Source organism: Nocardioides bigeumensis (genome assembly GCF_039531755.1).
Classification (GTDB): Bacteria; Actinomycetota; Actinomycetes; order Propionibacteriales; family Nocardioidaceae; genus Nocardioides; species Nocardioides bigeumensis.
This window is the reverse complement of sequence record NZ_BAAAQQ010000001.1, coordinates 112,666-169,153: the sequence shown is the minus strand read 5'-3', so window position 1 is coordinate 169,153 and position 56,488 is coordinate 112,666. Positions and strand designations below refer to the sequence as shown.

Genomic DNA, 56,488 nt, shown 5'->3' with positions numbered 1-56,488 from the left:
TGCTCGCCCTGGGCTGGCTCGTGGCGGCTGCCCTGGCCGTGACCATCGGTGTCGTGGCCGTGACGACGGTCGGTGCCAGCCTGCGTGACCGTGGCCCGTTGGGGGGTGAGGTGGCCGTCGACGGAGCGGGTCAGGACCAGCAGGGCTCCCAGCCCGTCGAGGTCGACCCGGGCGCCGAGCGGATCGAACGGACGATCCGCGACGAGTTCGGCGAGTTCGACGTCGCGTGCCAGGGCCTGTACGCGATCGGGCTCGACGCGCGGCCCGACGAGGCGGCCGGTTGGCGCGTCGTCAGCTATGAGGACGAGCTCGACGACGACATCGACGCCGTCTTCGCCAACCGGGGCCGATCCATCGAGATCGAGGTCTACTGCAACCGCGGCGAGCCCACCGTCGGCGACCTGGAGCGGAACACACTGCCCGATGCGGGATAGTGGCCCGCATGGGTAAGCAGGAGGACTTCGTCCTACGCGCTCTCGAGGAGCGCGACGTCCGGTTCGTGCGGCTGTGGTTCACCGACGTGCTGGGCTTCCTCAAGTCCGTGTCGGTCGCGCCGGCCGAGCTCGAGGGCGCCTTCGCCGAGGGCATCGGCTTCGACGGCTCGGCGATCGAGGGCTTCGCACGCGTCTACGAGGCCGACATGCTCGCCCACCCCGATCCGGCGACGTTCCAGATCCTGCCGTGGCGCGGGGAGGGTCCGTCGACGGCCCGCATGTTCTGCGACATCGTGATGCCCGACGGCAGCCCGTCGTACGCAGACCCGCGGTTCGTCCTCAAGCGGACGCTGGCCGCCGCGGCCGACAAGGGGTTCACCTTCTACACGCACCCCGAGATCGAGTTCTACCTCTTCAAGAACGCCCCCGAGGACGGCGCCGTCGGGGCCGACCCGGTCCCGGTCGACCGCAGCGGCTACTTCGACCACACCGCGCAGTCCAAGGGCACCGACTTCCGCCGCGAGGCGATCACCATGCTCGAGGCCATGGGGATCTCGGTCGAGTTCAGCCACCACGAGGGTGGGCCGGGCCAGCAGGAGATCGACCTCCGCTACGCGGACGCACTCACCACGGCCGACAACATCATGACCTTCCGCACGGTCGTGCGAGAGGTCGCGCTCGGCCAGGGGATCTGGGCGTCGTTCATGCCCAAGCCGTTCACCACCCACCCTGGCTCCGGCATGCACACCCACGTGTCGCTCTTCGAGGGTGACCGCAACGCCTTCTTCGAAGCGGGCGCGGAGTACCAGCTCTCCAAGGTAGGTCGGCAGTTCATCGCCGGGATCCTCACCCACGCCTCGGAGATCAGCTGCGTGACCAACCAGTGGGTCAACTCCTACAAGCGGCTGCTCGGCGGTGGCGAGGCGCCCTCCTACATCTGCTGGGGTCACAACAACCGTTCGGCGATGATCCGGGTGCCGATGTACAAGCCCAACAAGGGCCCGTCCACCCGCATCGAGCTGCGCACGATCGACGCGGCCTGCAACCCCTACCTCGCCTTCGCGGTGATCCTGGCCGCCGGCATGAAGGGCATCGACGAGGGCTACGACCTGCCCGCCGAGGCGGAGGACGACGTCTGGTCGCTCACCGAGCGGGAGCGCAAGGCGCTCGGCATCGAGCCGTTGCCGAAGAGCCTCTACGACGCCATCGCCATCGCCGAGAGCTCCGAGCTGCTCGCCGAGACGCTGGGCGAGCACGTCTTCGAGTACTTCCTGCGCAACAAGCGCCGGGAGTGGGAGGAGTACCGCATCCAGGTCTCCGCCTTCGAGCGGGACCGGATGCTTCCGGTCCTCTAGTCACGCCGCGAAACCTTTACCCGGCCGTCGCCGGAGCGCGAGTAGGTTGATGAGATGGGGAAGGCGCGCGGACCAGGCAACCGGTTGGTCTACAGCGAGGAACGCGCACGGCTCCTGCGTATCTCGATCCACGTCGTCCAAGGTCTGGCGGTGGTCATGGTGGCGCTGGCCGTGTGGTTCTTCGTGGTCAGCCTGCGCGACGACACCGAGGCCCGGGCCGCCGGCTTCCTCTTCGTGATGGTGCTGGTGATCGAGGCCGCGGTCCTGGTGACCATGACCGTGTGGACCTTGCGCAGGCTTCCCACCCGCAGCCGCGACGCGCGGGCGTGGTGCCTGACCACGGCGTGCCTGACACTGTTCGCCAGCATCCCGCTGCTGACCATCCCGTTCGGCATCGTCGTGGTCTTCGTCGGCATCTTCCTGCTCACGCTGGCGCTGAGGACCGATCCGCTGCCCGCGTGAGCAGTACCTTTAGCCGCGTGTCCCGCGTCGAGACTGCACCGCGCATCCTGGTGGTCGAGCACGAGGCCGACGCCCCGCCCGCCCTGCTCGGACGCTGGCTCGAGGAGGCCGGCGCCGAGCTCGTGGTCTGCCGCCCCTACGCCGGCGACGCGCTGCCCGACCCGACGGCGTACGACGCCGTGCTGGTCCTCGGTGGGGCGATGGGCGCCAACGACGACGACACGGTCGCGTGGATCGGTCCCACCAAAGGGCTGCTCGCCCGCGCCGTGCAGGAGCGGGTGCCGACACTAGGTCTGTGCCTGGGGCACCAGCTGCTGTCCGCGGCGCTCGGCGGACAGGTCAACGTGAATCCCGAAGGCCACCAGATCGGCCTCCACCGCATCGGTTGGACCGACGCGGCGTCGGACGACGCGTTGCTCGGGGAGCTGGCCCGCAACGGCACGAGCGAGGTCGGGCTGCACTGGAACTACGACGTCGTGGTCGAGCCGCCCGCCGGCAGCGTCGTCCTCGCACGGGCCGACCGTGGCGAGGTTCAGGCGCTCCGGCACACCCCTTGGGCGTGGGGACTTCAGTGGCACCCGGAGGTCGACCTTGCTGTCACCTCTGCGTGGGCCGAGGGTGACCACCAGAACATCGTCGAGCGCGGCATCGACCGCGAGGCGATGCTGGCTGCTGTCGGTGCCTCGGAGCACGAGCTCACGACGGCGTGGGAGCCGCTGGCGCGGGCCTTCCTCGCGGTCGTCGGCCAGCATGTGTCGTGACGCCCCGGTGAGCCCCGGTGAGCCCCAGTGAGCCCCGGTGAGCCCCGGTGAGCCCTCGATGAGTCCCCGGTGAGCAGAGAGGCGGCCGGCTCGAGCCGAGCGGCCCTGCTGGCGCTCGGCTTCCATGACATCGAGGCCGCCCGGAGGGACCTCGATCGGCTGGGGGCGACCGCTGAGCCGCTGCTCGCGATCCTGGGTCGGGCGGCCGATCCCGACCTGGCGGTGGCGTCGCTGGTGCGCATCACCGACCGGCTCCCCGACGACGAGGCCGGTGCGCTCCTCGACGCCCTCGTCGACGACGAGGGCACGGCGATGCGCCTCGTGGGCGTGCTCGGGGCGAGCCTGGCCCTCGGCGACCACCTGGTCCGGCACCCGTCGCACTGGCGTGAGCTGACCGACCCGGAGCTCGGGTCGACCCGGCCGGCGGCGTACGCCGTCCGTGCGGGTCTGCTGCGCGCGGTCGGTGCGGATCCCCAAGACCAGGCCCCGACCGCGACGAAGCCCGACGCCGAGGCGCTCGACGCGCTCCGTGTGGAGTACCGCCGGGTGCTGCTGCGCCTGGCTTCTCGCGACCTGGCCCACCACGTGGGCGTCGACGACGTGGCGGCCGAGCTCTCCGACCTCGCGGGCGGCACCCTCGACGCCGCGCTCGCCGTGGCCCGGCAGCGGGTCGGACCGACAGCGACCCAGGCTCGCCTCGCGGTGGTCGCCATGGGCAAGTGCGGTGGACACGAGCTCAACTACGTCTCCGACGTGGACGTGATCTTCGTGGCCGAGCCGGACCGCACCGACGACGACCGTGACGAGGCCGCGGCACTCCGCGCCGCCACGCAGCTGGCCGCCCACCTGGTGCGGGTCTGCAGCGAGCACACCGCGGAGGGCATGATCTGGGAGGTCGACGCCGCGCTGCGCCCGGAGGGCAAGGCCGGGCCGCTCGTGCGCACGATCGCCAGCCACCGCGGCTACTACGAGCGCTGGGCCAAGACGTGGGAGTTCCAGGCCCTCCTCAAGGCGCGGCCGGTCGCCGGCGACCTCGCCCTCGGGCAAGCGTTCGTCGACATGGTGTCGCGACACGTCTGGAGCGCGGCCGAGCGCGACGGGTTCGTCGGCGACGTCCAGGCGATGCGCCGCCGCGTCGTCGAGCACATCCCGTCGAAGGAGGCCGAGCGGCAGCTCAAGCTCGGCTCGGGGGGACTGAGGGACGTGGAGTTCGCGGTCCAGCTCCTGCAGCTCGTCCACGGGCGCGCCGACGAGACGCTGCGCAGCGGCGCGACGCTCAGCGCGCTGGCCGCGCTCACTCGCGGCGGCTACGTCGGGCGCGAGGACGGCGAGGCGATGGCCAGCGCCTATGCCTGGTTGCGCACCCTCGAGCACCGCATCCAGCTGTTCCGGCTCCGGCGCACGCACGTCGTGCCCGAGGACGAGGAGTCGTTGCGGCGGCTGGGTCGCTCGATGGGCTACGCCCGCGACCCCGTGGAGTCCCTGGAGCGGGAGTGGGCCCACCACCGGCGCGAGGTGCGCCGGCTGCACGAGAAGCTCTTCTACCGGCCGCTGCTCGCCGCGGTGGCCCGGATCCCCGGCGAGGAGGCTCGCCTGTCGACGCAGGAGGCGGAGTGGCGGCTGGCCGCGCTGGGCTATGCCGACCCGAAGGGTGCGCTGCGCCACCTCGAGGCGCTGACTGCCGGTGTCTCGCGCACCTCGCAGATCCAGAGGACCCTCCTGCCGGTCCTGCTCGAGTGGTTCGCCGACGCCCCCGATCCGGACGCCGGCCTCTTCGGGTTCCGCCGGATCAGCGACGCGCTGGGCCGGTCGCCGTGGTACCTCAAGATGCTCCGGGACGAGGGCCAGGTCGCCGAACGGCTCGCCCGCCTGCTCGCGACGTCGCGCTACGCCACCGACCTTCTCGAGCGCGAGCCGCAGGGAGTCAGGCTGCTCGGCGAGGACCTGCAGCCGCTGACCGCCGAGGCCCTGACCAGCGAGATGAGCTCGTCCGCGGCGCGCCAGGACGACCCGGAGGAAGCCGTGCGCTCGATCCGGGCGATCCGTCGTCGCGAGCTCTTCCGCATCGCGGCGGGCGACCTGCACCACCTCGTCGACGTGGCCGAGGTCGGCGCCGGACTGTCGCGCCTGACCGACGCGACGCTGCAGAGCACGCTCGACGTGGTGATGGGATCGGTGGCCGCCCAGCGTGGGCACGACGAGCCCCCCACACGGATGGCGATCGTCGCGATGGGCCGCTACGGCGGGTTCGAGCTGTCCTACGGCAGCGACGCCGACGTGATGTTCGTCCACGAGCCGGTCGAGGGGGCCGACCCCCAGGCCGCGACGAAGTACGCCCACGCCGTCGCCAACGAGCTGCGACGGCTGCTGGCCCTCCCCGGGACGGACCCGGCGCTGGAGGTGGACGCCGACCTCCGCCCCGAGGGCAAGCAGGGGCCGCTGGTGCGCACCCTCGACTCCTACGCCGCCTACTACGCCAAGTGGTCGCGGGTGTGGGAGTTCCAGGCCCTGCTGCGCGCCGACGCCGTCGTCGGCGACCCCGGGCTGCGGGAGCGCTTCACCGCGCTGATCGACCCGCTCCGCTACCCGGAGGGCGGCCTCGACGAGACCGATCTGGTCGAGATCCGTCGCATCAAGGCGCGGGTCGACACCGAGCGACTGCCGCGCGGCGCCGACCCGCACACCCACCTCAAGCTCGGCCGCGGTGGCCTCGCCGACATCGAGTGGACGGTGCAGGCCCTGCAGATGAAGTACGCCGCCCAGCATCCCGGGCTGCGCACGCCACGCACCCTCAGTGCTCTCGAGGCGGCGCGGGCCGCGGACGTCGTACGGCCCGGTGACGCGCTGGAGCTGGCCGCGGCGTGGCGGTTGGTGAGCCGGGTGCGCAACGCGGTGACCCTCGTGCGCGGACGACCGGGCGACAGCCTGCCGCGCGACGCGCGCGAGAAGGCCGCGGTCGCCAGCCTCCTGGGGTACGACGCCGGCGGCTCGGACGCGATGGTGAACGACTACCTGCGCACCACCCGGCATGCCCACGCCGTGGTCGAGCGCATCTTCTGGGGATGACCCGCCGTCCCACTCCCGCGCCCGCCACCCTCCGCCGGCACCAGGCGCTGGCGTTGGACGCCCTCGATCGGGCGTGGGCGGCGGGGCGGCGTCGGGCCTGGGTGGAGCTGCCTCCCGGGGCGGGCAAGACGCTGGTCGGACTGGAGACGGCCGCACGGCTGCTGGAGGACCGGGTCGAGCGCGTCGTCGTGCTGGGCCCGAACACCGCCATCCAGGGCCAGTGGGTGCAGCAGGGCCGGGACCTAGGGATGGCGCCGGGCACGGACCGGAGCCTGCACACCGAGGTCACGGTGCTGACCTATCAAGCGGTAGCGGTGTTCGATCCAGAGGCGGAGGCGTCCGACGCCGACCCGACGCCCGGTGCCCCGGATGCCCCGCTCACCGCCCGGTTGCACGAGAACGGCGCCACCCTGGTCCGGCGCCTGCGTGAGGCCGGGCCCCTCCTGCTGGTGCTGGACGAGTGTCACCACCTGCTCGAGGTGTGGGGGCGGCTGCTCGGTGAGCTGCTCGAGCAGATCCCTGATGCCTTCGTGCTCGGCCTGACGGCGACGCCCCCCGAGACGATGACTCCCGACCAGGCCGCGCTGGTCGCGGACCTGTTCGGCGGCGTCGTCTTCGAGGCGTCGATCCCCGCGGTGGTGCGGGAGGGCGACCTGGCCCCGTTCGCCGAGCTCGCCTGGCTGACCGAGCCGACCGCTGCCGAAGCCGACTGGCTGACCGGGGAGGCCACTCGGTTCCGAGAGCTCGTCGAGCAGCTGACGCGGGCCGAGTTCGGCTCCGTCCCCTTCTTGGGCTGGCTGGACGCCCGGTTCCTGTCCAGGGCCGCGCCCTGGTCGGAGCTGCTCCGCGCCGAGCCCGCGCTGTGCGCCGCCGCATTGCGGATGCACCACCACGGCCTGCTCGCGCTCCCGGCCGGAGCAGAGGCGGCCGCGGAGGCCGAGGAGCACCGGCGCGACCCGACGGCGGACGACTGGGTGCTCCTGGTGGGCGACTGGCTCACCGAGGGCCTGGCCCGCACCGGCGATCCGCGGGACGACGCCGTCGTGGCCGCCGTGCGCGAGGCGCTGCCTGCCGTCGGCTACGTCTGGACCCGGCGCGGCATCCGCCGCGGGCGGTCGCCCGTCGACCGGGTGCTGGCACGGTCGGTGTCCAAGACGGTCGCGACCGTCCAGATCGTCACGACCGAGCACCTCAACCTAGGCGACCGACTGCGGATGCTGGTCCTGTGCGACCACGAGCGGGCCAGCGCGACCCTGCCGATCGACCTGGACGGAGTGCTGGATCAGGAGGCCGGGTCGGCGCACGCGGTGCTGGCCGCGCTCGTGGCGGACGAGGTCACTGCTGTGCTGCGCCCCCTGCTGGTGACGGCCCGCACGGTCGCTGGTGCTCCGGACACGCTGCTGGCGCTCCGGGACAGCGCTCCCGAGCCCTCAGGCTTGGTACTGACTCCTCTGGACCCGCCCGTCGAGGGGCTCGCGGCGCTCACCGGGAGCTGGTCGAGCCGGGAGTGGGTCCGCGTCGTGACCGCCTTCTTCGAGGCCGGGCACTGCCAGGTGCTGGTGGGGACTCGTGGCCTGCTGGGTGAGGGCTGGGACGCGAAGCGGGTCACCGGGCTGGTCGACCTCACCGCGGTCACCACGTCGACCGCGGTCGTGCAGACCCGGGGACGCGCACTGCGGGTCGACCCCGCGTGGCCCGAGAAGGTCGCGCTGACCTGGTCGGTGGTGTGCGTGACCGATCGGCACCCCAAGGGCGCCAACGACTGGGACCGCCTGGTCCGCAAGCACGACGGCTACTTCGGCGTCGATGAGCGCGGCGACGTCGTGGACGGCGTCGCCCACCTCGACCCCGCGTTCTCGCCGTTCGCGCCCCCGCCCGTGACCGAGCTGGACGCCATCAACGCGCGCATGGTCGCGCGCAGCGAGGACCGGGACGCGATCCGCGCGGAGTGGCGCGTGGGGGAGCCGTACGCCGACCAGGTGGCGCGCACCCTGCGGCTGACCCCGCGCAGGGCCGGCTCGCTCGGCGATGCGCGGGCGCCTGCCGTCGTCGCTGCGCGACCGGACCGGCTCGACCTCCGGGAGCCGCGGCCGGGGTGGGCGGCCCGCACGTGGGGGTCGCTCGGACTGGCCTCCGTCGCGCTGGCCGGGGCGGTCCTGGCCGGCGGGCCGGTGGTCGCGCTGGTCGCACTCGCCCTCGCCGGGGCGGCGGTCGTCGGGGCTGCGCGGTCGAGCGAGGTCGCGCCGCACGGGCGCCGGATGCTCGCCGCGGCGGCCGAGCCCCCGAGCCTGCACCGGATCGCCTCGGCGGTCGCGGACGCCCTGCACGAGACGGGGCGGCTGCCGGTGGGCGCGGCCGCCGTGTCGGTGGAGGTCGAGCCGGACGGCGAGTACCGCTGCCTGCTGCGCGGGGCGTCCGAGGAGGAGACCCTGCTCTTCGCGAGCGCGCTGGGTGAGGCGACCGGTCCGCTGGTGCGGCCGCGGTACGTCGTTCCTCGGTGGGTCGTGATCGGCGCGCCGACCTGGTGGCGCAGCGTGTTGGCGGCGTACGGCCGAGTGAGCGCGGACGGCGAGGTGTGGCACCCGGTGCCGACCGTGCTGGGCGCGCACGCGGACCTCGCGGCGGCGTACTCGCGAGCCTGGGAGCACTGGGTCGGCGGGGGAGCGGCGGTGTGGACGGGCTCGCCCGAGGGAGCCGGGGTCCTGGCCGCTCAGCAGGGCAGCGACCCGTTCGACGTGGTCACGGTGATGCGGCGGCAGTGGACGTGACGGCTCTCCGTAGGTTGGTCACATGACTGCCGCTCACGGGAACGCCCCTCAACTGGCCACCGACCTCCTCGCCCTGCACCAAGCCCCCGAGATCCTCACCGTCGTCAACTGCTGGGACGTCGTCAGCGCCAAGGTCGCGGCCGGCACCGAGGGCACCCGCGCCCTGGCCACCGCGAGCCACTCGATCGCCGCGACCCTCGGCTATCCCGACGGTGAGCAGATCCCCGTCGAGGAGATGCTCGACATGTGCGGGCGCATCGCCGCCGCCGTCGACGTCCCTGTCAGCGCCGACCTCGAGGGCGGGTACGGCGACGCGCCGGAGACCATCCGCAAGGCGATCGGCCTCGGCATCGTGGGTGCCAACATCGAGGACCAGCTCAAGCCCCTGGCCGAGGCGGCGGCCCAGGTCGAGGCCATCATGGCCGTGGCCGAGCGCGAGGGGGTGCCCGACTTCGTCCTGAACGCCCGGACCGACGCATTCGTCATGGCCGGCGACCGCGATCCCGTCGAGGTGCTCGCGGACGCCATCGCCCGCGGCAAGGCCTACCTCGACGCCGGCGCGCCGGTCGTCTTCGTGCCGGGTCGCGTCGGCGAGGCGGAGGCCGCCGCGCTCATCGACGCCTTCGGCGCTCGGCGGCTCTCCCTGATCTGCACGCCGGTCAGTCTCACCCCGGCGCGGATGGCCGAGCTGGGCGTGGCGCGGGTGTCGTTCGGCCCGTTCGCCCAGCGCGTCGCGCTGACGGCGTACCAACAGCTCATCGAGGGCGCGCAGCGCGGGGAAGGCCTTCCCGGCGACGTGCGGCCGCTGAACTGAGGCGACATGGCTGAGCAGACCGACGACACCACCGCCAACCTCGGCGAGCGCTTCCAGGCCGCGCTGAAGAGCGCCGACGCCGTGGTGTCCTGGCGGCGAGAACCGCCTGCGGAGCATCTCGCCCGCCTCGCCGCGCATGCCGAGGAGACCGACCTCGGGTGGGACGGCTACGGCGAACGTGGGGCGGTGGCCGCCCTCGAGGAGCAGGTCGCCGAGCTGCTCGGCAAGCCCGCTGCCGTGCTGCTCCCCAGCGGCGTGATGGCGCAGCAGTCCGTGCTGCGCGTGCATTGCGACCGCGCCGGCTCGACCCGGGTCGCGTTGCCCGACCTGAGCCACCTCCTCCACCACGAGGCGGACGGTCCCCGCCTGGTGCACGGCCTGCGGCTCGAGTGGCTCACGACCGGGCGCGAGACACCGACGGCCGGGCACCTCGCCGACGTTCCGGGTCACCTCGGTGCGGTCCTCGTCGAGCTGCCGCTGCGCGATGCGGGCTGCCTGCTCCCGCCTTGGGACGACCTGGCGGCGCTGTCCGCGGCGGCACGCGAGCGCGGGGTCGCCCTGCACCTGGACGGCGCGCGGCTGTGGGAGTCGCAGCCGTCGTACGACCGGCCTCTGGCCGAGATCGCCGGGCTCTTCGACAGCGTCTACGTCTCGCTCTACAAGGGCCTCGGGGCGATGGCCGGCGCTGTGGTCGCCACCGACGACGACACGGCCGCAGAGCTGCGGCTGTGGCGCACCCGGATGGGCGGCACGCTGATGCGGCTCACGCCCTATGCGCTCGGCGGGCTGCTGGGGCTGCGCGACGAGCTGCCGAGGATGGGGGAGTACCTCGCCTGGGCGAGGCAGCTGGCGGCGGCTCTCGCTGGGAAGGGGATCACCGTCGAGCCGGAGGTCCCGCACGTGAACACCTACTTCATCCACGCGCCGCACCCCGCCGACGAGGTGAACGAACGGCTGCTGGCCGTGGCCGAGCGCGAAAGCGTGGTGCTCACCGGACCGTTCCGGCCGGCCGACGTGCCGGGGCACAGCGTCACCGAGGTGGCTCTCTACGGCGCAGCGGTCGAGCACGACGTCGACGTGGTGGCGGAGTGGTTCGCCACCGTCATCGACGGGGCGGTGGACTGACGTGGAGGAGCTGTCCATCGCCGAGGGCCTGCCGCGCATGCAGGCCCTCGCGTCGAGGCTGTGGCGTCCGAAGTCCCGGCACCACCCTGGACAGCTGGCGTGGAGCACGGCGTACGCCGTGCCCGAGGAGCTCGACCACGGTCCCGTCGCCTTCGTCATTGCCGACGGCGTCGACATCGGGTGGGCGTGGCAGGAGGAGCCCGGCTGGGTCGAGCTGTGCCTCGACGCGGACCACCCGGACTCCCATGCGGCCGGGCGCGAGCTGGTCGCCTGGGCCGCGGGGGCCGACCAGGTGGCCACGTCGGTCCTGGAGACCGAGTCGCACCTGATCGAGCCGCTCCGGGCCGCGGGGTTCGTGGCCGACTGGGAGACCCCGTGGTTCACCCACCACCACGCGGACCTGGCCTCGCTCGCCGAGCCGAGCCCCGCTGCGGGCTACACGCTCCGCCACGTCCGGCCCGACGAGGCCGACGCACGCTCTGCCTGCCACCGCGGGGCCTGGTCGCCCACGTCCAAGGTGAGCGAAGCGGCGTACTCACGGCTGATGGCGACGCCGCCGTACCGCCACGAGCTCGACTGGGTCGCGGTGGACGAGGACGACCGGATGGTCGCCTCGTGCCTGGTCTGGTACGACGCGGGGTCCGGTGCCGCGCTCGTCGAGCCGGTGGGCTGCGCGCCGAACCACCGACGTCAGGGGCTGGCCGGGGCGGTCTCGCTGGCCGCCCTGCAGGCCGCCCGGCGCCTCGGCGCGACCACGGGACTGGTGTGCCCGCGCGGCGATGACGGATATCCCGTGCCGGCGCGTGTCTATCGAGGGATCGGGTTCGAGCCGGGTCACCGCACGGTCACGCTGCAGCGGACGGTCCCTGGGGGCGGCTGAACCGACCGCTAGTCACAACGAGTCATGCGCGGATAGCCCGTTCGGCACGCGAGTAGCCGCAAACGAGTCATTCCAGGCCCCAACTGGTTCATTTGCACCGGAAACCCCATCGGCTGGGTAAAGGCCGCCAATACCTTCGTCTCACAGCGCCGACGGTCCTCATGGGGGGACCGGCCGGTGCAGGCAGGGCCATCGGGGGGCCGCCTGCGCGGTGTCCATTCTTCGGGCGCGCCACACAGAATCGGGGATCCCTCCAATGTCAGTTACTCGACCTTCCACGTCATCGCTCGCCGTCGTCGGCGGCGCAGCTCTCCTCCTTGCCCTCGGTGGCGTCGGCGGCGCCGTCGCCGCCGCCCAGGTCAGCGGCTCCGAGATCAAGGACCACTCCCTCACCAAGAAGGACCTCAAGAAGTCGGCGGTGACGTCGAGGATCATCAAGAACGGCACCGTCCGCAGGATCGACCTCGCAGGCGGCGTGCTCACCGGCATCACCGGCCCGGCCGGTGCGACGGGTGCCACCGGTGCCACCGGCGCGGCCGGCGCCAAGGGCGCCACGGGCCCCGCCGGCGCGAACGGTCTCGACGGCGCGAACGGTCTCGACGGCACGAACGGTGTCGACGGTGAGGACGGTGTCGACGGCACGAACGGTGTCGACGGTGAGGACGGTGTCGACGGCACGAACGGTGTCGACGGCGAGCAGGGCCCCCAGGGCGAGACCGGCGCTCAGGGCGAACAGGGTCCCCAGGGCGAGCAGGGTCCCCAGGGCGAGGCCGGTGCCCAGGGTCCTCAGGGCGACACCGGCCCCCAGGGTGCCCAGGGTCCTCAGGGTGAGCAGGGCCCCAAGGGTGACACCGGCGCCCAGGGCCCGGCCGGTGGCAACATCGCCGGCTCCACGGTCGTGTCCAACTCCGTCACCACGAGCGGCCCGGCGGTCGTCACCGCGACCTGCCCGAGCGGTTCGTTCGCCATCGGCGGCGGCGCCATCGCCGGCGGCAACAAGAGCATCGTCGGCGAGTACCCGTCCAACTCGACCGGCACCCCGCTGACGTCCGGGTCACTCTCGTCGTGGAGCGCCAGCTTCACCGGCGGCGGCGCCGCGACCACCCAGTCCGTCTACGTCGTCTGCGTCGTCACTCCCGCTCCCTGACCCCCCGGAGGAGCAAAGGCGGGCCCGTCACCTGGTGGTGGCGGGCCCGTCGCCCATTTCCAACCTCCACGCTTCGCGGCCCGCCGCGACCGGCGTCACGCCCCGCGTGTGCGGCGACGCAGGCGCCCGCGCAGCCAGTCCTCCTCGTGAGCAGGCAGGCAACGTGCCGCCAGCACCCGCTCGGCAGCGTCCACCTCGCCCATGAAGGCGCGGAAGGCGAGCGGAAGGGTGACGTCGTGGTCGGGCCGTCCCAAGACGACGATCGCGTCGTCGGGGCGCACGGTCCCGGGGGTCACCACCGCGAGGTAGGCGCCGGTGAGGCCGCGCTCGGTGAAGCGGCGCACCCACCCACGCTCGGCCATGTGGTGCCGGAAGGTCGCGCACGGGACCCGCGGACCGGTGACCTCGAGCACCACCTCGTCTCCCACCGACCACTGCTCGCCGATCAGGCCGTCGTCGACCGGGAGTCCGGACGTGGTGAGGTTCTCGCCGAACATCCCGTCAGGCAGCCGGCGCCCCAGCTGCTCGCCCCACCAGTCGAGCTCTTCCCGCGCGAAGGCATACACGGCTTGGCTGTCACCGCCGTGATGCTTGCGGCTGCCGATGAAGTCGCCTTCTACACCGCTGCCGAGGCCGCCGCGCTTCGGGCCGGGCGCGCGTACGAAGGCGTAAGGGACCGGTAGCTTGCCGATGCCCGTCTGCTTGGTCGGGCGGTCCGGGTTCGGCTCGGGACGGCCGGCGTTGACCGACAAGACGTGCGCCACGCCGCCACCCTACGGACGGCTGCCACTCCGCCGCCCGGGCAACTAGCCTCCGGGCATGTCGATCTCCCGTGCCGCCGGCCCGCGCGCCCGCTCGCTCGTCCTGACCGCCGCGGGGGTCGCGCTCGTGGCGACCGGAGGTGGCCTCGGCTACACCGTCGCCTCGGCCGCCGACCCCGCGCCCGTCACCGTGACCCGCCAGTCGCTCTCCGAGGTCGCGTCGCCCCCGGGAGCCAAGAACCGCACCCTGGGGCTCAGCAAGGTCGTGGTGATGCCCGGGAGCGTCCTCGCGCCGCACCACCACCCCGGCCAGCAGCTCGGCTACATCGCCGAGGGCGTGCTGACCTACACGGTCCAGACCGGCAAGGCCAAGCTGATGACCGGTCCGGGCGACGACGCCACCAAGCTCCAGACCATCAAGCCCGGCGACACCGTGAAGGTGAAGCCGGGCCAGTGGCTCGTCGAGGAGCAGGGCGAGGTCCACCACGCCGCCAACAACGGCACCGTGCCGGTCGTCATCTACCTCGCGACGCTCTTCAAGACCGGCGAGCCGGCGGCGATCCCCGACCGATGACGTCTCCCGTGGTCGAGCAGCGAGCCTGCGAGGTCCCCGGTGGTCGAGACCACGCCCCGAGCCGCGGCGTCCCCGGTGGTCGAGCAGGAGCCGCTAGCAACTATCACCAATCAGGACCAAAGACGTCGCCAAAATAGTGCGAATGCACCTGCAGATAGACTGTTCTGTGACCCTCGGTTGTCGGTGGTCACGTCTACCGTTGTTCGGGATGAGCTACTCCACGCCCACCCCGCGCCACCCGTTGGTGGAGTTCGCCGACGTCTTGGAGAAGGCGCTCGCGGAAGTCGTCGATGTCGACCCGGCCTACCTGTCCACTGAGCAGAAGTCAGATCTGCTGCGCCGGCTCACTCCGCTCGTCTCACAAGCCGAAGGCGTACGCCTCCGCGTCGTCGCAGCCTCCGAGGACGTCGCCGCCGAGCACGCCGACAAACGGGTCGCGGACTGGGTCGCCCGTCAGACCAGGTGCGACAAACGCGCCGCCCACGCCCAGCAGAGTCTCGCTGAAGCGTTGGACGGACGGTGGACTCGCATCGGCGGCGGTGTGACCTCGGGGCGGGTGCACCTCGACCAGGCCCGGGTGATCGTCAGGGCGCTCGACCAGCTCCCACCCCAGATCGGCCCCGAAGTCCGCCGTCTCGCCGAAGAACAGCTCCTGGTCTTCGCCGACGACTTCGGGCCGCGTGACCTGGTCAAGCTCGGCGAGCGGATCCTCGCCTATGTCGCACCCGAGGTCGCCGACGCCGAGGAGCTGAAGGCGTTGGAAGCGGCCGAACGCAGAGCCGAAACCAGGACGCGGTTGACCTACAAGACCAGACCCGACGGGTCCCTGGAGTACTCCGGGATCCTGCCCCCCGTCGAGGGCGCCATCCTCAAGACCGTCATCGACGCCAAGTCCTCACCCCGACGCCGCGACACCGCCGGCGGATGGACCGACCCAGCCACCGGACAACGCCTCACCGCCCACCAAGTCCGCGGCGAGGCGTTCCGCGACCTCATCGCCAACCTCGACCCCCAAGACCTCGGCCAGCACGGCGGCAAGCCCGTGTCGGTGTTCGTCACCATCACCCACCGAGAGCTCACCGAAGGCCTCGGCACCGCCCAGCTGTCCACCGCAGAGACCATCACCGCCGGCCACGCCCGCCGCCTCGCCTGCAATGCCGGGCTGATCCCCGCCGTGCTCGGCACGAAGTCCGAGGTCCTCGACCTCGGCCGCACCGCCAGACTCCACACGCCCGCCCAACGCAAAGCCCGCCTCCTCACCACGACCGAGTGCCAGATCGACGGCTGCACCGTCCCCGCCGCCTGGTGCGAGAGCCACCACCGAGATCCATGGGCAAACGGCGGGAAGACCAACCACAAAGACCACTGGTTCGCCTGCGCCTGGCACCACCACAAGATCCACGACCCCCGATACCAGACCACCTACCACCCCAACGGCACCATCACCCTGCACCGACGCACGTGAGTCAACGTCGTCTCGACGCTGCCTCAGCCGCGCAACAGCTTGTGAGTCCCGTCGCACCACGGGGACCGGCCGGTCTTGCCGCACCGGCAGATGGCGCTGACCGGCCTGGTCGTGCGGTGACGGGAGCCGTCGGCCGCCTCGACGAGGTGGTCGCCACGCAGCAGCAGCGGTCCGTCGGGGCAGACGACCACGTCGGGAGACTCGCGGCCTTGCTGGTGGCCAGGCGCAGCGCTCATGCGGCCCAGCCGTCCAGCAGCGCCTGCGCGAGCCTGTTCTCGAGGTCGACGCACGTGAACGCCCCGAAGAACACGTCGTCGACGAGCTCGGGGTGCTCAGCGACCACGGGTGCGCAGATCTGGCGCACGGCCAGCTGCTCGTGCACGGCGTCGGCCTCGATGTGCTCGTCGTAGTAGTACGCCATCTCCTCGGCGAGCCCCAGCCGTCGCAGACCCTGGGCCATCTGCCGGGCCGGCAGCGAGCTCGTCGCTTCGAACGCCGCCAGGAAGCCCATCGCCGCGCCGCGCCACCTGCGGTGCAGGCCCAGGAAGCTGAGTCCGTTGTTGAGCTCGAGCACCTCCACCGGCACGTCGTCGACGTACGCGCCGTACGCAGGATCGAGCCGGCAAGCCGCGAGACCCTGGGCGAACAGGTGGGAGTGCTGCTTGTCGGGGACGCCCGCGCCGTACTCGTCGTACTGCAGCTCGACGAGCGCGACCTTCGCCGCCCCCGAGATGCGGGGGATGGCCCACGTGGTGGGGTCCGCCTCCTTGAGCTGGTAGACCGACCGCGCACGCAGGACGTCGAGGGCCTGGTCACGCGTCGCGTTGCGCTGGACGAAGCGCGCCAGCGACGGACCGTCGATCCCCGCGATGTAGGCGAACAGCTGCTCGGCGAACGGCTCAGTGGACTCGGGCGCCACGTAGCGCTCTCGCAGCTCCGCCAGGAAGACACCCTCCAGCTGGTGCCGCAGCGTCAGCAGCGTCGGGTGCCACTCCAGATCGTCGTCGACGTCCTCGAAGCCGCCGTAGTGCAGCTCGTACAACGCCCAGAGGGCGATCTGCCGGTCCTCGTGGTCCGCGTCGGCGCCGGCGGGCAGGGCCACGTCGACCTCGCCCGACACCATCGCCTGAAACAGGCACTGGCTCAGCGATCCACGGGGTTTGGGTGTCAACACCTCTCAGAGGTACCCCGTGTCGTCGCCTGCGAGCCGGAACGACCGCAGCTCGCAGACCTGGATCGTCGCGCCGTGGCTGGGCGTCCCGGTCACCCTCGAAGAGGGCCGGTTCAGCACCGAGATGGAGTGGGGGCACCTGCGTCCGCGGACGCCACGAGGTGCTGGCGCCGACAGAGGTCACCGAGACATCACACCGTGTCACCTCGGGTCGCGAGCTGGGCGGCCCGGATCGTCACCACTTCGGCCGTCTCCACGTCGATGTGAAGCTGTGCGCCGCTCCCGGCTACCGCGCTGTTCAAGTCCTCTCGAAGGCTCCGGAACGCCAGCGACAGGTCCACGGAGTCATCGCGGGCGGCGATCTCGGCCCGCTCGAGAACCTCGTCCATGCTGATGAGCCACGCGGTCCACTCGGGCGTCAGGGCACCGTCCTCGGCCAGGCCGGGCAGCATCGACAGGATGCGCGCGTGGCGGACCACGTCGTCGTAGGGACTGGTCGGCTCCTGTCGGAGACCGTTTCTTCTCGTCATCGACGGATACCGATCCGAAGGAGCCGGCCTCGTCTCAGCTGCGCCGGCCAGCGGCGCGATGTGCCGGCACCCTGCGTCCCTGACGGCTCGCCGAGAGGCGCTTGGGCAGGGGGCGACAGCTCACGACGATCGCGGCGAGGATGGCGACGACGAGCAGGACGGTCAACATGCGGGACCGGTACCCGTGCCCGTGGCAACTAATACTTTTGTAGGTCCGACTCAGGTGCAGCGGCGACCTGGACCCACGCGGTCTCAGGCGCGGGGCAGGCGCAGCTCGAACCGGGTCGGCGCACCGGCACTGACGAGGGTCAGCTCACCGCCGGCGCTGCGCGCCATCCGCCGGGCAATGCTCAGGCCGAGCCCGGCACCAGACCCTCCTGAGTAGGTCTTGCCCGGCTCGAACAGGTCCTGCGTGTCGCCAGCCACTCCGGGGCCGTCGTCCTCGACGAGCAGCACCACGTCGCCCGACGTCGACGGAACGCTCCGGATGCTGATGTGCCGGTCGGCGAAGCGCACGGCGTTCTCGACGACCGGCGCCAGAGCACGCACGGCGATCCGCGCCGGAGCAGCGATCCGCTGGTCGTCGACCTCGACGTCGACCTCGAACTGCTCGAGCTGCTCGAGCGGCACGGTGTCGAGCACGGTGCTGACGACGTCGGCGATCGAGGAGGACGCCGCGTCCATCACGGTCGCCTCCGACCGGGCCACCTCGAGCAGGGTGGTGATGGTGGAGGCCATCCGTCGCGCAGCCATGTCGATCTCCTCCAACGTCTCGCGTTGCGAGTGCGTCAGGTCGCTCTGCATCAGCGCGAGCTCGGCGGAGCCCTGCAGGGCCGTGAGCGGCGTCCGGAGCTCGTGGGCGAGCTCGGAGGTGAGCCGCTGCTCGGACCTGATGGCGGCCGACACCTTGTCGAGCAGCCCATCGAGGGTTGCCGCCAGGCCGGTGATCTCGTTCGTGGGGGTGCCCATGGCGAACCGTCGGGACAGGTCGCGCTCGCTCCAGTCGGCGGCGGTCCTGGCCATCTCGGACACCGGCTGCAGGGCTCGTGTGGTGACCCACGCGGCGATCGTGGCTGCCGCGGCGGTCGCCAGCGCGCCGGTCAACAGGCTGACGATCAGCGTATACCTCTCGGCGTCCTCGTGCGGCGCCAGACGCTCGGACACCACGACGACGGCGTCGACACCGTCGTGGGCGGTGAAGGGCACGGCGACCAGCTTGGTGCGCAAGCTCCGCTCGCAGTACCGCGCCAAGGCGGTGCTCATCGGTGCTGCCGTGCTGCCGATCGTCGTCGTGGTGGTCCTGCACGGTCAGGCAAGGCCGCCGAAGGACACGCTCTTCGACCGGTTCGCCACCGTGAACGGCTTCGCGCTCGCCCTCCTGATCCTGGGCTTCGCCGCGCAGTGGGTCCTGCCGCTGCTCGCTGCCGTCGTGGCCGGCGACATCTTCGCCAGCGAGGACCAGCACGGCACCTGGAAGACCGTCCTGACGCGCTCCACCAGCCGAGGTGGTCTCTTCGCCGCCAAGGCGATGGCCGCCCTCGAGTTCGCCGTCCTCGTCCTGGTCGTGCTGGCGGCCGTCACGATCGCCTCGAGCCTGCTCGTCGTCGGGCACCAGCCCCTGATCGGGCTCTCCGGCCAGAGCATCCCTGCGGCCGAGGCGCTGCGGCTCACGGCCCTGAGCTGGGCGAGCATGCTGCCTCCGATGCTCGGGTTCACCTGCTTCGCGATCCTGCTCTCGGTGTGGTCCCGCAATCCCGCCGTCGGGATCGCCCCCCCGTCGTCATCGGCATGGTCATGCAACTGGTCGGGGCCCTCGGTGGGGTCGAACCCACCCGACCCTTCCTGCTCACGACGCCGTTCGAGGCCTGGCACGGCCTGCTCGCCGATCCCGGCTTCGCCGGAACGCTGAGGGACGGGCTGGTCACCAGCGTCGTCTGGTGCGCCGTGTGTCTCGGCGCCGCCTTCGTCCTGCTCCGCCGACGCGACATCACCGGGGGCTGACTGCCGTGCGCCGAACCATCCTCTCCCTCTTGGCCGCTCTCGTCGCGGTCTTCGCGCTCGGCTCCGTCGTCGTCGCCACGAGCGACACCGGCAGCACCGTCACCCGACCGCGTCTCGAGCGCTCGCTCACCAACACCTTCGCCAACCTGTACGTGGACCAGGCGCACATCAAGGGCCGCGACACTCAGCCGCCTCGCTGCACGCCAAGGCCATGTGCGACAAGGCCGGCGCCGAGAACACAGACGTCGGCCCTGGTGGCGACTGGGTGTGCCTGGTGAACTGGACCGACCCTGAGGTCCCCATGCCGAACGAGGGGTACGGCAAGTTCGAGCTCAACGTGCACAGCAACGACTGCTACACCGCGAGCGGGCCCAGCAAGCTCACGGGCTTCGTGACCATGACCGACACCAGTGGGGCGAGGTCACCAACCCGGTGTTCGAGTTCGACGCATGCTTCGACCCCCGCGGCGACACGCGTCCACCGGCATCGTGTTCCCGTCGCTCCTCTCGTTCACCAGCACGACCATCACTCCTAACGGCGATCGCAAAGCCGGCCTCCAGCTGACCTGCGGCACCGGGGACAAGGGCTGCGCAGGCACGATCGTCGTGACGGCAGCACACCGGAAGCTCGGGACGATCCCCATCGACCTGGCGGAGGAGTCCTCTGCAACCCTGCCGCTCCCGTCAGCCGTCCCCGCCGGTGCCACCGAGGTCACCTTCGACGTGCACGTGACGACAGGTGCGGGCCCCACCAGCCTGGTTACCCTCCCAGTGGGGGGCGCGTGAGCAGCCAGGGGCATCTGCCTGGATGTCGGAGTCCTGTGCTTGGCGTCGTCCCCATGAGCCATCGAGGAGGGCACCCATGACCCGGCCAGGAGCCGCCGTCCGCCCTACCGACCGCGCATCCGAGCGCCGGTGCGGTGAAGATTTGGCCACGCCGATGAGACTCGGAACCACCGGAACAACCGCGCCGAGCTGGTGGTGAAGACGAGGTGCGGCAGCCATCCGCCGTTGGAAGGGCTGTCCGCGAAAACGGTGCCGATGCTGCCGAGGAGTCGCTGCGCCGGGTCGGCACCGACTACATCGACCTGTGCTCGGTGCACTACCAGGACGACGAGATCGCCTTCGAGCACGATGTCACGGCCGCCGCGATCGCCTTCGAGCACGATGTCAAGGCGCCGCGATCGCCTTCGAGCACGATGTCAAGGCCGCCGCGATCGCCAGGGCCTGGCTGATGCACCGTCCAACGGTGACAGCACCGTTGGTCTCTGCCACGTCGAGTGGGCAGCTCGACGACCTCTTGGCCGCGACAGCCGTCGCACTGGACACGGGGCAGGTCGTCCGTCTCGACAGTGCGTCCTACCAGCTCGCCTAGTCCGCGGTTCTCCTCGGACCGCAAAACGTCGAAGAGGTGGCGCGCCTCGAGGGCTGCCTCGGAGCCCGCGACTACCAGGCGACATTCGGCCCCAGCCACACTCTGTCTCGGCCGACCTCGACCGAGTTACGGGCGACGCAAAAGCAATCACGACAGCCCTTGACAGGGGATGAATATAGCCGCTTATATAACGCATGTGATCTAGAAGGATGCGCAGCGTCTCGCGGCGGCGAACGGCACCGAACCGTAGTCAACCGTGAGCAGGATCAAGTGACGGTGGGCTCCGCAGTCATTCGATCCGCAGGACCTTTCGGAAGGGGCGCAGGCTCGCTCCGAGGTCGTCGAAACCCCCTGCCAGATCGCCCCGACGACGGGGAACCCATCAACTCTCACAGAGTGGAAGCGACCGCAACTATGCTCATCACAACCTTCAGGAATGGGACCAAGTCCTTTCGTGGGCCGGCTCGCCGGACCAGGCGCGCAAGCGTGAGCGCTCTGTGCGTCGGGGCTCTCGCACTCTGTGCTGCTTGCGGCAGCGGCAGTGCCAGCACCGGCGACGATGACGGTTCCGAGACGGTGAAGTACGCCGTCACGTCCCCGCTGGTGCCGCCGCAGCTTCCCCCCTACGTCGGCCCTCTCGTGACGGGCGAGGACTTCGGTCTGAGCACGGACCGTGACAACCTCCAGGTCCTCAACGACACTCCGTCGGCGCTCCAGCTGCTCCTGTCCGGAAAGATCTCGGCGACGTCGGCGGCGTTCATCGGATTCCTGAAGGCGCGCGAGACGCAGGACCAGCTGCGCACCTTCTGCCCGGTCCAGGGCACCACCAGCGGGCAGATCGTGAGCGTCAACGCGGACGTCACCACGATCGACGACCTCTTCGACTCGTCGGTGCGCGTTCTCGTCGAGAGCCCCGGCGGCCCGAACGACTACTTCATGAGCCTGGCGATGCAGGCGGCCGGTCTGGACAAGACCAGTGAAGACCTGCCCAACACCACGATCGTCGAGGACCAGGAGCAGCGGCTGTCCGCGCTGCTCGCGGGCAACGCCGACGTGGGCGCGGTGTGGGACTACGACGTGCCCAAGCTCCAGGACAAGTTCGGTGCGGACAACGTGACGGTGCTGTCCTCCTTCACCGACTCGCCGACCGTCTACCTCTCCTTCGTCTCCACTGAGAAGTGGCTCGAGGACAACCCCGACACCGCGGCCAAGTTCTGTGCCTCGGTGCTCGAGGCCAACGGCAGGATCTCCGCCGACCTCGACCTCTACAAGCAGACCGTCAGCGAGTACGCCACGGGTGAGCCGACCGACGAGATCGTCGAAGCCGTGTGGAACACCGCGCACGAGACGCCGGCCATGTGGCCGAGCACGGGTGGTCTCGAGCAGGACATCGTCGAGCCCGTGATCGACTACGCCATCGAGAGCGGGCTGATCGCGACGGAGCTGACCTACGATGACGTCATCGCCGAGCAGCCCTACCTGGACGCGCTCGAACTGCTGGACAGCAAGTAGGGCCAGTCCGTCACGACACAGGGCTGGACCGCGCACCGAGGACCAGAAGGGCCAGAACGCATGACCGCAGGCGGACAGACGGGCCAGAGCACTGTCCAACCGGTGGTGCACGGAGGGTCGGCGGCTGGTGGTGAGGCGCAGCGCGAGGACAAGGCGCTCGACTGCGTTGAGCTACGTGGAGTCGGCAAGACGTTCACGCACGGTCGCGAGAGTCGCCAGATCCTCGCCGACGTCAACTTCACCGTCCGGCAAGGTGAGTTCTGCGCGATTGTTGGCGCCAGTGGCTGCGGCAAGTCGTCGATCCTCCGGGTGATCGACGGCTTGCTCGAGCCCGACACCGGCTCGGTCCGGGTGAACGGGCGGGACGTCTCCGGTCCGAGTGCCGACATCGGGATGGTCTTCCAGCAGTTCAACCTGCTGCCCTGGAAGACCGTCCAGGAGAACATCATGTTCGGACTGGACAGCCTGAAGCTTCCCAAGGCGGTCAAGCGCGAACGGTGCCAGCACTGGATGTCGGTCGTGGGCCTGGCCGAGTGGTCCGGGCACTATCCGCACCAGCTTTCCGGCGGCATGCAGCAGCGCGTTAGCCTGGCACGCACGATGGCCAGGGAGCCGTCGGTCGTCTTGATGGACGAGCCCTTCGGGGCGCTGGACGCTCTCACCCGGCGCTTCCTCCAGCAGGAGGTCGTGCGGCTGTGGCAGGAGGGGGAGCGGACCGGGATCCTGGTCACCCACGACATCGAGGAAGGGCTTCTGCTCGCAGACCGAATCTTCGTGATGAGCGCGAACCCTGGCAGGATCGCGGCGACGGTCGAGGTTCCGTTCGAGCACCCGCGGGACGAGGCGCTCCAGGCGACCGCGGAGTTCGCCGAGATGAAGGAGCACATCTGGCACCTGCTGACCGCGGAGATCTCGAAGGCCAGCTCCTACGTGCGGTCGAGGAGCGGGCCTGCATGACGACCAGCGATGCCAGCCAGGTCACGTCGCGGCGGGTGGCGCCTCGGTCGAGCACCAGGTCTCGGGGCCGGGACCCGTCGACCATGGTGTGGGCGCTGCGGATCGCCGTCATCCTCCTGGTCCTTGCCGCCTGGCAGGCCACCGCCGCCTCGGTCGGCGCGGACCTGCTGCCCACCGTCCAGTCCGTGGTCGTCGACGGCATCCCGCCCCTGGTCACGGAGGGATACGCAGTCGAGTTCGGTCACACGTTGGGCCGGATGATGATCGGCTTCGTCATCGCCTGCACCATCGCCTTGCCAGCGGGCGCACTCATGGGGGCATCGAAGGTCTGGAACGACGTCCTCACCCCCTACGCCTACGGGATCTACATGGCGCCCCGCCCGGCGCTGCTGCCCCTGCTGATCCTGACCTTCGGCGTGGGGGCGACGTTCGGCTTCGTCATGGTCCTGCTGTTCGCCGTGTTCTTCCCGCTGATCAACACCGCCAAGGGCGCCTCGGAGGTCGTCAACGGGCCGCTGTACGAGATGGCGAGGTCGCTGCAGATCTCACGGATCAGGGTGCTCCTTTTCGTGCTGATCCCCGGGTCCCTCCCTTACGTGCTCGCTGGAATCCGACTGGGACTCGGCATGGCGTTCAACGGCATCCTGCTCGCCGAGCTGTGGACGGCCTACTCCACTGGCGGTCTCCTCGAGGCGATGGTCTCCTACGGCCAGCTGCCCGAGTACTTCGCGCTGGCCGGGCTCATCGGCCTGACCGCCGTGGCGTCGTACTCGCTGCTCGGCGTCTTTGAGCGGCGGGTCCGGCGGCATCGTGGCATGGCGGTGACTGGTTCGTTCGGGGAGGCGTCGTGAGCGCGATGGGCTCGGTCGCGACGCGGCTCGCCTCAGGACGCCTATGGCGCATCGCCGCGGCGATCGTCGTCTTCTTCATCGCGTGGGAGCTCTACGGCCGCACCGGCCGTGCCCTGGCGGTGCCGCCGTTCACCGAGGTCGCCTCCGAGCTGAGGGCCGTGCTGGCCTCTGGGGAGCTGGTCGGCCCGACCCTGGGCACGGCCGCGGTCGCCCTGCTCGGCTTCCTCATCGCGGGCGTTCTCGGGTCGGTCCTCGGACTCCTGATCGGCCTGTCCTCGACGTTCCGTCAGGTCGTGGGCCCCTGGGTGAATGCCGCCTACGCGACGCCGATGACCATGTTCATCCCGATCATCGGCATGTACTTCGGACTCGGCATGGGCTCGCAGGTGTTCCTGGTCGTCACGTTCTGCATCTTCAGCGTCCTGATGAACACCGCCGAGGGCGTTCAGGCGGTGCCGACCCAGTACTTCGAGCTGGCGAGGACGATCGGCATCTCAAAGCCGGCGGCCGTTCTCCGGATCGTCATCCCGTTCGCGCTCCCGTACGCCTTCGTCGGGTTGCGGATCAGCGTCGCCAGCGCCTTCGCCGGCGCGATCACGGCAGAGCTGCTGCTGGCGACCGATGACCTCGGCCTGATGATGATGACGGCCAGTGGGAACTTCCAGTTCGTGAAGCTCGCCGCGTTGACGTTCTACGTGGCGCTCCTCGGGTTCGTCGCTGTCGGCCTGGTCTACGCCCTCGAGCGGTGGGTTGCCGGCCGGCTGCGGCCCAGCAGCTGACCCACCCGCTCGAGCGTGGCCGATCTTCGTCGCCGCGAACCACGGCGCGACCCGTGGTCAGCGGTCGATCGCGGCGAAGCGGGCGATGGTCAGGGCCATCACGTACCCCATGGCGACCAGGCACCAGCCCACCGCGTAGCCATCGGCCCGGTCGACGAGGAGACCGAAACTCAAGGGCCCGACCGCGAACCCGAGGTACTGCGCTAGCGCCTGGTAGCCAGAGGCTGCGGCCACCTGCTCGGGACGCACGATGGTGATCAGCGCGTGGATGATCACCACGTTGGCCGCGATGGCGCCGGCGGCGTGCACGACGACACCGGTCCACAGGACGACCGGATTCCCGGTCGCGTTCGCGAGCCCGAAGATTCCGGCAGCGAGCAACGACGTGCCGGCCAGGATTCGCAAGGACGACGACGCGGGGCGGGCGCCGTCCGACGCACGCCCCCAACCGATCCGGCTCGCGATCCCGAGCAGGCCGATCAGCGTCATGGTGGACCCGGCGACCGCGGAGGTCAGCCCGATCCGATCGGTCGCGAACAGGGGGAGGTACACGTTGGAGGCCTGCACCGCGATGGCGACGAAGAACGAGTACGCGAAGAGCCACCAGGCCGCGCGCGGGAGTCCGCGCGGACCTACGCTGACCACGGTGGGCGGACCATGGGTACGCCGTAGTCCGAGTGTCAGCACCAACCCCAGCAGGCAAATCGGCACCGTGGCCAGCGCGGCCGCGCGCCACGACACCAGCAGTGCCGCGAGCGCCACGATCCCCGCGCACAGCTGTCCCATCTGTACGCCGGCCTGCTTGACCCCCATCAGCGAGCCTCGCCTCCGGACCGGCGTCGTCGACATCAGCAGGTTCGTGACGGGGTTCGACATCGACTGCACCACGCCCGACAGGAACGCGGCACTGCACAACCACCACCACGATCGGGCGCCGCCGATCAACGCTAAGGCGATCGCGGCGAGGCCGAAGAGGATCAACAGCACCGTGGTGGGGTGCAGCCACCTGAGAACCGGACCGGCCATCAGGCACAGCGGGGCGGCCGCCAGGTAGGCGACCGTGGCGAGGATGCCCAGCTGCACACGCTGCACGCTCAGGTCCACCACGAGCTCGGGTGCCAGCGAGCTCAGGGTGAAGATGACGAGTGGTCCCACACCCATCGCCAGGGTGAGGACGACACCGAGCCGAAGCTGACCGGCGCCCTGGTGCGCACCGGCGTTCACACGATCGAGAACTCCTCGTTGGCAGCCCGGAACGCGCCGACCGCGGCCTCGAGGTCCGCCCGGCTGTGGTCGGCGGAGATCTGGACGCGGATCCGGGCCTCACCTCGCGGCACCACCGGGTAGGAGAACGCGACGACCAGGACCCCGGCCTGTCGGATCCGAGTGGCGAGCTGCGCCGCTCGCTCTTCCTCGCCGACCATGACCGCGACGATCGCGTGGTCGCCCGACAGGACCTTGAACCCCGCGGAGGCGATCGCCTCCCGGAACCACACGACGTTCTCGTGCAGCCGTCGGACCAGCTCCGGGCTGTGGGTGAGAACGTCGATGGCCGCTCGAGCGCTGCCGACCACTGCGGGGGCGAGTGCGTTGGAGAACAGGTACGGGCGGGCGGTCTGCCGCAGCAGGTCGACGACGGTCCGGGAGCCGACGACGTAGCCGCCGGAGGCACCGCCCAGGGCCTTGCCGAAGGTTCCGGTCTGGATCGCCACCCGGGGCTGGGCGCCGTACAGGTCGACCGTGCCGAACCCCTTCGCGCCCACGACCCCCACTCCGTGGGAGTCGTCCACCACGACCACCGCCCCGAACTCCTCGGCGACATCGAGTATCTGGGGGAGCGGCGCGAGGTGGCCCTCCATGCTGAAGACCCCGTCGGTGACCACGAAGAGCTGATGCGCTTCGTCGCGGGCCTGTCCAAGACGGTGGCGCAGGTCCGCCACGTCACCGTGCCGGTAGACCGAGCGACGAGCCCGGGAGAGTCGGATGCCGTCGATGATACTGGCGTGGTTCAGCTCGTCGCTGATGATGACGTCGTGCTCGGTCGCGATCCCGGCGAAGAGGCCGGTGTTGGCGTCGAAGCATGAACCGAAGAGGATGGCGTCGTCGTAGCCCAGCAGCCCGGCCACGTCCTGCTCCAAGGCCCGGTGCTCGTCCTGCGTGCCGCAGATGAACCGCACGGAGGCCAGGCCGACACCGCGCTCCTGCAATCCGCGCCGTGCGCCTTCGACGACGGCCGGGTGGGAGGCCAGGCCGAGGTAGTTGTTGGCGCAGAAGTTGCGCATCGGCCCGGCGACCGTGGTCACGGTCGACGACTGCGGACCCTCCATAATGATCTCGTGCTTGTAGGTGCCGGCGGCACGCAGCTGGTGCAGCCGCTCGTTGATGCTGGCATCGAAGCGTTCGGCACTCGACGTCATTGCTGTCCTCGTCCTGTCAGGGTCTTATGACGGCGCTGAGCTCGATCTCGACCGGGGCGTCGAACGGCAGGGAGGTGATCCCCACCGAGGCCCGCACGTGTCCGGCGCCCGCGTCCCCGAACAGGTCGCCCAGCAGGTCCGAGGCCCCGTTCGTCACCAGGTGGTGCTGGCCGAAGTCTGGCGTCGCCACGACGTAGCCGCGCAGCCGCACGATCCGCACGATCCTCTCGAGTCCGCCGATGGTGTCGGCCAGCGACGACAAGGCGTTCACCGTCGCGATCTCGGCGGCCCGGACCGCGGCGGCGAGATCGATGCCATCGCCCAGCCGGCCCGTGACTGCGACCACGTCGCCGGTGAAGGGCAGGTGGCCGGCGGTCTCGGCTACGTCGCCGTGGACGAACGCCGCCACGTAGTGCCCTGGCGGAACTGGTGCGGCCGGCCAGGTGAGACCTCGCCCCTCGAGCCGCCGCAGCACCTCGGCCGGGTCGATCACAGGACCCACCGTCCACCGACCGGACCCGCGCCAGGGAGCGGGAAGTTCATGGCGACGTACCACGGGAACGACTGGTGGGACCAGGCGTAAAGGGCGTTTCCGTAGCGCAGCAGCTGCTCCAGCACCTCCTGGATCGATGCCGCGTCGTCCTGGTTGGACAAGACCTCGTGGAACTCCTGCGCAAAGCTCGAGAGCTCGATCCACCCGTGGTACCCCAGGGTGAAGTGGTACTTGGTGCCCACCACGTCGTACGCCGTGCGAGCCGTCGCGACGCCGTCTCGCAGGAGCGCGGCGTAGATCGGGTAGAGCGTGTTGATGACGAAGTCGCGGACCAGGCCGTGGGCGGCGTCCCACACCGAGAAGTACTGTCCGAAGCTGCCGGCGTCGGGCACCTGGCCGGTCCTCAGCCGCGCCACGTCCTGGGGCTCGTCTAGCTGGATGGCGTCGGCGGCGTCGGACATCCGCTGAGCGACCTCGCTCTGCAATGGCGCGGGGGAGGGCGGCGCGTCTGGGCCGTCGGGCGCGGAGAAGTGCACGCTCAGCGGCTGCTTGAGCCAGAACAGGTTGTCCCACACCCGGCGTCCTACCTCGGGCAGCATTGGCAGGTCGTCCTCGTGCACCTGACCGAGCACCGCTTGCTTGGCCGGCTCCAGCCCCGGTCCGTACTGGATGGAGATCTTGCTCCCCGTGCCCTGGGACAACCGGATCCTCCCGATCGGCGCGTCGACGATGGACTCCATCGCCGGCGTGGGCGCCTTGCTGAGGTAAGGCAGCCACATCGTGACCGAGCTCCCGGACACCACCGGGTGCGACTGCACGACCCCAAACGGCATCGCCGAGCTGAACTCTGCGACCAGCTCCGGGCTCTCGGACTCGGCAAGGGTGGCCCGGACGCTGCGGTCGAGCTCCGGCCAGGTGATGGTGATGTCGGCTCCCACGACTCCTCGCCTCAGGCCGGCTCGAGCCCGAGCAGCACGCGCGGTGTCTGCCGGGTCATCGTCACGATGTCGTCCTCGGGGATGCCGACCGCCTTGGCGGCGTTGAGGAAGGAGCGCAGCGCCTCGGTGGGCGAGGAGTTGTGGATCTGACCGCAGTCGCTGGAGATCACGACCTGGCTCGCACCCACCTTCTCCACCAGGCTGGCGACGTCCTCGAGCATCATCCCGCCGCCGTCGTTGCGCAGCAGGTAGTGCTCTAGCGGGAAGGACACCGAGGCCGAGACCTCCAGGAAGGCGCCCTGGGCGGCCATCTCGAGCAGGAAGTCCTCCGACTTGTCCAGGAAGTAGACGTGGGTGAGGAGGCAGCGCACGCCCTGAACGGCACACTCGGCCACGAGGGCGCGCACATCGGCCGGGCCCAAGTGGCCGGTCGCGATGGTCACGTCGGCCTTCGCCGCCTGCTCGATGATCGAGCGCATCTCGGCGCGCAGGCTGCCGTCGGCGGCCAGGCAGCTGATCCCCGGAGAGGCGAGCTCTGGTGCGAGGGTCATGTGGCCGACGCCATACGTGCCCTTTCCGAAGTGGTCGACGTGGTGCGCCGCGTGCATCGTCGGTCCCCAGATCATGCGGGCGCCCTGCTGGAGCGCCGCACCCGCGGCCCGGGGGTTGAACCCGCCGACGAACTCGTTGAGCACCAGGCCGCCGTACAGGTCGATCCCGTCGACGACCTTGCTCGCGTAGTAGGCGCGGGTCACGGTCGACTCGTGGTGCGCCTTCAGCAGGAGTCCGGCCATGCCGACGTTACGGGCTGCCTCCGCCATCGTGATCGCGTCCCCCACGCGTGCGAACAGCTCGGGCGCTGCGTGCACGTGCAGGTCGATGACGCCTTCCAGGGTCAGCACGGCGCTCCCTCGATCCACTGACCGGCTCTGGCAACCGCAGGACGTCTCTCCGACACAGATTCCTCCGCAGGACTCGCGTAGTGGGGCCGGCGCGCTGGTCACACGACCGTGCGCCAGACCCTAAGGGGGTGGTTTAGATAGGTCAAGTTATGAATCTGTCGCGCTGAGTTGCTGGCCTCAACACAGGCCGCGTCGTGCCGCTCGGCGCCGTTGACCACGCCGATGCATAATGCCTAGTATGCATATCGCGTGCCGGTCGGCACGGCCGAACGTCTTGAGAACTCCTGGAGGAACCCGTGTCGGAGAAGCACGCGGAAGTGGGCGGCGCAGGACTCGTGGGGCTGTCGACGGCGTTGCTGCTCAGGAGGGCGGGGTGGTCCGTCACGGTGCACGAGGAGGCCGACGCCGTCCGGGAGATCGGTGCCGGCATATCGCTCCATCAGGGTGCGTGCTCGGTGTTCGAGCACCTCGGGCTCATGGACCGCATCCTCGCTGCGGGCGTCGACCTCGACGCCTCGCAAGCGCTCTCCCACACAGGCGAGGTGCTGGCTGACCGTGCGCTGGCCGGCGCGTACCGACAGCTCGCCATTCGGCGCCAGGTGCTGATCAAGATGCTGGCCGACGAGGCCGACGCACAAGGGGTCGAGGTCCTCACGAACTCGCGGGTCACCGGGGCGACAGCCGACGGCGTCCTGCTGCTCGCCGGGGGGAAGTCGCGCAACGCAGACCTGGTGGTCGGCGCCGACGGGTTCCACTCCGCGGTTCGGGAGTCCGTGGGGCTGACGGACAAGAAGGTCCAGCGCAGCAATGGCGCGACGCGACTGCTGATCGACTACGACAAGGCATCGGGCCGCACGGTTCTGGAGGAGTGGTGGGGGCCGGCAACCCGGATGGGCATCATCCCCATCGGTGGCGGGCAGACCTACGTGTACATGAGCTCCCGCGAGTCCGATCGCCGTGCCACCCAGGTGCCGATCGACCCGGACTACTGGGGCGGGCTCTTCCCGGCCGTCGACAAGGAGATCTTCCAGCTGCTGTCGCAGGTCCAGGATGCGCGTCACGACCGCTACCCCTACGTCAAGCCCAAGGCGTGGTCCAAGGGCCGGGTGGCGATCGTCGGTGATGCCCTCAATGCCGTTCCGCCGTCGCTCGGCCTGGGCGCGACGCTCGGACTGCGCAATGCCCGGCTCATGGTCGATGCCCTCGGGGTGCACGACAGCGTTCCCGACGCGCTGCGCGCCTGGGAGGCCACCGCGCGTCCGGACACCGAGTGGATCCAGCGGTGGTCGCTGTTCCGTGAGCGGCTCTCGCACAACCTGCCGGCGCCACTGGCCCGGGTGCGATCGAAGCTGCTCCAGCGCTCCAACGGCTTCCGCGGCTGGGGCAATCGCGGACGAAACTTCGACGAGCAGCTCATCACCGGCGCGAGGCGGTAGGTCGCCGGCAACCAGCTCTTGAGCACGAAGGCATGGGCCTGTGCAGCCAAGGCGGCTCCACCTTCCGCGGGCCCTGATATAAAGGAATGTGGTTGTGAAGCGGTCTCGCGAGGAGATTGCCGACAGCATTCGTGAGTTCATGATCGCGATGCTGCACGCGGCGCCGCAAGAGGGTCTGAGCCTCTCAGCCGCTGCGGTGCTGGGCGTCCTGTACGAGGTGGGACCACAGCGGATCACAACTCTGGCGGCGAGCAACGCCGTCACGCAGCCGGCGATGACCGCCCTGGTCAACCGGCTCGAGTCGACCGGTCTCGTCCTGCGCGTCGTGGACCCAGTCGACTCCCGCGCCCGGCTGGTGACCATCACCGAGAAGGGCATCCGCACCCTGCTCGAGCGTCGTGGCCGCCAGAACGCCGCGATCGCGGTCACCATCGACGCTTTGGACGCTGCCCAGGCCGCACTGCTCCTCCAGCTCGTGCCGACGCTGCGCGAGATGAGCGGACGGATGAAGTCCTAGTCGCCGGTCAGTCTCGGAGTCGGCGAGGCTCGTCGGCCTTGGACCAATGCATAACTCACGCTATGCTAATCGGGATGGGCCGGATGCACAGGGGTGGACGGCTCGTGGGCACATTACCGATTTCTTCGCGATGGAGTGGTGGCGCTGATGCCGGTCGTTGATGTTGGTTCGGTCCAGGAGGCCGTCGGGGCGCTCAGCGCCGATCGTGACGGACGTCGACTGATCGGCGGCGGCACCGGCCTGATGCTGATGGCCCGGTCCGGTTTCTTCGTACCGGAGACGCTCGTGAGCTTGAGGAGAGCGGACGACACCGAACTGCTCGATATCCGGCTCACTGGCGACGTCCTGAGGATCGGTGCCCTGTGCACCCTGCGAGACCTTGAGCTCGACCCGGCCGTGCGTCGCCACCTGCCGACCCTCGCGGGCGTCCTCCGCCGGATCTCGAGCGTGCGGACGCGCAACGTCGCGACCATCGCGGGGTGCCTGGCTCACGGGGACCCGAAGATGGACCTGCCGACGTACCTCATGGCCCTGGGGGCCGAGCTCGTGGTGGCGTCCACTGCCGGCCGCAGGAGGATCGCGTTGCGCGACTTCTTCGTCGGCTACTACGAGACCGTGCTCGACTCGACCGACGTGATCGTCGCGGTCGAGGTTCCGACGGTCCAGCCCGGACAGTTCACCGAGTACCGCAAGTTCACGGGGACCCTGGTCGAGGACTGGCCACTGGTATCGCTGTGCCTGAACGTCGACGAGGTCGACGGTGCCATCGACCGGGCCGCGGTCACCGTGGGCGCGCTCGGCTCGAAGATCAAGCGACTCCCACAGCTCGAGGAGTGGCTCCTGGGCCAGGAGCGACCCGAGATCACCACCGAGCGCAACCTCGAGGAGCTCCGCGAGGTCGCCCACTCCGAGGTCGAGGCGAAGGACGACAACCTCGCCTCGGGGGACTACAAACGAAAGGTCTTCCAGGTGGAGCTTGTCCGAGCGGTCCGCAAGTGGGCCGTCACCCCGCCGAGAGCGGGCTTTCGATGACCGCGCAGCAGCTGCGCCGGGACTGGACGTCCCACGCGTGGGAACGAGCGATCGGTAACATCCGCTACACCGACGACGACGTGCCGCGGGGCATGACGTACGCCGCCCTGGTGCGGGCCAGGATCGCGCACGGCCAGATCACGAGCGTGGAGCGCGAGCTGGCCCGCGACGTCCCTGGTGTCCTGGGTGTCTTCACCTTCGAGGACCTCATGACCGTCGCCCGCGACGGCTACCACGGCACCGGGTATCGGGACCAGCCCATGATCAGCGACGGCGTCGTGCGTCACTTCGGTGAGCCGGTAGCCGTGGTCGTGGCGACCGACCAGCGGATCGCCGAGTACGCCGCCGGCCTCGTCGACGTCGACTACGCGCCGCTCCCGGTGGTGCTGGGCGATCGTGAGGCCCTGGCGAACCCCGAGGCGCTGCACCGCGACGTCGTGCCGTCGGCGGACTTCGTCGACCTCAAGGGGCTCAAGCCGCTGGCGGAGAACCCCAACATCTACGTCCGGTCGATCCTGCGCACCGGCGACTTCGACGCTGTGGCGAAGAGCGCTGCGCACGTCTTCGAGCACAGCTTCTCCACGGCGTCCGCGTCTGCGGCTCCCCTCGAGACGGTGTCGTCGTACGCGATCCCGAACCGCGACGGCAGCGTCGAGATGCTCACGCAGACGCAGATGCCGTCGTACGTCCGGGTACAGCTCGCGCGGATGTTCGGCATGAGCGAGTCGCGCATCCGAGTCCGGCACGCTCCGCTCGGTGGCGGGTTCGGCTTCAAGATCTATGCGCGCACCGAGCCGATCGTGATGGCCTGCGCCTTGCTCGTCGGTTGCCCCGTCGGCATCAAGTTCTCGATGGAGGAGCAGTTCTACCTGCCCCACCGGCGAGGAACGACGACCACCATCTCCTCGGCGGTCGACGAGGACGGGAAGATCCTCGCGCGTCGTTGCTTCATCATCTGGAACGGCGGCGCGTACGCCGACGTCGGGCCGCGCATGGTCAAGAAGGGCGGCAACGTCGCGGCGGGGCCGTACGAGATCCCCGTGGTCGACATCGAGAGCGTCGGCGTCTACAGCAACCGGGTCCCGGGCGGCGCCATCCGGGGCTTCGGCATCCCGCAGATCGTGTGGGCCTACGAGACGCACGGGGACATCATCGCCGACTCGCTGGGGCTGGACCCCATCACGTTCCGGCGCCGCAACCTGATGAGGCGCAACGCGGTGCACCACACCGGGACCCCGCTGGGCCCCTGCGACCCGAGCATGGTCTTCGAACGGATGGTCGAGGAGCTGCAATCGCGACCGCTGGTCGTGCCGGAGGACCCCGAGCTCAAGGCCGGACGCGGGCTGGCCATCGCGCTCAAGGCGGTGATGGGCCCGACCACGTCCACGGTCAAGATCACGCTGAATCCCGACGCGAGTGCCACGGTCCACTGCGGCACGGTCGAGATGGGGCAGGGGTCGACCATCGCGATCGAGCAGATGGTCGCCGACGAGCTGAACCTCTCCCTCGAGGAGGTGAAGGTGGTCTCGGGTGACACCGACTCGGTGCCCTGGGACATGGGGACGGCCGGCTCCCGCTCGACGAACCACATGCACAAGGCCATCGGGCAGGCCGCGGATGACCTCCGCACCCAGCTGCGTTCGCTCTCCGCCGCGATGGACACCGAGTCCCAGATCCCCGACGACGTCGATCCGTTCAAGGTCACGGGCGGCGTCATCGAGTACCTGCGTGCCGGGTTCGGTCCGATGGGCGCGACCCTGACAGGCGTGGGCGCGTTCACCCCCGACTACATCCCGCCCGACATCAACGGCCAGTCCGAGCGGATCACGGAGTTCTGGATGTGCGCGGCCACGGCGGTCGACGTGGTCGTCGACTCTCTGACGGGCGTGGTTCGCATCGACCAGATGCTGACGATCTCCGACGTGGGCAAGGCGATCAACCCCGAGTCGGTTCGGACCCAGCTCTCCGGCGCCTCGATCATGATGGCCAGCATCTCGCTCTCCGAGGAGATCAGGTACGACGACGACGGCCAGCTGCTGAACCCCGGACTGGCGCTGTACCGGATCTTCGGGTTCGAGGACAGCCCGAAGACCGTGTATGCCGACATGGTGCGAGACGAGGGCGACGAGGTGCCCCGGGGCGTTGGCGAGTCGGGAACCTTCGGTGTCGCGCCCGCGATCGCCTCGGCGATCCACGACGCCGTCGGCGTGTGGATGACCGATCTGCCGATCAAGCCGGAGAACGTGCTGAAAGCGATCGAGGAGGCGACAGGTGATTGACGGCCGCCAGGAGATGGTCCGCTTCGAGCTGAACGGGGTCCCTGTCGAGATCGGCGTGGTCATGGACGAACCGCTGTCCCAGGTGCTGCGGCGGCTCGGCGAGGCCACGGTGCGTGAGAGCTGCGCGGTGGGTCTCTGCGGCTGCTGCACCGCGCTGGTTGACGGCAAGTCGGTCTCGACCTGCCTGTACTGGGCCGTGATGGCCGATGGGACCCACGTCGAGACGCTCGACGGCCTCGGTTCCGACCAGCGTGTAGCTGCCCTGCAGGGTTCGATCGCCGAACGGGGTGCCGCGCAGTGTGGCTACTGCACTCCCGGAATGGTGCTGACCGCGCTCGAGCTGTTCGACGCGGGCCCGCAGTCCACGCAGGAGATCGCCGCGCACATGAACGGCAATCTCTGTCGCTGCGCCTGCTACCCGGAGATGACGTGCGCCATCAAGGACGCGCTTATGACGGCCGGCGACGGATCTGCCACGTGAGCCGGGCGCCTCACGTCAACCCAACGTCATTCGAGGAGTGGAATGCAACTAAAGCATAGGTTCGCGGTGCCGGCGAAGATCGACGAGACGTGGGCCGCCTTGAACGATCTCGAGCGGGTGGCGTTGTGCTTCCCGGGAGCGTCGATGGACTCGGTCGAGGGCGACACCTTCGCCGGGACGGTTCGTCTCAAGGTCGGGCCCATCGTCATGAGGTACGTCGGCTCGGGCGCCTTCGCGTCCCGCGACGCCGAGAACTACCGAGCCTCGGTGGTCGCGAAGGGACGCGACCGCAGCGGCAACGGCACGGCCAACGTGAACGTCGCCATGTCGCTTGCGCCGCAGCCCGACGGCACCGAGGTCGAGGTCGTCACCGACCTCGCCATCAGCGGACGTGCAGCCCAGTTCGGCAGCAGCGTCATCACAGAGGTGTCCGACCGCCTGCTGCTCGAGTTCGTCGACCGCCTCTCCGAGCAGCTGGGTGGTCACTCCGGGTCGAATGCCGGCTCGGGCGGCGTCGCGGGCGCCGACGCCACCCAGGGCCCCGAGCCCGGAACTGGTAGCGCTGGTAGGGCACAGTCAGTCGAGACGCTTGATTTCGGGAAGCTCTTGGGGCCTGCGCTGGCCAAGCGCTTCGCCCCGCCGGCAGCCGTGGTGCTCCTGCTCATCGGCGTCTTCCTCTGGACCCGGCGCCGCCCTGCCGCCTGACGGTGTGGGTCGTGTCGCACCCATCACCGACCCGCCGCGCCACCCACAACTGGAGAGCCGCTCCAACGCGCAATGGCGGCTGACGCTGCAGAGCGCCGAGGCGCAAGCGTGCAGCTCAGCCGCCGTTTTGGCGACTTTCGAGCGGGAGCCTTGCGGAAATCTCGGCCGGGGACTGCAGCGGCCGCGGCTTGAGGGGTCAAGTAGCGCGTATCACGTGGAGTGGCGGTTGGCTATCGGGAGCCGCGAAGTCTTGGTCGGTGACGGTAAGGTCAGTCGCTTCTCTTGGGCCCCTCCAGTCCAGACAGACGACGGTCGCGTCGTCGGTGAGGCTCGTGTCGCCAGGATGGTCGATCAGCGCGTCGATGATTGCTCTCACCACGCGCGTCGGTGGTTGGGCGGCGGTTCTGTCGAGAATCACACTCAGCTGTTCGTGCGGTTGAGATCCGCTGTGTCTTGACAGAGCTTTGGTGACTCCGTCCGACATGAGCAGTAGGCGGTCGTTGGTGACTAGGCCGAACGACCGGGTCCCGTACTCGCTGCCCTCGAAATTCCTGGAGGGATCTGTTCGGTGAGCTCGACCGACTGTTGGGTGCCATTCCGCAGCGACATGAGATCCGGTGAGCCGGCTTTGACGACGGTTGCCCGGCCGGTGGCGATGTCGACGCTCATGAGCAGGGTAGCGACGGAGTGGGCGCCGCGGTGGTGGGCGTAGATGGCTTGATCGGTCAGGCACGCCTGGTCGACGATTCCCAATCCGGCGCGACGAGCGTTGCGAGCTGCTGTGACTGCAAGTGTGGTGAGCGGTGGCGTGGTCCGTGCGTGATTTGCTGCGTCGGTGATGCTGACCAACAGATGGTCCTCGTTCTCGGACCAGTCGAAGTTGTCAGCGTAGACGGCTAGGCGGGTTCGAGGTGGCCGGCGATCTGATATTCCGGAGCGATGCGCCCGCGAGCAGGCAGAAGTTGCCACTGCAGTTCGGCTGCGAGGGTCATGCGTTCTGATCGAGCAGCGCGGTGGAGGAGGTCTGTCTGGTTGCTGGTCGCGTTGAGCGCGTAGCCGACCAGGGTGGCCAGATCGGTGAGCTGATCGAGCTGATCTTCGGCCAGCGGGCCTGACGTGGTGAGTTGCAGTACGCCGATGCGGTTACCGCCGACGCTCATAGGCAGGTACACCTGCGTCCCGGCGGACGTGCCGTCGAGGACTACGGGTTCCTGTGTCGTGACGCGTCGCCGGCGGCAGAGTCGTCGAGCGTGTCGGGGTGACCACCGCCGCTCAAGCGTCGTAGCGCGGAGAGCTGGTAGTTGACCAACAGCACGCGCACGTCCCTTGCGTCGAAGTGTTCGGCGAGCATTCCCTGCAGGACGTTGACGATGCTGTCGAAGCGTGCCTCGTCCAGGGCGCGCAACATGCTGCGGTGGGGCCCGTTGTCCGACATGGACGCAACCTACTCGACGTTCCGCCCAGCTCTCGTTTCGAGACGCGATGCCGTCTCAACCCGTACGTCCATGGTGTGGCGGTCCGGGTCTGGCGGCGTTTCTGAACGGCTCTGAAGCTTGGCGAGCGACCCGCCGACGCGGGTGCCTGTCGCCAAGGAGCTGTCAGATCGTTGGCGTCAGGCGACGTCGTCTACGAGTTCGGACTGGATCTCCTCGAGCGTTCGGCCGCTGGTCTCGGGAACTCGGAGGCTGAAGAAGACGATCGACGCGACGGTGATGGCGGAGTAAAAAAAGAAGACGCCCTGGCGGGTGAACGCGCCGCTGAGGGTGAGGAAGGTCTGAGCCACCAGGAAGTTCGCTCCCAGTTGACGATGGTGCACACCGACATGGCCTTGCTGCGCAGCCCCACGGGGAAGATCTCAGAGATCATCACTGACTGACTGACCCATGCCTTTTGCAAGGGTCCTGACCCCAGGCACTCCATTTAGTTCGGCCTAGAGAAGCGTGCACTCTCTAGATCGTCCTGTTGACGGAGAGGGGCCCGAAGAGGGCACCCCCGGTCTTGTGATGTTCGGCTTCTCGATGGTCCGCTTCTGCTGAGACCACGTCAGCGAGCAACTGCGGATCCGCGAAGGCTTGTTGTGCACGCGTCTGAGGAAGAACGGCCAGCAACGTCCGGACTCGTTCCCTGACCCCGTCGCTGCCATGGTCGGCCACCGTGCCCAGGTCTGAGCCGACACCGACGGCCGCAGCGCCAGCGTCGAGCCATGCCCCAACTGCAGAGGCATCGAGTCCGCCCGAGGGAAACAGTCGGAGACTCGGCATGAGCGGCGCGAGATCCTGGATGAGGCGAGGTGACGACTGCCAAGCAGGAAAGAGCTTGGCTAGCGTGGCGCCGGCGGAGGTCGCGGCCTGCAGCTCGTGCGGTGTGAAGGCTCCAGGGATACCGAGGACGCCGCTCTCGCGAGCCGCGGGCATGAACTCCTCCGGATGGAAGTAGGAGACGACGAACGCCGCTCCCGCCTGTGCCGCCGCCCCGACAGTCGCCGCGTCACGGACGGTGCCGAGGCCGACGACCAGCCCCTCACGGCGCAGCGTTTCCACACCAGTCAGCACGTCGGGCACCGAGGTCGTCAGCTCCACAGCAGCAAGCCCCTCGGAAGCCAGGACCCGGGCCGTCGCCAACGCGTCTGCCAAGGTCGACGACCGCAGGACGGGTATCACCCGTTGGGCGGCGAACGCCGACAAGACGTCGACGTGGTTCATCGTGTGCTGCCGGGTGCAGAGTCAAGCCTGCGGTCGAGCACCACCCGTTTGCTGATGTCCAGGTGTCGACGAAGGTTCTCCACCGCCGCCTCACTGTCGCCGGTTCGGATGACGTCGAGCAGCTCTCGGTGCAGCCGCGCCACGCTCGTGACGTCCTCGTCAGGAGCGCACCGCATGAACGACAGAGAGGTCTCCCCTTCCAGCTGGTCGTGCGCCCTGCTCAGCCGGGGACTTCCGAGGCAGGCGACCGTCTCGCGATGGAACGCCCAGTCGGCTGTGATCACCTCGCTCCACTCCGATGCCGGTGTGAGTCGCTCCATCCGGACCACGCACCGCTCAAGACGCGCCCAGGTAACGGGCTCCAGCGCCACGTGGGCGACCGCCTCCGACTCCAGGACGAAGCGCATCCAGTAGAGGTCCTCGATGTCGACGGGCTGCAGGTCACGCACCCACACGCCGCGGTGCGGCCGCTGCTCGCAAAGGCCCAGCCGGCTGAGCTCCGAGAACGCTAGCCGGATCGACTGGCGGCTCACGCCGTACCGTTCGGCGATGTCAACCTCGGTGAGCCGAGTTCCGACAGGCAGGGTCCCTAGGAGGATCATCTCCTTGAGCTGGGAGACCAGGGCCTCGCTCGTCGACACCCTGCCGATGTTCGCCTGGGACGCCGTCATCGCACCGGTTCCTCTCGGGTGAGGCGAGGGTCGTCCTGCGTGGCGAGAGCTTCGACCGCTTCGGCACCGAGGACCTCGGCGTACACACGCACCTCCCGCAGTCCGCCCGCGAAGGTCGCCCTGGTCCCGGTGCCGATCAACAGGTCGGTGCGTGCCTCGGCCGCACTCCAGTGCACGGCCGGATCCACGCGACGCTCGGACACGAGTCTCCCGTCGACGTACAGGGAAGTCACCCTCCCACCCTGAGTCGCGGTGACGTGGTGCCAGCCCGGACCCAGGGAGCGATCGTGGGTGACCACACTGCCGGTAGCCATGCGGTGGACCCGGCCGGAGGGCAGAGTGCCGCAGAAGAGATCACCATCGTAGACAGCAAGGCCGGCGGCTCGGCGGTACAACGCGTCGGGCGCCACGTCGAGAGTGCCGACCAAGTCCCACCGATCCGAACCAGCGTGCCTGTAGACCTGTGCGTGGGGCAGCGTCCCGCCGTAGAGGACACCGTTGTAGGTGATCAGCCCCATCACCTCGGTCTCGTCGCCGAGCCGGCCGAGGTGGTCCCAGGAGCCATCGCCGGCGTAGCGGTAGACCAGTCCATTGGGCCAGGTCGAGGCGTGCAGCCGGTCGCCGGCGACCGCGAGCGAGTAGACCTGCGTGGTGTCTCGCTGAAAGCCCAGGGAGCTCCACGTGCCGGGGCCCGTCATCGCGAACACCCCGCCGCCGAATCCGTCCTGCGGCGGGATCACCTCGCCGCGAGCGGTCTTGGCGATGGCCTCGTCGACGCTGGGGTGGTCGTTGCCGGCGCCGAGCAGGTGGCCGTCATACATTCCCAGCGCGAGCAGCCGTCGCCCCGGGTCGCCGCAGCTCTCCCAGCCGTCACCGGTGTACCGGAAGACCCCGCGCTGGTAGAGCGCGCAGGCATAGAGCTCGCCCCCGTGGACGGCGAAGCCGCTGATCGAGTCGACGTCGGGCAGCCGACCTGCGGGTACCCAGGCATCGCCGTCCAGCCGGTAGATCTCGCCGCCGGGGGCGTCGTTGGCCGACTCGACGAGGCCCGAGCCGCCCGCGCGGTAGCGGCTGGTCGCGGCGAAGAGTGACCCGTCGTACGACGCCAGCGCCGTCACTGAGTTGGCGGGGCCGACTGCACCGAGATCGTCCCAGCGGTCATCGGCGTAACGGTGGACGTGGCCGCGGTCGTCGGCGCCGAGCGAACCTGCGTAGAGGGCGCCGTCGTGGACGGCCAGCGCCCACACCCCCACGCCGTCCCCGACACGGCCGCAGTCGGCCCAGCGCGGCGCGGACCCCCAGTCGACGCCGAACTCGAGGTTGGCGACGTTGTGCTGGCTGCAGGTCGACACTCCGTCCTGCAGCCCGAGCTCGAACCCTTGACGGGTCTCGGGGTCGAACCCGGACACGATCGTCCCGAGCACGTCGTACGCGCGGTCGGGCACCCGAATCCATGCGGACACGGTCAGCTCGCCTGCCAAACCGGCGAGTGCGGACCTGGGCACGCGGATCCGCCCACCGCGCTCGAAGACGGCGCACGAGCCGACGGCGGGGTCGGAGACGAACCCCACGCCGGACGGCACGGACGGCAGCCCCCGCGGAGACGCGTCGAGGGCGTCCACCGAGAGCGGCCAATGGCCGAGCAGGCGGGAGGACCGGGTCATGGGCATCACTTCCTGACGGGTGGGTCGGAGCGGAGGGGGGCGAGCTCGTCGACGGCCATCACCGTGACCTCGGCCGCGTGGTGACAGGCCGCCGAGGACGGCTCGTGCGCTGCAGGCTGGACGACCGCGGGAGGCGCGATCTGCTCACAGTCGTCAGGACGGTCCAGCGCGAGGTAGGCCCAGCAGCGCGTGCGGAACGGACAGCCGGTCGCCGGTTCGGCCGACGACGCCTCGGATCGCAGCACGATCCGCTCGCTCCGGGACAGGTCGGGGTTCCCGCGCGGCACCGCGGCGAGCAGCGCCGCGGTGTAGGGGTGGCTCGGGCGCTCGAAGACCTCGTCGACCGAGCCGATCTCCATCAGCCGGCCACGGTGCATCACGGCCACCTCGTGGGCGAGCGCCTGCACGACCGCGAGGTCGTGGGACACGAAGAGGTAGGCCACGCCGAGCTCGGACTGCAGCCGCGCGAGCAGCTGCATGATCTGGGCCTGGATCGACACATCGAGGCTGCTGACTGGCTCGTCGCAGACGACCAGCTCCGGACTGGTGGCGAGCGCACGGGCGATCCCGACCCGCTGGCGCTGGCCGCCGCTCAGCTCGTGGGGGTACTTCGACCAGTGGTGGCTGTCGAGGCCGACCTGGGCCAGCAGCTGAGCGCGTCGCGCAGCGACGGCTTCGCCGCGCAGGCCGCAGGCTCGTAGCACTTCGTCGAGGACCTGGGTGACCGTGCGTCTCGGGTTCAGGCTCCCGGTCGGGTCCTGGAAGATCAGCTGCATGTGCCGGCGGATCCGGCGCAGCTCGCGTCCCTCGAGGTTGCTGATGTCACGGCCGAGAAGCGATATCGATCCCCGGGTCGGCTTCTGGATGCGGACGATCGAAAGCCCGGTGGTGCTCTTCCCCGACCCCGACTCCCCGACGAGCGCCAGGGTGCGTCCGCGCTGGATGCTGAAGCTGACGCCCTCGACGGCCTGGTTCCAGCCCGTGCGCCGCAGTAGCGGCCCGCTTCGCCGCGGGAACCACACGGCCAGATCGGAGACCGAGACGACCGGAGGCTCCTGCTCCTGGCTCGTCGGCACCTCCGCGGTCACGAAGCGCTCCCTTGGCTGACGGAGGAGACCGGGTTCCAGCAGGCGGCGCCGATCCGCTCCAGCTCCGGTCCGGGGTCGTCGGTCGCGCAGCGCTCGACGACACGCGCGCAGCGAGCACGGAAGGCGCAGCCGACCACGGGACGCCCGAGATCGGGCGGGCCACCGAGGATGGGCGTCGGCAGTCGGCGGGCTGTGCCGATCCGGGGCGCGCACTCGAGCAGAGCGGCGGTGTAAGGGTGCCGAGGCCGGCTGAGCAGGTCACGAACGTCGCGCAGCTCGACGATCTGCCCGGCGTACATCACAGCGACCCGGTCGGCGAAGTCACCCACCACGCCCAGGTCGTGCGAGACGAAGACGAGGGCGGTACCAGTGTCGCGCTGGAGTCCTCGCAACAAGTCGAGGATCTCCGCCTGGACGGTCACGTCGAGTGCGGTGGTCGCCTCGTCGGCCAGGATCAGGTCGGGGGTGCACGCGACGGCGATCGCGATCATCACGCGCTGCCGCTGGCCGCCGCTGAGCTGGTGGGGGTAGTCGCCGACACGCTGCTGCGCGTCGGCGATCCCGACCCGTCCCAGGAGCTCGGCGGCGGCGCGCGCCGCCTCGGCCCGGCCCAGACCCGCATGAAGCCGCAGCGGCTCGGCGATCTGGTCACCGATGGTCATCGAGGGGTTCAGGCTCGACGTCGGGTCCTGGAAAATCATGCCGACCTTGGCCCCGCGGATTTTGGTCAGGTCGCGCACCGAGGGCGAGGTCAGGTCGACGCCGGCGACACGGATGCGGGTGGCGACGATCTCGGCCGTCGTCGGCAGCAAGCGGGTCACGGCCAACGCGGTGGTGCTCTTGCCACAGCCGCTCTCGCCGACGATGCCGAGCACCTCTCCGCGCTGGACCTTGAGCGACACCCCGCGCACCGCGCGTACGTCGCGGCGACGGGAACGGAAGGTCACGTGAAGTTCCTCGATCTCCAGGACCGGAGTCTGCTCGTCGGTGGTGGGGCGGGACGGGGCCGCCACGTTCGCGCTCACAGGCCGGCCGTCCCGCCCTGCCGCGGCGACAGCACGTCGCGCAGCGCGTCGCCGACCACGTTGACCGCCATGACCAGGAGCGCGAGCAGCACCGCCGGTGGCATCCAGATCCACGGGCTGTTGCGCAGGATGACCGGGTCCTTGGCCTCGGTGACCATCACGCCGAGGCTCGGCGTTGGCGGGCGCACACCAAGGCCGAGGAAGCCGAGTGCTGCCTCGAGCAGGATCGCGGTGCCGATCCCGAGTGACGCCACGACGATGAGCGGTGCGGCCAGGTTCGGCAGGACGTGCCCGCGCATGATCCGGTTCTTGGTCAGCCCGGACACGCGGGCGGCGATGATGAAGTCGGACTCCCGCAGCGACATCGTCGCCGCGCGGGTGATGCGGGCAGTCGGCGGCCAGCCCAGGAGGCCGATGACGAGGATGACCGTGAGCACGCCCGGCTTGAGGAAGGCGATGAAGACCGTCACGAGCAGCAGCAGTGGAATGCTCAGCAGGGCGTCGACCGTCCGGGACACGATCATGTCGACCACGCCGCCGAGGTAGCCCGCGAGGCTGCCGAGCAGCGTGCCGATCACGAGGTAGATCGCGACCGCGCTGAAGCCGACGATGAGTGACGTCCGCGCGCCGAGGATGCAGCGGGCGAAGGTGTCGCGCCCCGACTGGTCGGTGCCCAGCAGGTGGTCCCAGCTCGGCCCCTCGTCGAGTCGGGACAGGTTGGTCTTGTACGGCTCCAGAGGCAGTACCAGCGGTCCGATGAACGCGAGCAACGCCATCAGGACCAAGAACGCCGCCGCCGCCAGGGCGAACCGGTTGGCGGCGATGTCGCGCAGCAGGTCGCCAGCGCGCCGGGCGGTGGGCGCTTCGGACAGGGTTGCAGCGCCGGCCTCGATCTCCTGGGTCATGACACCCGCAGCCTCGGGTCGACGAACACGTACAGGATGTCCGCGGCGAGGTTCACGAGGATCACGACCACCGCCACCATCACGATGATCGCCATCATCACGGCGGGGTCGGCGCTTTGCGCCGACGAGACGACCAGGCGGCCCATGCCGGGCCAGGCGAAGACCTGCTCGGTGATGACCGCCCCCGCCACGAGGTCGGGGATGAGCAGCGCGATGAGGGTGATCAGCGGCAGCGAAGCGTTGCGCAGACCGTGGCGCATCATGATCGCGCGACCGCTCAGCCCTTTGGCCCGCGCGGTCCGCACGTAGTCGGAGGCGAGCACCTCGAGCATCCCGGACCGGGCGAACCGAGCGAGGGGGGCGGCGTTCGCCAGCCCGAGGACAAGTGAGGGCAGGATCGCGTGCCGGAAGGTCTGGGACGTGCTGGGGGGCTCTCCTGCCACTCCCATGCCACCCGCAGGTAGGACGTCGAGACGTATCGCGAAGACGTAGATAAGCACCAGGCCGACGATGAAGGTGGGTGTGCTGATCATCGCGACCGCCGCCCCGGTCAGGGTGCGGTCGAGGAACCCGTTGGGTCTGCGCGCCGCGAGGATGCCGAAGGGGACCCCGACGGCGACGGCGATGGCGATCGCGGCCACGAGCAGGATCAGGGTCGGCTCGACCCGGTCGCCGATCTCCTCCAGCGCCGGTCGACCGGAGACGATGGAGTAGCCGACGTCGCCTTGGACCAGGTCGGTGAGCCAGTGCCAGTACTGGACGGGGAAGGGCTCGTCCAGGCCGAGCGCCTCGCGCGCCTCGGTGCGTTGCTCGGGGGTCATGCGGACCAGCGCCTCCCTGTCGAGTCGTGCCGTGAGGGGGTCACCCGGCGCGAGGGAGAGAAGGGCGAAACCGATGAACGTGATGATGAACAGCGACGGGACCGCTTGCCCGAGCCTCCGGATGATCAGGGTCGCCACAGGTTGGCCTCCGTCGCCTGCGCCGTCGGCTCCGTTGCCAGCGGACTCATCACGGGTCTGCTCCTCGTCGTGGACAGGGTGGCGGTCCCGGCCTGGTCGACCCGGGCCGGAACCGCCACCATCGGGGCTGCTGTCAGTCCATCGTCCACTCGTTGGCACGCATGAAGCTGTGCCGGTCGAACGGGTAGACCTCCAGGTTGCCGACCTTCGACGAGACGGGCGTCAGCAGAATCGGCTGCCACAGGTAGATCGCGTCCGCGGCGTCGTTGATGATCGCCGCCGCCTTACCGTAGATCCGGTCTCGCTCGGCCTGGTCGGTCGTGGCGCGGCCGTCGACGAAGAGCTGGGCGAGCGCGCAGTCCTGGAAGCCGGTCTGCACCTTCGGACCTTCGCAGTTGCCGTAGCTGCGCGAGCTCTGATCGGGTCCGAGGCCGAAGGACCCGCCGAACTCGAGGTCCAGGTCCCACTCGGTGCGCCGGTCGGGGTTGGTCACCATGTCGTCCCAGTCGTCGATCTCGAGCGGGTTGAGCTCGACCTTGATCCCGACCTCCGCCAGCTGCTCCTGGATGATCGGCAGCACCTTGGCGGCGTTGGACATGTCCTTCCAGTAGACGACCTGCAGCACTTGGTTCTCGTCCCAGCCGGCCTCCTTCAAAAGGGCACGGGCGGCGTCGGGGTCGTAGGCGTACTGGTTGAGGTTCTCGTAGTTGATGCCGGGCGGGTTCCACAGCAGCTCGGCGGCACCGTCGAGCAGGTTGTCGATCAGCCCCTGGCGGTCGATCGCGTAGTACATCGCCTGGCGGACGCGCTTGTCCTGCAGGTAGGGCGCGTCGGTGCGTGTGTACAGACCCACCATGCCGACCGAGGTCGACTCGACGAGCTCGATGCCTTCCACCCCCTCGAGGTTGGCCCGGTTGGACTGGTCGAGGCCAAGTGCCATGTCGAGGTCGCCGGACTCCAGCTGGGTCGCCATCTGCTCGACAGGGAGGATCTTCCAGATGATGCGGTCGACGGCGGGTGCGCCCTTGAAGTAGTCAGCGTTGGCCTCGAACTGGACGTACTGGTCGGCGGCGTACTCGGTCAGCTTGAACGGCCCGGTCCCGATCGGGCTCTCCGTCGTGGCCGACACCTTCTCGATCGTGTCGGCGTCCTCGTTCTCGAGGATGTGCTTGGGCACGATCACGTTGGGTGCGTTGGCCAGGGCCTGGAGGAAGTCGGCGTTGGGAGCCGAGAGCGTGAAGCGGATGGTCTTGTCGTCGACGACCTCGACACCGGAGAGCTCGGCGCCGGACTCCGCGGTCTCCTCCGCGCCCTCGATCTGCGTCCACACCATCGGGAGTCCCTGGAAGGCGTCGGGGTAGCGCGCCCCCCACCAGGCTGTGAAGGCGACGTCGTCAACGGTGAACGCCTCGCCGTCCTGCCACTTCACGCCATCGGCGAGGGTGAAGGTGAACGTCGTGGCGTCCGCAGAGGCCTCCCAGCTCTCGGCCAGGTCCGGGATGACCGTCTTCTCGTCGGACTCGAGGTGCACGAGGTTGCTGTAGATCAGGTAAAGCAGCGGGTAGGTGTTGTCGGTGGCCCGCACCGGGTGGAACACGGGAAAGATCGGGCCGTCACGGGTGACCCGCAGGGTCGTGTCGCCGCCGTCCCCGCCACCTCCATCCGAGGAATCGCCACCGCATGCCGCGAGAAGGAACGGCCCGAGAAGGAGCAAGCTCAGCCATCGTAAGCGTCGCATCGGTGAAGCCTCTCGTGAGAAGGTCGACGTTGGCTGGCGACAGTAGGAGAGAGCGATCTGTTCGTCAATCACTGAAACAATGTTGCAACAGAAGTTTCATCATCGACACCGAATTCTGCGGAGCCCGCTGCGTAGGGTGACCCGCAGCCACCGGATGCGGCGGCATCGTCCCGAGGATCACCATGGCCACGATCTACTCCATCGCCGAGCACTGCGGCGTCTCGCCGTCGACGGTGTCGCGGGCCTTCTCGCGCCCCGACCTGGTGCGCGCGGAGGTGCGGGCGAAGATCCTCGCCACCGCGCAGGAGCTGGGCTACCAGCCCAACCGCAACGCACGCGGCCTGGCGCGGGGCACCACCGGCGCCATCGGCTTGACCGTCCCGGACATCACCAACCCGTTCTTCCCGCCGCTGGTGCGTGCGGTGGAGAACCTCGCGTGGCATCAGTCCCAGTCGGTTCTCCTGGTCGATACCGGGGAGGACCTCGACCGCGAACGGCAGGCGCTCCTCCGGTTGCGCGAGCAGGTGGACGGGATCGTCATGGTGTCGCCGCGCGCGGCCTCCAACGTGCTGCGCGATGCGCTGGCCGGCACGCGGGGCGTGCTCATCAACCGCGCCAGCAGGCTGCTTCCGCACGTGATCGTCGACGACGCGCCCGCCATCGACGTCGCCCTCGGGCGGCTGGCTGAGCTCGGCCACGAGCGCGTGGCCTACCTCGGCGGTCCTGCCGACTCGTGGATGAACAGCCGACGCCGGTCGCTGCTCCACGCCACCGCCCCCGAGCACGGCCTCGAGATCCACGACACCGGCAGCTACCCCGCGACCCCGGAGGGCGGACGCGCCGCAGTCGCTGCCCTGCTCGACTCGCGCGCTACCGCCGCCGTCGCCTTCGACGACGTCATGGCCTCCGGCGTCCTGGTCGAGCTGGCGGCTCGCGGTGTGTCGGTCCCCTCCGAGCTCAGTGTTCTCGGCTGCGACGACGTCATCTTGTCCTCGATGCTCAACCCCGCCCTCTCGTCGATCGCGTCTGCCCCGGCCAAGCTCGCCGCCGCCGCCCTGGCCGCGCTCGTTGACACCGAGTTGGCGGTGGGTCTCACCGCCATCCCGAGCAGCTTCGTCGAGCGAATATCGACCGGTCCCAGGCCTTGACGGGCCCCGGTTGCATCCACAAAGGTTGCAACCGGTTGCATCCATACCGTCTGCTGGGAGGTCCCCGAGTGGGAGCGCACGTCGATTCCGCCGGTCCGGAGCCGGTCGGAGGCCACGCAGGAAGCCCCGCGGTCGTGGTCGCCGACTCGGTCGCGGAGGCTGGGCACATGGCTGGCCGGCACGCCGCGCGCGTCCTGCGCGATGCGGTGGCGGCCCGCGGCACCGCGCGGGTGCTGTTCGCCTCGGCCCCGTCGCAGGAGCAGCTCCTCGAGGAGCTACGGACCGCCGACGTGCCATGGGCCCAGGTCGAGGCCTTCCACGTGGACGAGTACATCGGGATCGACCCGCAGGCACCGCAGGCGTTCGGGCGCTGGTTGGCCACGCGGCTCTTCGACCACGTGCCGGTCGACGCCCGGCTCATCGACCCGTCGGCGGACCCGTCCGCGGAGGCGGCGCGGTACGCCGACCTCCTGCGCGTAGGGCCGCTCGACCTCGCTTGCCTGGGGATCGGGGTCAACGGTCACCTCGCCTTCAACGAGCCCTATCACTGGCTGGTCGACGACACAGTTGCAGTCCGCGAGATCGTCCTCGACGAGCTGTCGCGCCAGCAACAGGTCGACGACGACTGTTTCGCCTCGCTCGACGAGGTCCCCACCTCAGCCCTGACGGTGACCGTCCCGCAGCTCCTCTCGGCCGCCACCGTGGTCGTGACCGCCACCGGTGCGCACAAGGCCGCCGCCATCGCCGGCGCGCTGGATCCCGGGGTCAAGGCGTCGGTCCCGGCTTCCGCCCTCCAGATGCACGACGACGCCACGCTCTACCTCGACCCGGCCGCTGCCTCCACGCCCGCGACGGCCGAGGCGGGCTCGCGATGAGCGCGGCAAGGGAAGTGATGGACGCCTACCTCGGCGGGGTGGTCGCCCACCTGGAATCGCTGAACACCCCGGAGCAGCAGGCGTCCGTCGAGCGAGCCGCGGAGCTCGTGGCCGACAAGATCTGCGCCGACGAGCTGGTGCACGTCTACGGGCCAGGCGGCCATTCCAACCTCGCGTCGCAGGAGATCTTCTTCCGCGCCGGAGGCGTCGTGAATGTCTCCGCGATCCTCGACGCCGGCACGCTGCTGTCCAACGGGGCCCTGCGCTCGATGCACGCCGAGCGAGCCCCGGGCTACGGCCGCCTCGTCATCGAGGACAACCGCCTCGCCGAGGGCGACCTGCTGATCCTCGTGAACGCGTACGGCATAAACGCGACGCTCATCGATGCCGCGCTCACCGCGCGCGAGCGAGGCGTCACCGTCATCGGGGTCAGCTCGCGGGTGCACGCCGAGTCGATCCCCGAGGGACATCCGGCGCGCCATCCCACGCGGCAGAACCTGCACGACGTCGTCGATCTCCACGTCGACACCAAGGTGCCCGTCGGCGACGCCCTGCTCGCCCTCGACGGGGTGGAGGAGCGCGTGGGGGCGGTCTCGACGTTCGCCAACGCGTTCGTGTTGCAGAGCCTGATGGCCACCGCCACCACCCTGGTGTCCGCGCGCGGCGTGCGCCCCACGATCTGGACCAGCGCCAACGCGCCCGGTGGCGACGAGCGCAACGCGTGGTTCATCGACCACTTCAAGCACCGCGTCCGGTGGCTGTGAGCCGGCGCGTCACCGGGCTCGTCCCCGGGGTCGGCGTCGCCTCCGCCGACCTCGAGGACGGCCGGATCGCCGCCGTCGAGGTCCTCACCCCCGTGCCTGACGAGGGCTGGCGAGACCTCGCCGCAGGTCATCCGGTGCTCGTCCCCGGACTCCTCGACCTCCAGGTCAACGGCTACGCGGGCGTCGACTTCAGCTCCCCGGGTCTCGACCCGGGCGTCGTACGCCGAGTGGTCGAGGCGCTGTGGGCCGAGGGCGTCACCGGCTTCTGCCCGACCGTGATCACCGGACCCGCCGCGCAGATGCGCGAGTCGGTCGCTGCGCTCGCCGCCGCGGCGCGCGCCGACGAGGCGGTGGCCGACGCGCTGCTCGGCGTGCACCTCGAGGGGCCGTGGATCTCACCGGTCGACGGGGCTCGCGGCGCCCACCCCGTCGAGCACGTGCGCCCGCCAGACGCCGGCGAGCTGGCCGAGCTGTGCGCCGCCGGCGACGTCGCCCTCCTGACCATCGCCCCCGAGATCCCGGGGGCGACGGGGCTCGCGACCGCGGCACGAGAACGCGGCGTCTTGGTCTCGGTGGGCCACAGCCTGGCCGAGCCTGAGGACGTGCACGCGGCCGTGGCCGCCGGCGCCACGCTCTCGACCCACCTGGGCAACGGCATCCCCGCCCTGCTGAAACGGCACCCCAACCTCGTGTGGGAGCAGCTTGGGAACGACGTGCTGACCGCGATGTTCATCGCCGACGGCCACCACGTCGACCTCGCGACCCTGCGGACGATGATCCGGGCCAAGGGCGCCGGGAGGTGGTTCCTGGTCAGCGACACGACGTCGGTCGGCGGCTTGGCGCCGGGCCGCTACCGGACGCACATCGGCGGCGAGGTCGAGCTCGACGCCGCCGGCCGACTGGGCATGATCGGGACCGACTACCTGGCCGGTGCGGCCGCGTCGCTGCGCTCCGGTCTCGCCAACGCCTGGGCCGCGCGGGTCGCCGAAGCCGCCGAGGTCACCGCCGCGGTGAGTGCTCGTCCGGCCGCGGTGCTGGGCGAGCGGGCCTTCGGCCGTGGTGGGCTCGACCCGGGCGCTCGGGCCGACCTCCTGCTTGGCGACTGGGACGAGGCCACCGGGTCGCTCACCGTCAAGGAGACCGTCGTCCGCGGTCGCACGGTCTGGGCGGCGTCGTGACCGGCTGGGAGGACGAGCGGCTCCTGGCAGGCGTCGCGACGATCGACTTCACGCCCGGCGGGGGAGTGGCGATGTCCGGCTTCGGCGCGCGCACTCAGCTGGCGACCGCTGCCCACGATCCCCTCACTGCGCGAGCCGTCGCGGTCAGCGCCGGCCCGGTCGCGAGCGTCGTCGTCGTGGCCGACCTGGTCGCGCTGACGGTGAGCCAGGCCGACCGGCTGCGGGCCGACATCGCGCGGCGTACCGGCCTGCCGCCCTCGGCTGTCGTGGTCGCCGTGACCCACACGCACGCCGGTCCCCACGTGACGCCCGACGGTCTCGGCCCGGGCTGCGACCCGGCTGTCGCCGCGCGCGTCGAGTCCGCCGTGGCCGAGGCGGCGGAGCTCGCGTGGATGTCGCGGCGCCCGGCTCGATGGGGCCACGGGCGCGGCGAGGAGCACACCGTCGCCCACAATCGCCGGGACCCGGCCGGGCCGGTGGACCCCGAGGTCACGGTCGTGCGGATCGACACCGACGCAGGTGACCCCCTGGCGGTGCTGTTCTCCTACAGCTGTCACCCGGTCGTCCTGGGCGCGGGCAACCTGCTGTTCTCCGCGGACTGGCCCGGCTATGCACGCCGCGCGGTCGAGGAGAGCGTCCCCGGGGCGACGGCGATCTTCCTCCAGGGCTGCTGCGGGCAGGTCAACACCGGCCACTCGGCGCACGCCAGCATGGATCTGTCAGCGGCGGCCGGCCGGACCTTCGAGGCGGCGGAGCGACTCGGCCGGCGGGTCGGTGACGTCGCTGCGAGCGTCGCCGACGGCATCGAGACGTCGGCGGCCGCCCGCGTCGGGGCGGTCACGACACAGCTGCCGCTGACCCACGCCGCCCTGCCCACGCCCGGCGAGCTGGCCGCGCTGGTCAGCGACGGGGAACGGGAGCTGGCCGAGGACCCGAGCGTGGACCGCGCCGTGGTGCTGCGAGCGCGCACCACCTGGGCCCAGCGCGCGGTCGAGGGCGACCTGCCCAGGGCTCCGACGGTGGCGGTGACCGCGCTGGCGTGGGGCGCCCTCGACGTCGTCACCCTCCCCGGAGAGCCGTTCGTGGGCTTCTCCTCCGAGATCCGCGCCGGGGCGGCCGGGCGCGACGTGCTGGTCCTCGGCTACGCCAACGGCGTGCCCGGCTATCTGCCCTACCCACCCGCGGAGTACGACGCCGGCGGCTACGAGGTGGAGGAGGCGCACTTCTTCTACGGCCAGGCCCAGTGCTTCGCCCCCGCCTGCGGGCCCCTACTTGTGGAAACCGCGTTGTCGGCGCTCTCGAGCCTCCCCCCGCAGCCCGTACCGGACCGGCCGTGACCCCGCCCCGGCTCTCGTCGGCGACCGTGGACCGACTGCACGTGCCGGCTCCGGAGTGGCGGGCCACGCCCGGAGACGTCCGGGTTGCCCACCTGGGACCCGGTCCGTTCCACCGGGCCCACCAGGCGATGGTGACCGACCTCGCGGCGGCTTGCGGGTCTGCCGGCGATGGTTGGGGCATCGGCGCGTACGCCGCTCGCGGGACCGAGACCGTCGCGATGTTGGCAGACCAGGACCTGCTGACGAGTGTGCTGGTTCGTGATGACCACGGGCCGGGGACGGTCCGCGTGCTCGGGGTCCTCGGTGCCGTCGGTGACCGGGCAGGGTTCGCCGATGCCCTGGTGCGCGAGGAGGTGACCGTCGCCACGATCACGGTGTCCGAGGCACACCATCCTCTGGACTCCGCTCGCCGGCTCGATCTGTCGAACCCCGCCGTTGCCTCAGACCTGGCCGGCGCCGGTGTCTCCATAGCGTCACTCCCAGGCGTCATCCACGCCGGGCTGCTCGCACGTTGGCGCAGGCACGCCGCGCCGGTGTCGCTGCTGTCCTGCGACAACCTCCGCTCCAACGGCGAGCTGCTGCGCACGCTGGTCACCGGCTTCGCCGAGGCGGCGGGAGCGCCGCCGGCCTACCACTCGTGGCTGGCGTCGGACGTCGCGTTCCCCTCCACCTTGGTCGACCGACTGACCCCACGCCCCTCCGCCGAGGACGTCGCAGACGCCGCGGCCCTGCTCGGCGCCGAGGACCGCTGCGCCGTGGCGACGGAGCAGTGGTGGGAGTGGGTCGTCGAGGACGTGCTCGCGGCGTCTGCGCCACCATGGACAGACGTCGGCGTCCGACTCGTGGACGACGTCGCGCCGTACGAGCAGCGCAAGCTGGTCCTTCTCAACGGCGCCCACACGCTGGTCGCCTGCTGGGGGTTGCTGCTCGGGCACGAGACGGTGGCGGCCGCCATGCACGATCCGGACCTCGCGGCTGCGGTCACGGCCTTCCACGATCGGGAGGGCGCGCCTTCCTGCCCCGGAGTGCCCGCGGAGGTGGCGGCGTACGCCGCTAGCGTGCGCACCCGGCTCGCCAGCCCGGGGCTGCGGCACCGGCTCGGCCAGATCGCATCGGACTCGTCCCTCAAGCTGGGCGAACGCGTCCTTCCGCTGGCCCGGGGGTCGGCGGACCCGGGCGAGCTCGCGCTGTCCGCGGCTGCGGTGGCGGCATGGTTGAGGCTCAACGACCCCTTGGCGCCCGTCGCCCTCGGCGCGGCCGCCGGCGTGACCGACCCGCACGGCCGCGTGGTGCGGGCGGCGCTGCGCGACGAGGACGTACGTCGCGCCGTTCGGGACGCGCTCGCTGCCGCGGGTCTGGTGCCTGCCGGTGACGTCGCACCCTTCGCTGACCGGGTCACCGAGGTCTTCTCCGCGCTGCGCTGCGACCGACCCCGTGCCGTCCTGCAGGGGCTCCTGTGAGCTCGGCGGAGCACGTCCTCGCGCTCGACCTGGGCTCGTCGTCGGTGCGGGCGCTGGTGCTCGACGCCGGCGCGGGTCTCCGGGTCCGGGCGCTGTCGCGTCGGCAGGTCCGCATCGAGCTTCGCCCCGACGGTGCGGCGACCCTCGACCCTCACACGTACGTCGCTGCGGTGCACCACTGTCTGGACGAGCTCCGCGACGCCGGGTCGCTGGACGGTGTGACGAGGGTGGCGGTCGCGTCGCAGTGGCACTCACTCCTCGTCGTCGACGGACGGGGGGACCCGGTGACACCCGTCTTCACGTGGGCCGGCAACCAGGAGCTGTGCGCTCCCGGGATCACGACCGATGAGGCGGAGCGGCTGCGGCTGGCCACCGGCTGCGAGCTCGCGACGCTCTACTGGACCCTGCGGGTCCCGTGGCTTCGCGCCTCCGGGGCCGTCCCCCGCGGTGCCGTGCTGGTCAGCATTGCCGGTCACGTGCTCGAGGCGCTCGTCGGCCGCCGCACCGAGTCGGCCTCGATCGCCTCGGGGACCGGGCTGCTCGACCTGGCGGAGCTCGCGTGGCACCCCGCCGCGCTCGACGTGGCCGGTATCGCCACGGGAGAGCTCCCTGAGCTGGCGCCGAGCGGCGAGGCTCTCCCCGGCGGGCCGACGCTCGCACGGCGCTACCCACAGCTGGCTCGCGTGCCATGGCACGTGGCCGTCGGCGACGGGGCGGCTGCGACCGTGGGGTCCGGGGCGGTGCCGGGCCGCGACCTGACCATCACCGTGGGCACTTCCGCGGCGGCCCGCCTCCTGGAGCGCCGGGATTCGGCCGGTCGGCTCCAGCGCGGTTGCTGGAGGTATCTCGTCGACGACGAGACCGTGGTGACCGGCCAGGCGTGGAGCGGCGGCGGCAACCTCTTCGCGTGGGCGCAGGAGGTGCTGCGGCTCCCCGCCGACCCCGACGAGCTCGAAGCATTGCTCGCCGCCGTCCCCGAGCGGGCGATCCCGATCGCAGTCCCCTACTTGTACGGTCCCAGGCCGGGCAACCCGGCGGAGCTGCGCTCCGGGCGCTGGACCGGGCTGAGCGCGCAGGTCACCGCGGCTGGGCTCCTTGCGGGGCTGCTCGACGGGCTGGGGTTCGAGCTGCGGCTCGGGATCGCGAACCTGGAGGAGCAAGCCGGACGGCCTGCCAGCCGCGTGCTGCTCGGCGGTGGTGCGGTGACCGCGTCCCGTTGGTGGCAGCGGCGGCTGGGGGCCCAGCTCGGCAGCCCGCACATGTGTCTGGTGACCGAGCCCGAAGTCACCGCGGTCGGGGCCGCGGCCCAGGCGGCCGGACTGGCGTGGACGCCGCCCCTGGAGTCCCTGGCCGCCGTACCCGAGCTGGCCGGACGTTGGGACCGGCGTTTCGAGGAGTACCTGGGCGCCCGCGAGGAGGCGATCGGATGAGCTCACAAGAGGGTTTGCGCAGCGCGGCTTGGTCCGGAGGGGACGACCTCGCGGCGGAGAGCGTCGCGGCCATCGTCGCCGAGGGCCTGACCGGCACAGCACAGCCCCGTGGGCGGGTTGCCGTGCTCATCCCCGACGCGACCCGCACCGTCGACCTCACAGTGCTGGTTCCGGCCGTGGTCGACCTGCTGCTCGCTCGGGACTGCGAGGTCGACGTGGTGGTCGCGCTCGGCACCCACCAGCCGATGAGCGACGACGAGATCGGCGCGATGATCGGCGTGCCGGCGCCGGAGTGGGCAGCACGGTTCCCCCACACGTGGATCGGCAACCACGAGTGGTACGAGCCTGGCTGCTTGGTCCCGGTGGGAACCATCGCGGAGGACCGGGTAGCCGACCTCAGCGGCGGCCTGCTCAGCGAGGCGATCCCGGTCGACGTCAACGGCCGGGTCGCCTCGGCCGACCACGTGGTCGTCGTCGGCCCCGTGTTCCCGCACGAGGTCGTCGGCTTCTCGGGCGGCAACAAGTACCTCTTCCCCGGGGTGTCGGGCAGCCACATGATCGCCCGGACGCACTGGCTCGGCGCGCTGATCGGGTCGACCCACCTCATCGGAACGCCGGGGGTGACGCCCGTGCGGGCACTGATCGACGAGGCTGCCGGACTGCTGAGCGCGACCCGCCACTGCGTCGCCGTGGTGACCGGACCCGGCGGGCGCATCCGTGGGGTCGCGGTCGGCACCCCGGAGGGTGCCTGGCGGCAGGCCTCCGAGTGGTCGGCGCAGCTGCACGTCGCCTATGTGGACGAGCCCTACGACCGTGCCCTCGCGGTCATGCCCCGGATGTACGCCGACCTGTGGACCGGGGCGAAGGGGATGTACAAGCTCGACCCGGTGATGGCCGACGGCGGAGTGCTGACGATCTACGCCCCGCACATCACCGAGTTCTCCGTCTCGCACGGCGAGGTACTCGACCGGATCGGCTACCACGTCGTCGACTACTTCCTCCAGCAGTGGGAGCGTTTCCGCGATGAGCCGTGGGGCATCCTCGCCCACTCGACCCACCTTCGTGGCTCGGGGAGCTACGACTCCGTTGCGGGCGAGCGCAGCCGGATCACGGTCGTCCTGGCCACGGGCATCTCGCGCGAGCGTTGCGAGAGCGCCGGGCTCGGGTGGCGTGACCCCGCGACCGTCGACCCGGCGACCTTCGCCGCGGAGGCCGATGACCGGTGCCTTGTCGTGCCGCACGCCGGCGAGCAGCTCTACCGGCTTCGGACCCAGGACCGGACGTGACCCGCGCGACCGTGGTCGCCGTTGACGAGCTGCGCGACCGGCTGACCCGCCTGTTGTCCGCCACGGTCCTGTCGGAGACCGACGCGGTCCGGCTGGCCGCCTACTTCGTCGACGCGGAGGTGTCCGGCCGGACCAGCCACGGGCTGCAGCGGCTCGCCGGGCTGCTAGCGGCCCTCGAAGGACTCGACGGGCCGACACGACTCGAGACGCGCCAGCACGGTCCTTCTGCCTGGTCGGTCGAAGCGAACGGTGCGCCCGGCCTGCTCGCCGC

56 protein-coding genes and 1 pseudogene (2 of these 57 running past the window's edge) are annotated in these 56,488 nt (G+C 70.4%); 34 read left to right on the top strand and 23 right to left on the bottom strand.

Translation table 11 applies throughout. From position 1 onward, the window contains the following. The 10 genes from ABD295_RS00850 to ABD295_RS00805 form a co-directional block, all read left to right on the top strand. Positions 1–434, top strand: partial view of a hypothetical protein gene (locus ABD295_RS00850; protein ID WP_344301602.1) — the 3' portion only. Its footprint begins 25 nt before the window's first position; the window shows 434 of its 459 coding nt (coding positions 26–459); its start codon lies off the left edge, out of view; its stop codon occupies positions 432–434. A gap of 8 nt (positions 435–442) precedes the next feature. Beyond that, positions 443–1,789 carry a type I glutamate--ammonia ligase gene (gene glnA, locus ABD295_RS00845; protein WP_344301600.1) on the top strand — a complete coding sequence of 449 codons (1,347 nt, stop codon included), beginning with the start codon at positions 443–445 and terminating at the stop codon, positions 1,787–1,789. A 54-nt stretch (positions 1,790–1,843) separates the two neighbouring features. After that, complete coding sequence (locus ABD295_RS00840; protein ID WP_344301599.1) at positions 1,844–2,251, top strand: hypothetical protein; 408 nt, start codon at positions 1,844–1,846, stop codon at positions 2,249–2,251. Positions 2,252–2,268: 17 nt separating this feature from the next. Next, on the top strand, positions 2,269–3,012 hold the full coding sequence (locus ABD295_RS00835) for a type 1 glutamine amidotransferase (RefSeq protein WP_344301598.1): 744 nt from the start codon (positions 2,269–2,271) through the stop codon (positions 3,010–3,012). A gap of 69 nt (positions 3,013–3,081) precedes the next feature. Next, positions 3,082–6,078, top strand: coding sequence for a bifunctional [glutamine synthetase] adenylyltransferase/[glutamine synthetase]-adenylyl-L-tyrosine phosphorylase (locus tag ABD295_RS00830; RefSeq protein WP_344301597.1), 2,997 nt, complete (start codon positions 3,082–3,084; stop codon positions 6,076–6,078). Beyond that, a complete protein-coding gene (locus tag ABD295_RS00825) occupies positions 6,075–8,846 on the top strand; it encodes a DEAD/DEAH box helicase family protein (protein ID WP_344301596.1) in 2,772 nt (923 codons plus the stop codon). Before ABD295_RS00830 ends, ABD295_RS00825 begins: the two co-directional genes overlap by 4 nt. A gap of 22 nt (positions 8,847–8,868) precedes the next feature. Then, positions 8,869–9,660, top strand: a complete 792-nt coding sequence (locus ABD295_RS00820; RefSeq protein ID WP_344301595.1) for an isocitrate lyase/PEP mutase family protein — start codon at positions 8,869–8,871, stop codon at positions 9,658–9,660. 6 nt (positions 9,661–9,666) lie between these two features. Continuing rightward, a complete protein-coding gene (locus ABD295_RS00815) occupies positions 9,667–10,785 on the top strand; it encodes a threonine aldolase family protein (RefSeq protein WP_344301594.1) in 1,119 nt (372 codons plus the stop codon). Between the two features lies 1 nt (position 10,786). Next, on the top strand, positions 10,787–11,665 hold the full coding sequence (locus ABD295_RS00810; RefSeq protein WP_344301593.1) for a GNAT family N-acetyltransferase: 879 nt from the start codon (positions 10,787–10,789) through the stop codon (positions 11,663–11,665). A 256-nt stretch (positions 11,666–11,921) separates the two neighbouring features. Next, a complete protein-coding gene (locus tag ABD295_RS00805; protein WP_344301591.1) occupies positions 11,922–12,812 on the top strand; it encodes a collagen-like domain-containing protein in 891 nt (296 codons plus the stop codon). Between the two features lie 95 nt (positions 12,813–12,907). On the opposite strand, the gene ABD295_RS00800 is transcribed toward ABD295_RS00805, so the two are convergent. Further along, positions 12,908–13,576 (bottom strand): MOSC domain-containing protein, encoded by a 669-nt coding sequence (locus tag ABD295_RS00800; RefSeq protein ID WP_344301589.1) that lies wholly within the window; start codon positions 13,574–13,576, stop codon positions 12,908–12,910. Positions 13,577–13,631: 55 nt separating this feature from the next. On the opposite strand from ABD295_RS00800, the gene ABD295_RS00795 reads away from it, so the two are divergent. Both ABD295_RS00795 and ABD295_RS00790 read left to right on the top strand, forming a co-directional pair. Continuing rightward, positions 13,632–14,147 carry a cupin domain-containing protein gene (locus ABD295_RS00795; protein WP_344301587.1) on the top strand — a complete coding sequence of 172 codons (516 nt, stop codon included), beginning with the start codon at positions 13,632–13,634 and terminating at the stop codon, positions 14,145–14,147. Between the two features lie 208 nt (positions 14,148–14,355). Continuing rightward, on the top strand, positions 14,356–15,612 hold the full coding sequence (locus tag ABD295_RS00790) for an HNH endonuclease signature motif containing protein (protein WP_344301585.1): 1,257 nt from the start codon (positions 14,356–14,358) through the stop codon (positions 15,610–15,612). A 23-nt stretch (positions 15,613–15,635) separates the two neighbouring features. Here ABD295_RS00790 and ABD295_RS00785 read toward each other — a convergent pair whose 3' ends face one another. The 4 genes from ABD295_RS00785 to ABD295_RS00770 all read right to left on the bottom strand — a co-directional run bounded on the left by ABD295_RS00785 (position 15,636) and on the right by ABD295_RS00770 (position 18,519). Then, positions 15,636–15,848 carry a CDGSH iron-sulfur domain-containing protein gene (locus ABD295_RS00785; RefSeq protein WP_344301584.1) on the bottom strand — a complete coding sequence of 71 codons (213 nt, stop codon included), beginning with the start codon at positions 15,846–15,848 and terminating at the stop codon, positions 15,636–15,638. Next, positions 15,845–16,735, bottom strand: coding sequence for an iron-containing redox enzyme family protein (locus tag ABD295_RS00780; RefSeq protein WP_344301583.1), 891 nt, complete (start codon positions 16,733–16,735; stop codon positions 15,845–15,847). The genes ABD295_RS00785 and ABD295_RS00780 overlap by 4 nt, the downstream gene beginning before the upstream one ends. Before the next feature lie 239 nt (positions 16,736–16,974). After that, positions 16,975–17,313: a hypothetical protein gene (locus ABD295_RS00775; RefSeq protein WP_344301582.1), complete on the bottom strand. Its 339-nt coding sequence runs from the start codon at positions 17,311–17,313 to the stop codon at positions 16,975–16,977. Positions 17,314–17,565: 252 nt separating this feature from the next. Next, positions 17,566–18,519 (bottom strand): sensor histidine kinase, encoded by a 954-nt coding sequence (locus tag ABD295_RS00770; protein ID WP_344301581.1) that lies wholly within the window; start codon positions 18,517–18,519, stop codon positions 17,566–17,568. Here ABD295_RS00770 and ABD295_RS00765 point away from each other — a divergent pair. Further along, on the top strand, positions 18,509–19,222 hold the full coding sequence (locus tag ABD295_RS00765; protein ID WP_344301580.1) for an ABC transporter permease: 714 nt from the start codon (positions 18,509–18,511) through the stop codon (positions 19,220–19,222). The genes ABD295_RS00770 and ABD295_RS00765 overlap by 11 nt on opposite strands. 541 nt (positions 19,223–19,763) lie before the next feature. Then, positions 19,764–20,099 (top strand): hypothetical protein, encoded by a 336-nt coding sequence (locus tag ABD295_RS00760; RefSeq protein ID WP_344301579.1) that lies wholly within the window; start codon positions 19,764–19,766, stop codon positions 20,097–20,099. Between the two features lie 104 nt (positions 20,100–20,203). Here the strand turns inward: ABD295_RS00760 and ABD295_RS00755 are convergent, their stop codons facing one another. Beyond that, complete coding sequence (locus ABD295_RS00755) at positions 20,204–20,479, bottom strand: hypothetical protein (protein ID WP_344301713.1); 276 nt, start codon at positions 20,477–20,479, stop codon at positions 20,204–20,206. On the opposite strand from ABD295_RS00755, the gene ABD295_RS00750 reads away from it, so the two are divergent. From ABD295_RS00750 to ABD295_RS00730, 5 genes are all read left to right on the top strand, one after another. Further along, entirely contained in the window at positions 20,404–20,688 is a 285-nt protein-coding gene (locus ABD295_RS00750; RefSeq protein WP_344301578.1) for an aldo/keto reductase, read from the top strand. The genes ABD295_RS00755 and ABD295_RS00750 overlap by 76 nt on opposite strands. Positions 20,689–21,174: 486 nt before the next feature. After that, entirely contained in the window at positions 21,175–22,200 is a 1,026-nt protein-coding gene (locus ABD295_RS00745; protein WP_344301577.1) for an ABC transporter substrate-binding protein, read from the top strand. Between the two features lie 60 nt (positions 22,201–22,260). After that, positions 22,261–23,157 (top strand): ABC transporter ATP-binding protein, encoded by an 897-nt coding sequence (locus ABD295_RS00740; RefSeq protein ID WP_344301576.1) that lies wholly within the window; start codon positions 22,261–22,263, stop codon positions 23,155–23,157. Beyond that, the gene (locus ABD295_RS00735; protein WP_344301575.1) at positions 23,154–24,008 is read left to right on the top strand and encodes an ABC transporter permease; all 855 of its coding nucleotides are present in this window, start codon (positions 23,154–23,156) and stop codon (positions 24,006–24,008) included. The genes ABD295_RS00740 and ABD295_RS00735 overlap by 4 nt, the downstream gene beginning before the upstream one ends. Before the next feature lie 5 nt (positions 24,009–24,013). Continuing rightward, positions 24,014–24,787: an ABC transporter permease gene (locus ABD295_RS00730; RefSeq protein ID WP_344301706.1), complete on the top strand. Its 774-nt coding sequence runs from the start codon at positions 24,014–24,016 to the stop codon at positions 24,785–24,787. A 57-nt stretch (positions 24,788–24,844) separates the two neighbouring features. Here the strand turns inward: ABD295_RS00730 and ABD295_RS00725 are convergent, their stop codons facing one another. Genes ABD295_RS00725 through ABD295_RS00705 form a run of 5 tightly spaced genes read right to left on the bottom strand, consistent with a single transcriptional unit; the run spans position 24,845 to position 29,537 of the window. Next, positions 24,845–26,011: an MFS transporter gene (locus ABD295_RS00725; RefSeq protein ID WP_344301574.1), complete on the bottom strand. Its 1,167-nt coding sequence runs from the start codon at positions 26,009–26,011 to the stop codon at positions 24,845–24,847. Further along, positions 26,008–27,204, bottom strand: a complete 1,197-nt coding sequence (locus ABD295_RS00720) for a glycine C-acetyltransferase (RefSeq protein WP_344301573.1) — start codon at positions 27,202–27,204, stop codon at positions 26,008–26,010. The genes ABD295_RS00725 and ABD295_RS00720 overlap by 4 nt, the downstream gene beginning before the upstream one ends. A gap of 16 nt (positions 27,205–27,220) precedes the next feature. Then, positions 27,221–27,697, bottom strand: coding sequence for a RidA family protein (locus tag ABD295_RS00715; RefSeq protein WP_344301572.1), 477 nt, complete (start codon positions 27,695–27,697; stop codon positions 27,221–27,223). Continuing rightward, positions 27,694–28,635, bottom strand: coding sequence for a cucumopine synthase-related protein (locus ABD295_RS00710; protein WP_344301571.1), 942 nt, complete (start codon positions 28,633–28,635; stop codon positions 27,694–27,696). The genes ABD295_RS00715 and ABD295_RS00710 overlap by 4 nt, the downstream gene beginning before the upstream one ends. A gap of 11 nt (positions 28,636–28,646) precedes the next feature. Beyond that, the gene (locus ABD295_RS00705) at positions 28,647–29,537 is read right to left on the bottom strand and encodes a DUF6282 family protein (protein WP_344301570.1); all 891 of its coding nucleotides are present in this window, start codon (positions 29,535–29,537) and stop codon (positions 28,647–28,649) included. A gap of 296 nt (positions 29,538–29,833) precedes the next feature. Here ABD295_RS00705 and ABD295_RS00700 point away from each other — a divergent pair, with 296 nt between their 5' ends. The 6 genes from ABD295_RS00700 to ABD295_RS00675 all read left to right on the top strand — a co-directional run bounded on the left by ABD295_RS00700 (position 29,834) and on the right by ABD295_RS00675 (position 35,987). Beyond that, positions 29,834–30,973, top strand: coding sequence for an FAD-dependent oxidoreductase (locus ABD295_RS00700; RefSeq protein WP_344301569.1), 1,140 nt, complete (start codon positions 29,834–29,836; stop codon positions 30,971–30,973). Between the two features lie 94 nt (positions 30,974–31,067). Continuing rightward, on the top strand, positions 31,068–31,490 hold the full coding sequence (locus ABD295_RS00695; protein WP_344301568.1) for a MarR family winged helix-turn-helix transcriptional regulator: 423 nt from the start codon (positions 31,068–31,070) through the stop codon (positions 31,488–31,490). A gap of 147 nt (positions 31,491–31,637) precedes the next feature. Then, on the top strand, positions 31,638–32,522 hold the full coding sequence (locus ABD295_RS00690; RefSeq protein ID WP_344301566.1) for an FAD binding domain-containing protein: 885 nt from the start codon (positions 31,638–31,640) through the stop codon (positions 32,520–32,522). Continuing rightward, positions 32,519–34,801, top strand: a complete 2,283-nt coding sequence (locus ABD295_RS00685) for a xanthine dehydrogenase family protein molybdopterin-binding subunit (RefSeq protein WP_344301564.1) — start codon at positions 32,519–32,521, stop codon at positions 34,799–34,801. Before ABD295_RS00690 ends, ABD295_RS00685 begins: the two co-directional genes overlap by 4 nt. Beyond that, the gene (locus tag ABD295_RS00680) at positions 34,794–35,282 is read left to right on the top strand and encodes a (2Fe-2S)-binding protein (protein ID WP_344301562.1); all 489 of its coding nucleotides are present in this window, start codon (positions 34,794–34,796) and stop codon (positions 35,280–35,282) included. The genes ABD295_RS00685 and ABD295_RS00680 overlap by 8 nt, the downstream gene beginning before the upstream one ends. A 66-nt stretch (positions 35,283–35,348) precedes the next feature. Beyond that, on the top strand, positions 35,349–35,987 hold the full coding sequence (locus ABD295_RS00675; protein WP_344301560.1) for an SRPBCC family protein: 639 nt from the start codon (positions 35,349–35,351) through the stop codon (positions 35,985–35,987). A 196-nt stretch (positions 35,988–36,183) separates the two neighbouring features. On the opposite strand, the pseudogene ABD295_RS21120 reads toward ABD295_RS00675, so the two are convergent. The 12 genes and pseudogenes from ABD295_RS21120 to ABD295_RS00615 form a co-directional block, all read right to left on the bottom strand. Next, a pseudogene (locus tag ABD295_RS21120) lies at positions 36,184–36,956 on the bottom strand (PP2C family protein-serine/threonine phosphatase). Further along, a complete protein-coding gene (locus ABD295_RS00665; protein WP_344301558.1) occupies positions 36,884–37,147 on the bottom strand; it encodes a hypothetical protein in 264 nt (87 codons plus the stop codon). The pseudogene ABD295_RS21120 and the gene ABD295_RS00665 overlap by 73 nt, the downstream one beginning before the upstream one ends. Before the next feature lie 41 nt (positions 37,148–37,188). Next, positions 37,189–37,422, bottom strand: coding sequence for a hypothetical protein (locus ABD295_RS00660; protein ID WP_344301557.1), 234 nt, complete (start codon positions 37,420–37,422; stop codon positions 37,189–37,191). Positions 37,423–37,599: 177 nt separating this feature from the next. Continuing rightward, a complete protein-coding gene (locus ABD295_RS00655; protein WP_344301556.1) occupies positions 37,600–37,803 on the bottom strand; it encodes an MFS transporter in 204 nt (67 codons plus the stop codon). Positions 37,804–37,936: 133 nt separating this feature from the next. Further along, complete coding sequence (locus tag ABD295_RS00650; RefSeq protein WP_344301555.1) at positions 37,937–38,689, bottom strand: bifunctional 4-hydroxy-2-oxoglutarate aldolase/2-dehydro-3-deoxy-phosphogluconate aldolase; 753 nt, start codon at positions 38,687–38,689, stop codon at positions 37,937–37,939. After that, a complete protein-coding gene (locus ABD295_RS00645) occupies positions 38,686–39,360 on the bottom strand; it encodes a GntR family transcriptional regulator (RefSeq protein WP_344301553.1) in 675 nt (224 codons plus the stop codon). The genes ABD295_RS00650 and ABD295_RS00645 overlap by 4 nt, the downstream gene beginning before the upstream one ends. Next, on the bottom strand, positions 39,357–41,024 hold the full coding sequence (locus ABD295_RS00640; protein WP_344301552.1) for a LamG-like jellyroll fold domain-containing protein: 1,668 nt from the start codon (positions 41,022–41,024) through the stop codon (positions 39,357–39,359). Before ABD295_RS00640 ends, ABD295_RS00645 begins: the two co-directional genes overlap by 4 nt. Before the next feature lie 5 nt (positions 41,025–41,029). After that, the gene (locus ABD295_RS00635; protein ID WP_344301550.1) at positions 41,030–42,112 is read right to left on the bottom strand and encodes an ABC transporter ATP-binding protein; all 1,083 of its coding nucleotides are present in this window, start codon (positions 42,110–42,112) and stop codon (positions 41,030–41,032) included. Continuing rightward, positions 42,109–43,059 (bottom strand): ABC transporter ATP-binding protein, encoded by a 951-nt coding sequence (locus tag ABD295_RS00630; RefSeq protein ID WP_344301549.1) that lies wholly within the window; start codon positions 43,057–43,059, stop codon positions 42,109–42,111. Before ABD295_RS00630 ends, ABD295_RS00635 begins: the two co-directional genes overlap by 4 nt. Before the next feature lie 74 nt (positions 43,060–43,133). After that, positions 43,134–44,042 (bottom strand): ABC transporter permease, encoded by a 909-nt coding sequence (locus ABD295_RS00625; protein WP_344301548.1) that lies wholly within the window; start codon positions 44,040–44,042, stop codon positions 43,134–43,136. Beyond that, entirely contained in the window at positions 44,039–45,001 is a 963-nt protein-coding gene (locus ABD295_RS00620; RefSeq protein ID WP_344301547.1) for an ABC transporter permease, read from the bottom strand. The genes ABD295_RS00625 and ABD295_RS00620 overlap by 4 nt, the downstream gene beginning before the upstream one ends. Before the next feature lie 133 nt (positions 45,002–45,134). Further along, positions 45,135–46,739 carry an ABC transporter substrate-binding protein gene (locus tag ABD295_RS00615; RefSeq protein ID WP_344301546.1) on the bottom strand — a complete coding sequence of 535 codons (1,605 nt, stop codon included), beginning with the start codon at positions 46,737–46,739 and terminating at the stop codon, positions 45,135–45,137. A 182-nt stretch (positions 46,740–46,921) separates the two neighbouring features. Here ABD295_RS00615 and ABD295_RS00610 point away from each other — a divergent pair, with 182 nt between their 5' ends. The 9 genes from ABD295_RS00610 to ABD295_RS00570 all read left to right on the top strand — a co-directional run. Beyond that, positions 46,922–47,887: a LacI family DNA-binding transcriptional regulator gene (locus ABD295_RS00610; protein WP_344301545.1), complete on the top strand. Its 966-nt coding sequence runs from the start codon at positions 46,922–46,924 to the stop codon at positions 47,885–47,887. 167 nt (positions 47,888–48,054) lie between these two features. Further along, a complete protein-coding gene (locus ABD295_RS00605; RefSeq protein ID WP_344301544.1) occupies positions 48,055–48,762 on the top strand; it encodes a 6-phosphogluconolactonase in 708 nt (235 codons plus the stop codon). Then, the gene (locus ABD295_RS00600; protein WP_344301543.1) at positions 48,759–49,526 is read left to right on the top strand and encodes a sugar isomerase domain-containing protein; all 768 of its coding nucleotides are present in this window, start codon (positions 48,759–48,761) and stop codon (positions 49,524–49,526) included. The genes ABD295_RS00605 and ABD295_RS00600 overlap by 4 nt, the downstream gene beginning before the upstream one ends. Continuing rightward, on the top strand, positions 49,517–50,704 hold the full coding sequence (locus tag ABD295_RS00595; protein WP_344301542.1) for an N-acetylglucosamine-6-phosphate deacetylase: 1,188 nt from the start codon (positions 49,517–49,519) through the stop codon (positions 50,702–50,704). The genes ABD295_RS00600 and ABD295_RS00595 overlap by 10 nt, the downstream gene beginning before the upstream one ends. Continuing rightward, positions 50,701–52,041, top strand: a complete 1,341-nt coding sequence (locus ABD295_RS00590) for a hypothetical protein (RefSeq protein ID WP_344301541.1) — start codon at positions 50,701–50,703, stop codon at positions 52,039–52,041. The genes ABD295_RS00595 and ABD295_RS00590 overlap by 4 nt, the downstream gene beginning before the upstream one ends. Beyond that, a complete protein-coding gene (locus ABD295_RS00585) occupies positions 52,038–53,501 on the top strand; it encodes a mannitol dehydrogenase family protein (RefSeq protein WP_344301540.1) in 1,464 nt (487 codons plus the stop codon). The genes ABD295_RS00590 and ABD295_RS00585 overlap by 4 nt, the downstream gene beginning before the upstream one ends. Beyond that, positions 53,498–54,931, top strand: a complete 1,434-nt coding sequence (locus ABD295_RS00580) for an FGGY family carbohydrate kinase (protein WP_344301539.1) — start codon at positions 53,498–53,500, stop codon at positions 54,929–54,931. Before ABD295_RS00585 ends, ABD295_RS00580 begins: the two co-directional genes overlap by 4 nt. After that, positions 54,928–56,217, top strand: coding sequence for a lactate racemase domain-containing protein (locus ABD295_RS00575; RefSeq protein ID WP_344301538.1), 1,290 nt, complete (start codon positions 54,928–54,930; stop codon positions 56,215–56,217). Before ABD295_RS00580 ends, ABD295_RS00575 begins: the two co-directional genes overlap by 4 nt. Further along, positions 56,214–56,488, top strand: partial view of an Ldh family oxidoreductase gene (locus ABD295_RS00570; RefSeq protein WP_344301536.1) — the 5' portion only. 730 nt of this gene lie beyond the right edge of the window; 275 of the gene's 1,005 nt are visible here — the first part of the coding sequence; the start codon lies at positions 56,214–56,216; its stop codon lies beyond the right edge, outside the window. Before ABD295_RS00575 ends, ABD295_RS00570 begins: the two co-directional genes overlap by 4 nt.

What these genes read in the sequence shown, in the direction of transcription:
- ABD295_RS00795 (WP_344301587.1), top strand. Translation starts at nt 13,632, where the DNA reads ATGTCGATCTCCCGTGCCGCCGGCCCGCGCGCCCGCTCGCTCGTCCTG.
- ABD295_RS00790 (WP_344301585.1), top strand. Translation starts at nt 14,356, where the DNA reads ATGAGCTACTCCACGCCCACCCCGCGCCACCCGTTGGTGGAGTTCGCC.
- ABD295_RS00600 (WP_344301543.1), top strand. Translation starts at nt 48,759, where the DNA reads ATGAGCGCGGCAAGGGAAGTGATGGACGCCTACCTCGGCGGGGTGGTC.
- glnA (WP_344301600.1), top strand. Translation starts at nt 443, where the DNA reads ATGGGTAAGCAGGAGGACTTCGTCCTACGCGCTCTCGAGGAGCGCGAC.
- ABD295_RS00775 (WP_344301582.1), bottom strand. Translation starts at nt 17,313, where the DNA reads ATGACGAGAAGAAACGGTCTCCGACAGGAGCCGACCAGTCCCTACGAC.
- ABD295_RS00685 (WP_344301564.1), top strand. Translation starts at nt 32,519, where the DNA reads ATGACCGCGCAGCAGCTGCGCCGGGACTGGACGTCCCACGCGTGGGAA.
- ABD295_RS00610 (WP_344301545.1), top strand. Translation starts at nt 46,922, where the DNA reads ATGGCCACGATCTACTCCATCGCCGAGCACTGCGGCGTCTCGCCGTCG.
- ABD295_RS00740 (WP_344301576.1), top strand. Translation starts at nt 22,261, where the DNA reads ATGACCGCAGGCGGACAGACGGGCCAGAGCACTGTCCAACCGGTGGTG.
- ABD295_RS00825 (WP_344301596.1), top strand. Translation starts at nt 6,075, where the DNA reads ATGACCCGCCGTCCCACTCCCGCGCCCGCCACCCTCCGCCGGCACCAG.
- ABD295_RS00820 (WP_344301595.1), top strand. Translation starts at nt 8,869, where the DNA reads ATGACTGCCGCTCACGGGAACGCCCCTCAACTGGCCACCGACCTCCTC.
- ABD295_RS00605 (WP_344301544.1), top strand. Translation starts at nt 48,055, where the DNA reads ATGGCTGGCCGGCACGCCGCGCGCGTCCTGCGCGATGCGGTGGCGGCC.
- ABD295_RS00785 (WP_344301584.1), bottom strand. Translation starts at nt 15,848, where the DNA reads ATGAGCGCTGCGCCTGGCCACCAGCAAGGCCGCGAGTCTCCCGACGTG.
- ABD295_RS00760 (WP_344301579.1), top strand. Translation starts at nt 19,764, where the DNA reads ATGCTTCGACCCCCGCGGCGACACGCGTCCACCGGCATCGTGTTCCCG.
- ABD295_RS00645 (WP_344301553.1), bottom strand. Translation starts at nt 39,360, where the DNA reads ATGACGGCGTCCCAGGCGAACATCGGCAGGGTGTCGACGAGCGAGGCC.
- ABD295_RS00735 (WP_344301575.1), top strand. Translation starts at nt 23,154, where the DNA reads ATGACGACCAGCGATGCCAGCCAGGTCACGTCGCGGCGGGTGGCGCCT.
- ABD295_RS00665 (WP_344301558.1), bottom strand. Translation starts at nt 37,147, where the DNA reads ATGAGCGTCGGCGGTAACCGCATCGGCGTACTGCAACTCACCACGTCA.
- ABD295_RS00660 (WP_344301557.1), bottom strand. Translation starts at nt 37,422, where the DNA reads ATGTCGGACAACGGGCCCCACCGCAGCATGTTGCGCGCCCTGGACGAG.
- ABD295_RS00730 (WP_344301706.1), top strand. Translation starts at nt 24,014, where the DNA reads ATGGGCTCGGTCGCGACGCGGCTCGCCTCAGGACGCCTATGGCGCATC.
- ABD295_RS00805 (WP_344301591.1), top strand. Translation starts at nt 11,922, where the DNA reads ATGTCAGTTACTCGACCTTCCACGTCATCGCTCGCCGTCGTCGGCGGC.
- ABD295_RS00720 (WP_344301573.1), bottom strand. Translation starts at nt 27,204, where the DNA reads ATGACGTCGAGTGCCGAACGCTTCGATGCCAGCATCAACGAGCGGCTG.
- ABD295_RS00615 (WP_344301546.1), bottom strand. Translation starts at nt 46,739, where the DNA reads ATGCGACGCTTACGATGGCTGAGCTTGCTCCTTCTCGGGCCGTTCCTT.
- ABD295_RS00690 (WP_344301566.1), top strand. Translation starts at nt 31,638, where the DNA reads ATGCCGGTCGTTGATGTTGGTTCGGTCCAGGAGGCCGTCGGGGCGCTC.
- ABD295_RS00640 (WP_344301552.1), bottom strand. Translation starts at nt 41,024, where the DNA reads ATGACCCGGTCCTCCCGCCTGCTCGGCCATTGGCCGCTCTCGGTGGAC.
- ABD295_RS00840 (WP_344301599.1), top strand. Translation starts at nt 1,844, where the DNA reads ATGGGGAAGGCGCGCGGACCAGGCAACCGGTTGGTCTACAGCGAGGAA.
- ABD295_RS00575 (WP_344301538.1), top strand. Translation starts at nt 54,928, where the DNA reads ATGAGCTCACAAGAGGGTTTGCGCAGCGCGGCTTGGTCCGGAGGGGAC.
- ABD295_RS00650 (WP_344301555.1), bottom strand. Translation starts at nt 38,689, where the DNA reads ATGAACCACGTCGACGTCTTGTCGGCGTTCGCCGCCCAACGGGTGATA.
- ABD295_RS00815 (WP_344301594.1), top strand. Translation starts at nt 9,667, where the DNA reads ATGGCTGAGCAGACCGACGACACCACCGCCAACCTCGGCGAGCGCTTC.
- ABD295_RS00625 (WP_344301548.1), bottom strand. Translation starts at nt 44,042, where the DNA reads ATGACCCAGGAGATCGAGGCCGGCGCTGCAACCCTGTCCGAAGCGCCC.
- ABD295_RS00780 (WP_344301583.1), bottom strand. Translation starts at nt 16,735, where the DNA reads ATGGTGTCGGGCGAGGTCGACGTGGCCCTGCCCGCCGGCGCCGACGCG.